Source organism: Arachnia sp. (assembly GCF_057238465.1).
Genome location: NZ_DBHHFZ010000013.1, coordinates 1 through 57671, shown reverse-complemented (window position 1 = coordinate 57671; position 57671 = coordinate 1). Strand labels below are relative to the sequence as shown.

46 protein-coding genes, 1 tRNA gene and 1 CRISPR repeat array (1 of these 48 running past the window's edge) are annotated in these 57671 nt (G+C 65.4%); of the genes, 23 read left to right on the top strand and 24 right to left on the bottom strand.

Annotated features, from left to right (window positions below):
* Positions 1-1022: the 3' portion of a lysine--tRNA ligase gene (lysS, locus tag ACO6D6_RS13020; RefSeq protein ID WP_484785699.1), read on the top strand. It extends 484 nt beyond the left edge of the window; 1022 of the gene's 1506 nt are visible here — the last part of the coding sequence; its start codon lies off the left edge, out of view; the stop codon is at positions 1020-1022.
* A gap of 13 nt (positions 1023-1035) precedes the next feature.
* On the opposite strand, the gene ACO6D6_RS13015 is transcribed toward lysS, so the two are convergent.
* The 4 genes from ACO6D6_RS13015 to ACO6D6_RS13000 form a co-directional block, all read right to left on the bottom strand.
* On the bottom strand, positions 1036-1500 hold the full coding sequence (locus ACO6D6_RS13015; RefSeq protein ID WP_484785672.1) for a hypothetical protein: 465 nt from the start codon (positions 1498-1500) through the stop codon (positions 1036-1038).
* 67 nt (positions 1501-1567) lie between these two features.
* Entirely contained in the window at positions 1568-2032 is a 465-nt protein-coding gene (locus tag ACO6D6_RS13010) for a hypothetical protein (protein ID WP_484785671.1), read from the bottom strand.
* A 68-nt stretch (positions 2033-2100) separates the two neighbouring features.
* On the bottom strand, positions 2101-2517 hold the full coding sequence (locus tag ACO6D6_RS13005; protein WP_484785670.1) for a cupin domain-containing protein: 417 nt from the start codon (positions 2515-2517) through the stop codon (positions 2101-2103).
* A 16-nt stretch (positions 2518-2533) separates the two neighbouring features.
* On the bottom strand, positions 2534-3298 hold the full coding sequence (locus ACO6D6_RS13000) for a Rossmann-like domain-containing protein (RefSeq protein ID WP_484785669.1): 765 nt from the start codon (positions 3296-3298) through the stop codon (positions 2534-2536).
* A 107-nt stretch (positions 3299-3405) separates the two neighbouring features.
* Here ACO6D6_RS13000 and ACO6D6_RS12995 point away from each other — a divergent pair, with 107 nt between their 5' ends.
* Together ACO6D6_RS12995 and ACO6D6_RS12990 are read left to right on the top strand one after the other, a co-directional pair.
* On the top strand, positions 3406-3750 hold the full coding sequence (locus ACO6D6_RS12995) for an ArsR/SmtB family transcription factor (protein WP_484785668.1): 345 nt from the start codon (positions 3406-3408) through the stop codon (positions 3748-3750).
* Entirely contained in the window at positions 3747-4739 is a 993-nt protein-coding gene (locus tag ACO6D6_RS12990) for a cation diffusion facilitator family transporter (protein ID WP_484785667.1), read from the top strand. The genes ACO6D6_RS12995 and ACO6D6_RS12990 overlap by 4 nt, the downstream gene beginning before the upstream one ends.
* Before the next feature lie 319 nt (positions 4740-5058).
* Positions 5059-11998: a CRISPR direct-repeat array (repeat unit 36 nt; unit sequence GTCTCAATGGAGTCCGGCCTAGAAGGCCGGAACAAT).
* 172 nt (positions 11999-12170) lie between these two features.
* On the opposite strand, the gene cas2 is transcribed toward ACO6D6_RS12990, so the two are convergent.
* Genes cas2 through cas3g form a run of 6 tightly spaced genes read right to left on the bottom strand, consistent with a single transcriptional unit; the run spans position 12171 to position 21235 of the window.
* Positions 12171-12455 carry a CRISPR-associated endonuclease Cas2 gene (cas2, locus tag ACO6D6_RS12985; protein WP_484785666.1) on the bottom strand — a complete coding sequence of 95 codons (285 nt, stop codon included), beginning with the start codon at positions 12453-12455 and terminating at the stop codon, positions 12171-12173.
* A 3-nt stretch (positions 12456-12458) separates the two neighbouring features.
* The gene (gene cas4g/cas1g, locus ACO6D6_RS12980) at positions 12459-14123 is read right to left on the bottom strand and encodes a CRISPR-associated endonuclease Cas4g/Cas1g (protein WP_484785665.1); all 1665 of its coding nucleotides are present in this window, start codon (positions 14121-14123) and stop codon (positions 12459-12461) included.
* A gap of 2 nt (positions 14124-14125) precedes the next feature.
* Positions 14126-15598: a type I-G CRISPR-associated protein Csb2 gene (gene csb2 / locus ACO6D6_RS12975; RefSeq protein WP_484785664.1), complete on the bottom strand. Its 1473-nt coding sequence runs from the start codon at positions 15596-15598 to the stop codon at positions 14126-14128.
* A 2-nt stretch (positions 15599-15600) separates the two neighbouring features.
* Complete coding sequence (cas7g, locus tag ACO6D6_RS12970; RefSeq protein WP_484785663.1) at positions 15601-16539, bottom strand: type I-G CRISPR-associated RAMP protein Csb1/Cas7g; 939 nt, start codon at positions 16537-16539, stop codon at positions 15601-15603.
* The gene (gene cas8g1 / locus ACO6D6_RS12965; RefSeq protein WP_484785662.1) at positions 16536-18731 is read right to left on the bottom strand and encodes a type I-G CRISPR-associated protein Cas8g1/Csx17; all 2196 of its coding nucleotides are present in this window, start codon (positions 18729-18731) and stop codon (positions 16536-16538) included. The genes cas7g and cas8g1 overlap by 4 nt, the downstream gene beginning before the upstream one ends.
* Positions 18728-21235, bottom strand: coding sequence for a type I-G CRISPR-associated helicase/endonuclease Cas3g (gene cas3g, locus ACO6D6_RS12960; RefSeq protein WP_484785661.1), 2508 nt, complete (start codon positions 21233-21235; stop codon positions 18728-18730). Before cas3g ends, cas8g1 begins: the two co-directional genes overlap by 4 nt.
* A gap of 465 nt (positions 21236-21700) precedes the next feature.
* Here cas3g and ACO6D6_RS12955 point away from each other — a divergent pair, with 465 nt between their 5' ends.
* The 5 genes from ACO6D6_RS12955 (at position 21701) to ACO6D6_RS12935 (ending at position 28857) form a co-directional block, all read left to right on the top strand.
* Positions 21701-22537 carry a DUF3800 domain-containing protein gene (locus ACO6D6_RS12955; RefSeq protein ID WP_484785660.1) on the top strand — a complete coding sequence of 279 codons (837 nt, stop codon included), beginning with the start codon at positions 21701-21703 and terminating at the stop codon, positions 22535-22537.
* Between the two features lie 227 nt (positions 22538-22764).
* Entirely contained in the window at positions 22765-23388 is a 624-nt protein-coding gene (locus ACO6D6_RS12950; protein WP_484785659.1) for a TetR/AcrR family transcriptional regulator, read from the top strand.
* On the top strand, positions 23385-25130 hold the full coding sequence (locus ACO6D6_RS12945) for an ABC transporter ATP-binding protein (protein ID WP_484785658.1): 1746 nt from the start codon (positions 23385-23387) through the stop codon (positions 25128-25130). Before ACO6D6_RS12950 ends, ACO6D6_RS12945 begins: the two co-directional genes overlap by 4 nt.
* Positions 25127-27121: an ABC transporter ATP-binding protein gene (locus ACO6D6_RS12940; protein WP_484785657.1), complete on the top strand. Its 1995-nt coding sequence runs from the start codon at positions 25127-25129 to the stop codon at positions 27119-27121. Before ACO6D6_RS12945 ends, ACO6D6_RS12940 begins: the two co-directional genes overlap by 4 nt.
* Positions 27122-27339: 218 nt before the next feature.
* On the top strand, positions 27340-28857 hold the full coding sequence (locus ACO6D6_RS12935) for a potassium/proton antiporter (RefSeq protein ID WP_484785656.1): 1518 nt from the start codon (positions 27340-27342) through the stop codon (positions 28855-28857).
* A gap of 423 nt (positions 28858-29280) precedes the next feature.
* Here the strand turns inward: ACO6D6_RS12935 and ACO6D6_RS12930 are convergent.
* Positions 29281-29363, bottom strand: a tRNA-Leu gene (locus tag ACO6D6_RS12930).
* A 271-nt stretch (positions 29364-29634) separates the two neighbouring features.
* Between ACO6D6_RS12930 and ACO6D6_RS12925 the strand changes: the two genes are divergently transcribed.
* The 4 genes from ACO6D6_RS12925 to ACO6D6_RS12910 all read left to right on the top strand — a co-directional run bounded on the left by ACO6D6_RS12925 (position 29635) and on the right by ACO6D6_RS12910 (position 32769).
* On the top strand, positions 29635-30465 hold the full coding sequence (locus ACO6D6_RS12925; RefSeq protein WP_484785655.1) for a flagellar basal body-associated protein FliL: 831 nt from the start codon (positions 29635-29637) through the stop codon (positions 30463-30465).
* A gap of 159 nt (positions 30466-30624) precedes the next feature.
* Positions 30625-30771 carry a hypothetical protein gene (locus tag ACO6D6_RS12920; RefSeq protein ID WP_484785654.1) on the top strand — a complete coding sequence of 49 codons (147 nt, stop codon included), beginning with the start codon at positions 30625-30627 and terminating at the stop codon, positions 30769-30771.
* 46 nt (positions 30772-30817) lie between these two features.
* On the top strand, positions 30818-32029 hold the full coding sequence (locus ACO6D6_RS12915) for a glycosyltransferase (protein WP_484785653.1): 1212 nt from the start codon (positions 30818-30820) through the stop codon (positions 32027-32029).
* Positions 32026-32769: a PIG-L family deacetylase gene (locus ACO6D6_RS12910; RefSeq protein ID WP_484785652.1), complete on the top strand. Its 744-nt coding sequence runs from the start codon at positions 32026-32028 to the stop codon at positions 32767-32769. The genes ACO6D6_RS12915 and ACO6D6_RS12910 overlap by 4 nt, the downstream gene beginning before the upstream one ends.
* Positions 32770-32911: 142 nt before the next feature.
* Here ACO6D6_RS12910 and ACO6D6_RS12905 read toward each other — a convergent pair whose 3' ends face one another.
* From ACO6D6_RS12905 to ACO6D6_RS12895, 3 genes are read right to left on the bottom strand one after another with little or no spacing between them, the layout of a single operon-like run.
* Positions 32912-34009, bottom strand: a complete 1098-nt coding sequence (locus ACO6D6_RS12905; RefSeq protein ID WP_484785651.1) for a hypothetical protein — start codon at positions 34007-34009, stop codon at positions 32912-32914.
* Complete coding sequence (locus tag ACO6D6_RS12900; RefSeq protein WP_484785650.1) at positions 34006-34731, bottom strand: ATP-binding cassette domain-containing protein; 726 nt, start codon at positions 34729-34731, stop codon at positions 34006-34008. The genes ACO6D6_RS12905 and ACO6D6_RS12900 overlap by 4 nt, the downstream gene beginning before the upstream one ends.
* The gene (locus tag ACO6D6_RS12895) at positions 34724-34900 is read right to left on the bottom strand and encodes a hypothetical protein (RefSeq protein ID WP_484785649.1); all 177 of its coding nucleotides are present in this window, start codon (positions 34898-34900) and stop codon (positions 34724-34726) included. The genes ACO6D6_RS12900 and ACO6D6_RS12895 overlap by 8 nt, the downstream gene beginning before the upstream one ends.
* Before the next feature lie 532 nt (positions 34901-35432).
* Here ACO6D6_RS12895 and ACO6D6_RS12890 point away from each other — a divergent pair.
* Positions 35433-36038 carry a hypothetical protein gene (locus ACO6D6_RS12890; protein WP_484785648.1) on the top strand — a complete coding sequence of 202 codons (606 nt, stop codon included), beginning with the start codon at positions 35433-35435 and terminating at the stop codon, positions 36036-36038.
* Positions 36035-36955: a hypothetical protein gene (locus ACO6D6_RS12885; RefSeq protein ID WP_484785647.1), complete on the top strand. Its 921-nt coding sequence runs from the start codon at positions 36035-36037 to the stop codon at positions 36953-36955. The genes ACO6D6_RS12890 and ACO6D6_RS12885 overlap by 4 nt, the downstream gene beginning before the upstream one ends.
* A 490-nt stretch (positions 36956-37445) precedes the next feature.
* On the opposite strand, the gene tilS is transcribed toward ACO6D6_RS12885, so the two are convergent.
* From tilS to dacB, 3 genes are read right to left on the bottom strand one after another with little or no spacing between them, the layout of a single operon-like run.
* Entirely contained in the window at positions 37446-38438 is a 993-nt protein-coding gene (gene tilS, locus ACO6D6_RS12880; RefSeq protein ID WP_484785646.1) for a tRNA lysidine(34) synthetase TilS, read from the bottom strand.
* 8 nt (positions 38439-38446) lie between these two features.
* Positions 38447-39412, bottom strand: coding sequence for a zinc-dependent metalloprotease (locus ACO6D6_RS12875; RefSeq protein ID WP_484785645.1), 966 nt, complete (start codon positions 39410-39412; stop codon positions 38447-38449).
* Positions 39412-40809, bottom strand: coding sequence for a D-alanyl-D-alanine carboxypeptidase/D-alanyl-D-alanine endopeptidase (gene dacB, locus ACO6D6_RS12870; protein WP_484785644.1), 1398 nt, complete (start codon positions 40807-40809; stop codon positions 39412-39414). Before dacB ends, ACO6D6_RS12875 begins: the two co-directional genes overlap by 1 nt.
* 77 nt (positions 40810-40886) lie before the next feature.
* On the opposite strand from dacB, the gene ACO6D6_RS12865 reads away from it, so the two are divergent.
* From ACO6D6_RS12865 to ACO6D6_RS12830, 8 genes are all read left to right on the top strand, one after another.
* Positions 40887-41450, top strand: coding sequence for an inorganic diphosphatase (locus ACO6D6_RS12865; RefSeq protein ID WP_484785643.1), 564 nt, complete (start codon positions 40887-40889; stop codon positions 41448-41450).
* Positions 41434-42402 (top strand): hypothetical protein, encoded by a 969-nt coding sequence (locus ACO6D6_RS12860; protein WP_484785642.1) that lies wholly within the window; start codon positions 41434-41436, stop codon positions 42400-42402. Before ACO6D6_RS12865 ends, ACO6D6_RS12860 begins: the two co-directional genes overlap by 17 nt.
* 267 nt (positions 42403-42669) lie before the next feature.
* The gene (locus ACO6D6_RS12855) at positions 42670-43380 is read left to right on the top strand and encodes a hypothetical protein (RefSeq protein ID WP_484785641.1); all 711 of its coding nucleotides are present in this window, start codon (positions 42670-42672) and stop codon (positions 43378-43380) included.
* Positions 43381-43429: 49 nt separating this feature from the next.
* The gene (locus ACO6D6_RS12850) at positions 43430-44356 is read left to right on the top strand and encodes an ABC transporter ATP-binding protein (RefSeq protein WP_484785640.1); all 927 of its coding nucleotides are present in this window, start codon (positions 43430-43432) and stop codon (positions 44354-44356) included.
* Entirely contained in the window at positions 44349-46052 is a 1704-nt protein-coding gene (locus ACO6D6_RS12845; RefSeq protein ID WP_484785639.1) for an ABC transporter permease, read from the top strand. The genes ACO6D6_RS12850 and ACO6D6_RS12845 overlap by 8 nt, the downstream gene beginning before the upstream one ends.
* 36 nt (positions 46053-46088) lie before the next feature.
* On the top strand, positions 46089-46727 hold the full coding sequence (locus tag ACO6D6_RS12840; RefSeq protein ID WP_484785638.1) for a hypothetical protein: 639 nt from the start codon (positions 46089-46091) through the stop codon (positions 46725-46727).
* A 36-nt stretch (positions 46728-46763) separates the two neighbouring features.
* The gene (locus ACO6D6_RS12835; RefSeq protein ID WP_484785637.1) at positions 46764-47759 is read left to right on the top strand and encodes a TRM11 family SAM-dependent methyltransferase; all 996 of its coding nucleotides are present in this window, start codon (positions 46764-46766) and stop codon (positions 47757-47759) included.
* A 241-nt stretch (positions 47760-48000) separates the two neighbouring features.
* Positions 48001-48489 carry a SixA phosphatase family protein gene (locus tag ACO6D6_RS12830; RefSeq protein ID WP_484785636.1) on the top strand — a complete coding sequence of 163 codons (489 nt, stop codon included), beginning with the start codon at positions 48001-48003 and terminating at the stop codon, positions 48487-48489.
* A gap of 385 nt (positions 48490-48874) precedes the next feature.
* Here the strand turns inward: ACO6D6_RS12830 and ACO6D6_RS12825 are convergent, their stop codons facing one another.
* The 7 genes from ACO6D6_RS12825 to ACO6D6_RS12795 form a co-directional block, all read right to left on the bottom strand.
* A complete protein-coding gene (locus tag ACO6D6_RS12825) occupies positions 48875-49954 on the bottom strand; it encodes a winged helix DNA-binding domain-containing protein (protein ID WP_484785635.1) in 1080 nt (359 codons plus the stop codon).
* Positions 49955-49957: 3 nt separating this feature from the next.
* On the bottom strand, positions 49958-50578 hold the full coding sequence (locus ACO6D6_RS12820) for an SIMPL domain-containing protein (protein WP_484785634.1): 621 nt from the start codon (positions 50576-50578) through the stop codon (positions 49958-49960).
* 78 nt (positions 50579-50656) lie between these two features.
* Positions 50657-51850, bottom strand: coding sequence for an ABC transporter permease (locus tag ACO6D6_RS12815; RefSeq protein WP_484785633.1), 1194 nt, complete (start codon positions 51848-51850; stop codon positions 50657-50659).
* Positions 51840-52514, bottom strand: coding sequence for an ABC transporter ATP-binding protein (locus ACO6D6_RS12810; RefSeq protein WP_484785632.1), 675 nt, complete (start codon positions 52512-52514; stop codon positions 51840-51842). Before ACO6D6_RS12810 ends, ACO6D6_RS12815 begins: the two co-directional genes overlap by 11 nt.
* Entirely contained in the window at positions 52511-53902 is a 1392-nt protein-coding gene (locus ACO6D6_RS12805; protein WP_484785631.1) for a peptidoglycan-binding protein, read from the bottom strand. The genes ACO6D6_RS12810 and ACO6D6_RS12805 overlap by 4 nt, the downstream gene beginning before the upstream one ends.
* Positions 53903-53942: 40 nt before the next feature.
* Positions 53943-54839: a hypothetical protein gene (locus ACO6D6_RS12800; protein ID WP_484785630.1), complete on the bottom strand. Its 897-nt coding sequence runs from the start codon at positions 54837-54839 to the stop codon at positions 53943-53945.
* Between the two features lie 311 nt (positions 54840-55150).
* Positions 55151-56179 (bottom strand): LacI family DNA-binding transcriptional regulator, encoded by a 1029-nt coding sequence (locus tag ACO6D6_RS12795; protein WP_484785629.1) that lies wholly within the window; start codon positions 56177-56179, stop codon positions 55151-55153.
* Positions 56180-56389: 210 nt separating this feature from the next.
* Here ACO6D6_RS12795 and ACO6D6_RS12790 point away from each other — a divergent pair.
* The coding region (locus ACO6D6_RS12790) for a sugar-binding domain-containing protein (RefSeq protein WP_484785628.1) at positions 56390-57671 on the top strand (1282 nt) is incomplete at its 3' end.

The following is a 57671-nucleotide window of genomic DNA, read 5'->3' as shown; positions in this document are numbered from 1 at the left end:
GCAGGGTGCGTCGCCGCTACGTCGACCTGATCGCCCGCGAGGATGCGCGCGCCATGGTGCGCAAGCGCGCAGCCATCACCCACGCCATTCGCGACACCCTGTATCGGCAGGGCTACATCGAGGTGGAGACCCCGCAGCTGCAGCTAGTCCACGGCGGCGCCGCGGCCCGGCCGTTCACCACGCACCTGAACGCCTTCGACATCGACATGAGCCTGCGCATCGCGCTGGAGCTGCACCTCAAACGCACCATGGTCGGTGGCGCGGATCGCGTCTACGAGATGGGACGGGTGTTCCGCAACGAGGGCATCGACTCGTCGCACTCCGCGGAGTTCACGATGCTGGAGGCCTACCAGTCGTGGGGTGACCAGCGGACCATTGCGCAGCTGATCCAGGAAATCATCGTCGCCGCCGCCGACGCCGTCGGTTCCCGGCAGATCGAAACCGACAAGGGAACCATCGACCTCGACGGTCAGTGGCGGTGGTTGCCGTTCTTCGACGGGTTGAGCGAGGCCGCGGGTCGCGAGATCACGGTCGAGACCTCCTTGGAGGAGTTGAGGGCCGTCGCCGACGAACGCGAGGTGGAGTACGACCCGAAGTGGAACGCGGGCAAGTTGTCGTTGGAGCTGTTCGGGGATCTCGTGGAGCCCGGGTTGATCCAGCCGACCTTCGTCCACGACTATCCGTCGCTGGCGCAGCCCCTCGCCCGTCCGCACCGCTCCGAGCCCGGGAAGATCGAGGCCTGGGACCTGATCATCGGCGGCATGGAACGCGGCACTGGTTTCACCGAACTCATCGACCCGGTGATCCAGCGTGAGGTGCTGGTGAGCCAGTCCCTCGCCGCGGCCGCCGGGGATCCGGAGGCGATGCAGTTCGACGAGGACTTCTTGGAGGCCCTCGAATACGGGGCCCCGCCGATGGGTGGAATGGGGCTCGGCATCGACCGCCTGGTGATGCTCCTCAACCCGGGAGCGGGCATCCGGGAGACGATTCTCTATCCCCTGCTGCGTCCCTCCGCGGGCTGAGGAACCATCGACCTCAGCGGAACACCATCGACAAGAACCCGCAGAACATCATCACTCCCGCACCGATCGCGAACCACTGCATTGGAATGTAGAAAAGGGTGTGGATGTTCTTGAGCTGACTGAGTATCTCGGGGCTCTCCGCAGCGATCAGCTGTTCGACCTGGGCGTAGCCCTCCTCCCTGGAGGAAGGCACCGGGAGGCCGGGAGTCATCTGAAACTGACCCGCATCAACGCGGGCGCGCAGCTCGGCGCGTCGCTGTCCCTGCCATTCGGCGAGCCTGGTTTGCGGGCGTATCACGTTGAACCACCGCCCACACAGGAACCCCAGGGCGCCACCGACGAGCGCGCCGAGAGCAATGACGATATTGGTAATAGCGCTCTTGCTTCCATACAGGCTCGCCGGTAAGGCACCGATGACGAACGCGGTCAATACAGGGATGCCAGCCCCCAGAAGCCCCCAGCCACGAAAAATGATCATGCCCGAATGTTAACGGGTTCCCGGCTCTGCGGTGAGGAGTTTTGATTATTTCAACAACACATCGAGGTCACGACACGAAGAAGGACGCGATGAAACCTCCCAGGGCCAGTACCCCGATCCCCAGACCCACCATGTGGAGCGACACTCCGTAGAGGGAGTGCTGATTGAGCATCCTCGGCAACAGGTCCCGGGCCTCGCGCTCCAGCAGCTCATTCGCCTGCGCGTACCCCTCCTCCTTGCTGGTGGGGACAGGAGCGCCGGGAGTGATCTGGAACTGACCCTGATCCACCAAGGAGCACAATTCCACGCGTCGCGCCGACTTCCACTCCTCCAGTTTGGTGAAGGGGCGTTTCTGGTTCAGCCACCGCCCCAGGAACCATGCCCCCACGGCACCCAGAAAGCCCCCGACGAGGGCCAACTTCAGAAACATTGCGTCGGACAGTTTGAGCGACGAAGCGATCGCCAGCATGATGCCGGCCCCTAGAACGGGCAGAACTATGCCCATTCCGCCCCAACCCCTGTAGATGATCATGCATGAACTTTAGCCAACGGGGGCGACGCTCACCTCTCCTTCGGAAAATCCGGGGCAGGCAGCCGTGGTCACTGGTGGCGCTCCCCCGTCAGCATGGTCAGGATCAGGACGTTTTTTTCGGGGGCGTCGGAGGGACAGTCGACGCGGTGCGTGAGGTGACTGGTCAGGTGCAGCACGACCCCCGGCCCCATCTCCACCACGTCGTCGCCGCAGGTGAACAGCAGCCTGCCCTGCGCGCACTGCACCAGGATGGGGTGCGCTGCCTTGTGGTCGTCGAGGCACTGGCCCGGCGCGAAGTTCATGAGGATGACGTTGGCTCCATCACCCTGGAGTTGCCTGCGCACGCCGGGGCGTGGGCGCGACGGATCGGTTTCCGGGGCGGATGCGACGGAGTCGATCACGGTCATCGTCCCACCGCTACCCGACACCTCCGGGGTGCCGAAGACGTCGGGGGTGTTAACGGGAACCTGGTTCTGTTCGGCCATGGGATCTCCTTGCTGATCAGGCGGGGCGGTGCTGGTGGACACGGTACCCGGCGGCGAACATGCCCTTCATGTTGACGCCTGCCAGGGCGCGGTCGAGCTGCTGCGGGTTCGGGGAGACGAACCCGGTGATGGTGTCGACGCCGTGGTCGAACAGCACCGGATTCAGCGGAACCGACGGGCCGACCAGCACGGTGTGGGCATTGCGCGACAGTTCGATCAGGCGCGGCGCGGTCTTGTTGACGAAGGCTGAACCGGAGATGAACACGTAGTCGCATTCGGGTAGGAGGTATTCGCAGGCGGAATCGGGGTAGTCGCCGGACTGCGGGTTGCGTTCCAAGCAGATGTATTCCCCCGCCGCCTCAAGGGCTTTCTGGGCGAAGGGGAAGTGCCCGACCACCGCTACTTTCTTGCCCGCGACGTCGGTTGCGTAGGGGTCGAAAACCATGCCCCAGTTGATGCCCTGCCCGGTGGGGACGAAACCGTTCGCCTCGGCGGTTTCCGGGCGGCTGTGCCAGGAGTTGATGGCCGCCTGCCCGATGGAGGACTCGGCCAGGTTCCAGCTGCGGATCAGGCCCGCGGCCTCGCGAAGCGCAATCCCGTCGAGGGTGACCCCGGGGAAGGTGTCGGGGCGGGTCTTGACGTTCATGGTCCACGCCATGCCGATGCCACCCGCCGAGTTGATCACCCGGGTCCACTGGGCACCGACGTTCACCGTGGTCAGGGTCACCTCCTCCGGAATCGCGTCGATCAGGGCGTCGTAGATTTCCCAAGGGTTTGGCATGTCGTTCTCCGTCTGGCCAAGGTGAGGCTTACCCGCTGGAGAGTACACCGCGGATTTCGTCGCCAAAAGCCCTTGGCATCATCGCCATAAAGCGCTATCATCGTCCCATGACGATGAAAGAGCCGGAAACTCCCGACACCGAGATGGCGGCAACGCTGTTCCGCTCCCTCGCCGATCCGAACAGGTTGGCCATCGTCAAACACCTGATGCTGTCGGAGCACCGGGTGGCCGACCTCGTCGGACACCTGGGGCTGGCGCAGTCCACGGTGTCGGCCCACGTCCGGGGATTGCGGGACAGCGGACTGCTGACCGCACGGGTGAGAGGCCGCGCCACTTTCTATTCCTTGGCCGAACCAGAACTGACGACGAATCTATTGGCCGCCGCCGACGACCTTCTGGTCGCAACCGGCGAGGTGCCAGTCATCTGCGAACCGGAAGTCGAAGCACCATGAGCGAACACCACGACCACGACACCCACGAAAACGAGCACCACAACCCCGGGCATCACGGACACGGCCACGGGCATGGGCACAGCCACAATCACGCGCACGGCTCGACGAACCGGAAACGCCTCGGAATCGCGCTGGGCATAACCGGTTTGATCTTCGCCGCCGAGGTGGTTGGCGCGATCGTGACGGACAGCCTGGCGCTGCTCGTCGATGCCGGACACATGCTGACCGATTCCCTCGGCCTGGTGGTGGCGCTCATCGCGGCGACGTTGATGAAACGTCCCCCCTCGGAGCGTCACACCTGGGGTTGGCAGCGCGCGGAGGTGTTGTCCGCAGGGGCGCAGTCCGCGATCCTGCTGTGTGTCGGAGGCTACGCCATCTACGAGGGCGTGCTTCGTCTGTTCGCTCCCCCGGAGGTGGAGGCGGGCGGCGTGGCCGTCATCGGTGTGGTCGGTCTGCTGGGCAATGTGGCATCGCTGCTGGTGCTGATGGGCGGCAAGGACAGCAACCTGAACATGCGGGCCGCTTTCCTGGAGGTGTTGAATGATGCTCTCGGGTCGGTGGCGGTGATCGTCTCCGCGGTGGTGATCGCCCTGACGGGGTGGACCCGTGCCGACACCATCGCCGGTCTTCTCGTGGCAGCGCTGATCGTTCCGCGGGCCCTGAAACTGCTGCGGGAGTCGGGTTCGATCCTGCTGGAGGCCACGCCAACCGAACTGGACCTGAACAAGGTGAGGCGGCACCTGCTGGAAAGGCCCCACGTGAAGGGGGTCCACGACCTCCACGCCTCCGTCGTCTCCACCGAGCTTCCGATTCTGACTGCCCATGTGGTCCTCGCCGACGAATGTTTCACCGATGGGCACTCGCAGGAGATTCTGGCCGATATCCAGGAGTGCCTGATCAAACATCACGAGATCCGCATCGAGCACTGCACTCTGCAACTGGAGTCGGAAGAAGTGGCGGAAAAGCACAAGGAATACCTGCACACGTAAGGCTCGCAGGACAAGCAGGTCGCGGTTCCATCCCGAAAGATTCCACGAAACTTGTTCGCGGCCATCCTCAAACCCGCCTTGACCAAGGGCGCCAACCATCGATGAGCGGCCTGCACAGAAACCTCACGGGATCACTTTCACCCACACCAACGACCTGCTCTTCATATTTCGCACAAAAATCGCCGGGGAAACCGCAGACGGGACAAAATCGCCCAATCCGGTTTCCCCGGCGATCTTCGATTCAGATCATCGACGAGATCCAGCCCGGAAAGCCAAAACAACCCACGACACAGAAACAAGCAGCCAGCGCGGCCGGTTAGTCTCGGTAGAGTCCAGCCTAGAAGGCCGGAACAATGCCTCGGCCATGACACCGATTCGGTGCAGGCCATCATGTCTCAATGGAGTCCGGCCTAGAAGGCCGGAACAATAGCGCCGCCGACTGGCGTGGCAAGTATCAGACCCTTGTCGCGTATCAATGGAGTCCGGCTTAGAAGGCCGGAACAATGCAAACTCTCCGGACTCCGCTCACGTGGGATCCGGACGTCTCAATGGAGTCCGGCCTAGAAGGCCGGAACAATGACGAGACCCGCACGCTCATCGTCGGGGCGAAGCAGTCTCAATGGAGTCCGGCCTAGAAGGCCGGAACAATGTGGGGCTACTGGAATGGGGCCTTGGTTCGAATCAAGTGGTATCAATGGAGTCCGGCCTAGAAGGCCAGAACAATGACGACGCGGACGAGGACACGGCCCGGGATGTGTGCCAGTCTCAATGGAGTCCGGCCTAGAAGGCCGGAACAATGCGAGTCCGGACTGGCCTATGACGAGTATCACCAGATGTCTCAATGGAGTCCGGCCTAGAAGGCCGGAACAATGAGGCTTTGTGTGCGTGAACCCCTTGATGGCCGCTAGCCGTCTCAATGGAGTCCGGCCTAGAAGGCCGGAACAATCCGGAAGTATGGCGGCGTACCAACCGGTGTGCTGCAGTCTCAATGGAGTCCGGCCTAGGAGGCCGGAACAATCGGAGCTGCGCATCGTGATATGTGGCTACGACACAGAGGTCTCAATGGAGTCCGGCCTAGAAGGCCGGAACAATGCCTCACGTCTCCCCGGCGGCGCGGGCGATTGACTGGACGTCTCAATGGAGTCCGGTCTAGAAGGCCGGAACAATGCGCAGTTTCTTGGCGAGCACCAAGGTGGAGCACGGCGTCTCAATGGAGTCCGGCCTAGAAGGCCGGAACAATGCCGCGCCACCACCAAGATCGAGGCCGTCGAATACGACTAGTCTCAATGGAGTCCGGCCTAGAAGGCCGGAACAATGAGCGGCGCTTCTCCGCGCGTGGCGGCCTGGACGAGTAGTCTCAATGAAGTCCGGCCTAGAAGGCCGGAACAATTTTTCGGCTACGAAGCCTGGTCCGCGCAAGACCAATACATCTCAATGGAGTCCGGCCTAGAAGGCCGGAACAATGAGCTACACGGACAACGAAGCCATCGCCTACCCGATGTCTCAATGGAGTCCGGCCTAGAAGGCCGGAACAATCGGCTCGAGGATGTCCCGCCAGGATGCGCGGTTGTTGTCTCAATGGAGTCCGGCCTAGAAGGCCGGAACAATGTGATGAACGTCTTCTCCACGTCCCGCGCGATCTGCTTGTCTCAATGGAGTCCGGCCTAGAAGGCCGGAACAATTCCGCGAAGCCGCCCTACAGGCGGGCGCGGACACGTCTCAATGGAGTCCGGCCTAGAAGGCCGGAACAATTCCGCGAAGCCGCCCTACAGGCGGGCGCGGACACGTCTCAATGGAGTCCGGCCTAGAAGGCCGGAACAATGGCGATGCTGCCCGCCCGCACCAGGGCCGCCATCAAGGTCTCAATGGAGTCCGGCCTAGAAGGCCGGAACAATCAGGCCGGTGACCTCTCCATAGCTCACGCTGGCGACGTCGTCTCAATGGAGTCCGGCCTAGAAGGCCGGAACAATACAGGTGCTGGCGATCGTACGGGAACGGGGCGTGACGGTCTCAATGGAGTCCGGCCTAGAAGGCCGGAACAATTAAAGTTGATCACCAAGGAAAACATCAGCAAGCAGGTCGTCTCAATGGAGTCCGGCCTAGAAGGCCGGAACAATAGCAAGTATCCGTGGCGCCGCACGTCGCCGCGGCATCGTCTCAATGGAGTCCGGCCTAGAAGGCCGGAACAATCTACGTCTACATCCGAGCTCACGGCCCCGGGCGACGCATGTCTCAATGGAGTCCGGCCTAGAAGGCCGGAACAATCGGCGTACTTGCTTGACAGTCCTTCGACTGCTGTGGTCTCAATGGAGTCCGGCCTAGAAGGCCGGAACAATCACATATCCATGGTCGCGGCCACCGCCGGACTCATCTGGTCTCAATGGAGTCCGGCCTAGAAGGCCGGAACAATGTTGACGCTGACGGCCGCAACGACGGCTGGGCGGTTTCGTCTCAATGGAGTCCGGCCTAGAAGGCCGGAACAATTTCGCCAAAGAACTCGGCGAGTTGGCGCGGGAAGCTGAGGTCTCAATGGAGTCCGGCCTAGAAGGCCGGAACAATCCCGTACCTGTGACGCCCGAGACCTCGAGGAGCTCACCGTCTCAATGGAGTCCGGCCTAGAAGGCCGGAACAATCTGCATCATGAGGGGCGCTCCCACACGACATAGGTGGCGTCTCAATGGAGTCCGGCCTAGAAGGCCGGAACAATGATGGAATTGGGGGCTGCCCCGACTCTCGAAAACGACGTCTCAATGGAGTCCGGCCTAGAAGGCCGGAACAATATTTCATGACTGAGATCAACCCGAACATCATGCCCAAGTCTCAATGGAGTCCGGCCTAGAAGGCCGGAACAATGCGATCGCCGAAGAAACGATCGTCCCGCATCCGTGCGGTGTCTCAATGGAGTCCGGCCTAGAAGGCCGGAACAATTCTCGCTGGGAACGTGAGGATGGGGTCTGGAAGGAATGGTCTCAATGGAGTCCGGCCTAGAAGGCCGGAACAATGTGGGTTGAAACACAGAACCTTACGAAGATGCCCAACATGTCTCAATGGAGTCCGGCCTAGAAGGCCGGAACAATTCATCGGCGGCATCAACGGCCTGGCCGAGAAGATCGGCCTGTCTCAATGGAGTCCGGCCTAGAAGGCCGGAACAATCGATTGACAACATCTTCAATGTGAAACATCCTAACAGTCTCAATGGAGTCCGGCCTAGAAGGCCGGAACAATCGCGTCCGCGCCCTGGAGCAGCACAAACACGAACACGGTCTCAATGGAGTCCGGCCTAGAAGGCCGGAACAATCTTCGCCAGCCGGTCACCGATGCCACGCACCATGTCACCGTCTCAATGGAGTCCGGCCTAGAAGGCCGGAACAATCGCACGTACGCGCCGAGATCCATCGCGCGGTGGGCCAGTCTCAATGGAGTCCGGCCTAGAAGGCCGGAACAATGGACGCAAAGGAGCCCAGAGGCGCTCAGCCGCAGTGTCTCAATGGAGTCCGGCCTAGAAGGCCGGAACAATGACTCGTATTGGCGTTTCTCTCGCGACTGGTGGAGGTGTCTCAATGGAGTCCGGCCTAGAAGGCCGGAACAATGACCGCTCCGGCATGGGCCCGTGCTGACCTCCTGCTGTCTCAATGGAGTCCGGCCTAGAAGGCCGGAACAATTCGCCTGGACCCACCCCGTCGACGACACCGCCCTGGGCGTCTCAATGGAGTCCGGCCTAGAAGGCCGGAACAATGTCGCATCAGCCATCATCGGAGCCTCCTGCCCAGGGTGTCTCAATGGAGTCCGGCCTAGAAGGCCGGAACAATGTGACCGTTGATCGGGTGGCGTGGCTTACTCATTCGGGTCTCAATGGAGTCCGGCCTAGAAGGCCGGAACAATCCGCTCGCCGGTGCCAGTTCTCCAGCAAGAAGTAGCTGGTCTCAATGGAGTCCGACCTAGAAGGCCGGAACAATTTGTTGCTGCCAGACACGAACCAGTTCAGTTCACGGCGTCTCAATGGAGTCCGGCCTAGAAGGCCGGAACAATCTCTCTCGTTGAGGTGAAAGCCGGGGGAACCTCTGGCCGGTCTCAATGGAGTCCGGCCTAGAAGGCCGGAACAATGAATCGGGATGATTTCCAGGTGCGTGTCGGTGTCAACGTCTCAATGGAGTCCGGCCTAGAAGGCCGGAACAATGGAGGAGCTCGGCCGCTGGCAGGGCCCGCGGGGTCTCGTGTCTCAATGGAGTCCGGCCTAGAAGGCCGGAACAATCTCCCGGGTGATGTATCGGCTACCCTCAGAGGTTGAGGTCTCAATGGAGTCCGGCCTAGAAGGCCGGAACAATGCGGCCTGTGCCGCTGTACTCGTCTGAGCCAGGGCCCTGTCTCAATGGAGTCCGGCCTAGAAGGCCGGAACAATAGCGCCGCTCTGCCGCTGTGATTAGCGGCTATGTCGGCCCGTCTCAATGGAGTCCGGCCTAGAAGGCCGGAACAATGTACCCGAGAATCATATCGTCATCGATTTCGATATCAAGTCTCAATGGAGTCCGGCCTAGAAGGCCGGAACAATACATCAGCAAGCTCTTCCCGGTACTTGGTAACATCCTTGTCTCAATGGAGTCCGGCCTAGAAGGCCGGAACAATCCCGGTGATCACTAGTATACACACCGGGTGGGGGGTGTGTCTCAATGGAGTCCGGCCTAGAAGGCCGGAACAATCGGTGGCGTCGCCGACTATGACATCGAAGCAATCGCCGTCTCAATGGAGTCCGGCCTAGAAGGCCGGAACAATTTCCGCTCATGGGGCAGCCGGGTATGGTCTCGGTGTTGTCTCAATGGAGTCCGGCCTAGAAGGCCGGAACAATGTTGTCCCGCAGAGAGGTCAAGAACGCGATGATGAGGTCTCAATGGAGTCCGGCCTAGAAGGCCGGAACAATCAACCGTCTATATCCGTGCCCACGGCCCGGGGAGGCGTCTCAATGGAGTCCGGCCTAGAAGGCCGGAACAATTTCCGCTCATGGGGCAGCCGGGTATGGTCTCGGTGTTGTCTCAATGGAGTCCGGCCTAGAAGGCCGGAACAATGTTGTCCCGCAGAGAGGTCAAGAACGCGATGATGAGGTCTCAATGGAGTCCGGCCTAGAAGGCCGGAACAATTGACCTTACGGAAGGGCACTCCGTAGATGCTATCAATGGTCTCAATGGAGTCCGGCCTAGAAGGCCGGAACAATGCGGAAGCTGCGCGACTGACGTCGCTGTCACGGCAGAGGGTGTCTCAATGGAGTCCGGCCTAGAAGGCCGGAACAATCGCGCGATCCGCGACAACCCGCGTGCCGTGACCTGGGTCTCAATGGAGTCCGGCCTAGAAGGCCGGAACAATGCGGCGTCGCAGACTATGACATCACCGCGATCGCCAAGGTCTCAATGGAGTCCGGCCTAGAAGGCCGGAACAATATGATGGTGTTTGCTCCTTCTGTGGTTCGGCTGCCGGGGTCTCAATGGAGTCCGGCCTAGAAGGCCGGAACAATGCGGCCGCCTCGTCGAGCTCCTCGGGGGTGACCCCGTCTCAATGGAGTCCGGCCTAGAAGGCCGGAACAATGCATGGTCGGGCATGCGGAGGCTCTTGAGAGAGCCATGGTCTCAATGGAGTCCGGCCTAGAAGGCCGGAACAATCTGCCGGTTGTACTACTCTGAGCGCGATTTCTGAGGTCTCAATGGAGTCCGGCCTAGAAGGCCGGAACAATCCGGGCAAACAAACGCGCTGAGGCAGGCCGTGGTGGTGCGTCTCAATGGAGTCCGGCCTAGAAGGCCGGAACAATTTACCCAATCCATGGTGACCACGTTCTCCCAGTGCCCGTCTCAATGGAGTCCGGCCTAGAAGGCCGGAACAATCCTTCGGCAGCCGAGGCACCGCGGGCACCCTGCTCAACGTCTCAATGGAGTCCGGCCTAGAAGGCCGGAACAATGCGCCTCTAAGGGGGATCTGTGTAGTTCGCCCTCAGATAGTCTCAATGGAGTCCGGCCTAGAAGGCCGGAACAATGCACGAGCTCCGGCACGTCCACCATCGCCCGGTCGTCTCAATGGAGTCCGGCCTAGAAGGCCGGAACAATGGGAGAGCATCGATACCGCACTCGCGCGGTATCTCGGGTCTCAATGGAGTCCGGCCTAGAAGGCCGGAACAATTCATACAGAGCATCTATCTGACCCTGCGTCAGTTTGGAGTCTCAATGGAGTCCGGCCTAGAAGGCCGGAACAATCGAATGTCCTCGGCGTCGGAAAGAGCGTTGAAGATTTGTCTCAATGGAGTCCGGCCTAGAAGGCCGGAACAATCTCGCTGAATGAGCTCCTGGCGTTTCGAGACTCCTCGGTCTCAATGGAGTCCGGCCTAGAAGGCCGGAACAATCGCAATTCGCAGGTTTGATGAATTTTGACGCTCACATCGTCTCAATGGAGTCCGGCCTAGAAGGCCGGAACAATTCGGAAAGAGTCTTCAAGGCCTTTGGGCGATAGTACTGTCTCAATGGAGTCCGGCCTAGAAGGCCGGAACAATTCAAGGATGGAGTGGACGCCGATGATGCTGGTTACAGGTCTCAATGGAGTCCGGCCTAGAAGGCCGGAACAATTGGAGCCAGCCACCTCGCTCTACCGGGACGCCGCGTCTCAATGGAGTCCGGCCTAGAAGGCCGGAACAATGCTGGACGCCATCTATCTCCAATGCCCGGCAGAGCGCGTCTCAATGGAGTCCGGCCTAGAAGGCCGGAACAATCTGCAATTCCTGAAGCCAGACGGAAAGCACCCTCTCCGCGTCTCAATGGAGTCCGGCCTAGAAGGCCGGAACAATCCGAGGAGGAGCGGCAGGGCGAGCTCCGCGCCCGCTGGGTCTCAATGGAGTCCGGCCTAGAAGGCCGGAACAATGCAATCAAGACACAGTCTTCTTTGCTCGTTTCCACAAGTCTCAATGGAGTCCGGCCTAGAAGGCCGGAACAATACGCGTCAGGACACGGTCTTCTTCGCCTTCCGCCAAAGGTCTCAATGGAGTCCGGCCTAGAAGGCCGGAACAATGCGGTGGCCAAGGAGTTCGGAGCTGAGTTGGAGGTCGTGGTCTCAATGGAGTCCGGCCTAGAAGGCCGGAACAATCAGGGCTGTGTCCAGCTCGTCAAGGGCTTCCTCCAGAGGTCTCAATGGAGTCCGGCCTAGAAGGCCGGAACAATTGCCCATGCCTCCTCCTGAGTACGGGGCCGGTCCTCGTCTCAATGGAGTCCGGCCTAGAAGGCCGGAACAATGGCTCGCCTAGGAAGGCTGCCTTGACTAGGGATTTTACCAGCTTCTGCGAGCGCTTCGCACCGCAGACCCCCATAACAACACTCTGTTGAGTTGTCATGGGGTAAAACACCTAGTCAAACCCCTTCGAGCGCTCCCCGGGGGAGACGACATGACTGGAGGTCTCGCAGCAGCTCACACCACCACGGGCCCCTCGTCGGGCAGCCTACGCGGTACCCCAAGCATACGGATGTTCGCGTCTTGCGGGGCACCGAGATCGATCACCACCACCGAATCGTAGGCGAGTGCTATCACATCACGGATGTCCCGTTCCCACATCGCGAGTTCCGCCTTGCTCAGATCACACACGAACACCGAGTACTGAAGCCACTTCCCGTAGCCCTTCATGACGTTGAAGGTGGCTCGCAGCCGTTTGGGATCCGATATGTCATAGGAGATGAGATATCTTCGTCGAGCCATGGATCACCTCGTCATCAATGGGGTGTAGGAATCCAGCTCTCCCGTGAAGGAAGCCGCCAGCACCCGCGCCTGAAGATCCAGCACCCTCCGGTACGACACCTGATAGCCGAACAGCGGGTGTTTCAGCTCGGACTCGAGACGGCGTTCATGGGCTTGGATGACGGAACGTCTCCCATCAGCGTTCAGGACCACCCCGAGATGTCCCCTCATGAAACTCTTCTCGTTGACTTCACCATTGTTGAAACACTGCAACGCCACAGACTCCGCCACGAGGGCGCGGAACTCCTCGGCCAGGTCGAGAGCAAGAGCGGGCCTGCCGTAGCGGGGCTGATGCAGCACCCCCAGGAAAGGATCCAGACCCACCCCGGTCAGCACCGCGACAAGGTCCTTCGTCAACAGGCTGTAGCAGAACCCGAGCACCGCATTGACGGGATCGGGTGGTGGACGTCGCGCCCTGCCGTGCGCCTGGAACTCGGCCACGACCTCAAGCCGGGGAGACAGCAGCTTGTGGAACTGCCCGAAATACAGTCGCGCTGCCGTGCCCTCGATCCCGAGCAGCGTCTCCAAGGACGCAGCGGATTCGGTTTTCGCTTCCAGTTCCTTGAGCTGATCCAAAACCGAATCATCCAACGACACCTTCGCGTTGCGGCGCAACAGCACCCGCTGGTTGTGGATCTTTCCCCGGATCATCTGCTGCGCGAACCGCAGGCCGTGGACGCTCGCCAGCACCTGCCGTCGCCTGAGCGTCACGTGACCGTTCAGCGGCCCCTGCGACCATCCGTCGAGCCAACCCCCGTAGCTGAGCCAGATCACCACCACACCCCTGCGCCACAACGCCTTGAGCGCCTGGGTGGTGATCTGCACGTTCCCCACCACACAAACCTGGGAGACATCGAGAAGGCGGCGCTCGGCCACCGTCTCGCCCTTGACCGCCACCAGCAGTCGACCACCGGAAACCTTCACCGACGCCCCCTGCGTGTTCACGTACACGGGTCTGGTGTCGGGATTCCTGACGATGATCCGACGCGGCTGCTCACTGGAACGTTCGAGCAGATAGTTCGTCTCATCGGGCATGCACAGCGGCGCCAGCGAGCAGCGAGGACAGCGCGGGTCGTTCAGCAACGGCGGGGGTGGAAGTTCCTGCGCGGCCACCTGCCGTGCCAACGCCACCAACTCCCGCACCTCTGTCTCCGCGTCCTGCCCCACCTCGATCGAGGCCCTGTGATGCGATCCCAGATAGGAAATCTCGGCGCGGTTCACCGAATACCCGGCACGTCGCAGCAGCACCGCCTGGGTCAGGACCTGCACCCGGTCGGCAGGCCACATTCCGCCGTCCCTGGGGCCGGATCCCTTCTTCATGTCCACGGGACTCGACGACCCGTCCTCGTGGTCCACCCGGTCGATGACGGCCGTCACCCCGAGGTCCGGATCCGACAACGCCACCTGGATAGAGGTGAACGGTTTCTCCTCCTCATCGGGGGCGGGCATCCGCCCGGAACGACGATCCGTCGCGTCGTGGGCCACTGAACCCTGGATCGTGTCGTCGTTGTGAGCCCAGCGGCCGTCCACCCATTCGAGGTGGAACAGCCGCTGGCAGTACACCAACTCATTCAGCATCCTCGCGGGAACCAGCTGCGGTTCCGCCGAGTACTCCCCCTGCGCCGGCATGGTTATCGCTCCACCGGCCGGAACAATCCGAAACCGAAATGCGAGAGGGACCCGAGCACCAAAGGCTCCGGGCGTTCCCCGAGGCCCTTCGGCAGGGGTTCGTCGAAGTCCAGCTGCAGCAGCATTCCGCGGCGACGTTGCGCCATCGATTCGTTCCAGCGGTATCGACGGAACCTCACCACGTCCCGGTCCTCCCAGTCGGCGAGCAGTTTCACCCTCACCGGCGGCGTGCCCTCGGGGTGACGGAAACCGAGTTCGCGTTCCACGAGTTTCTGCGCGAACTCCTCCCGCGGTTTGTTCTGCTTGGGGAAGCGGTCGGTCAGGAACGGGGTCACGGAAACCCACGTGGTGGCATCGGCACTGGTGTATTCGTGCATCACCGTATCGACGGGTCCCATCAGCTGCAGGTGCAGTTCAGCCCCGGAGCGATACCCCTTGGGTGCGTTGCTCCAGCGCGGCAGGTACCTCGCCCCAGCCAGCCGGGAAAGCGTATCGGCGGGTATCCCGTCGGGCACCCACAACACCAGGTCCTCCACCTGCCCCGTCGGCTCACCACCGGCACCCAGCGTCGGCAACCAGAGCCAATGGGGATGTCGATGCTGGGGGCCGTCACCAAGAGCGTCACGGTGTCCGGCCAGCACCTCGACCCCGCTGCCCTGCTCCCGCAGGTCCGTGTTCTCCTTCTTGGTACCGAGGATGCGTCCCCGGAGTCCATGGGCAGCGAGAATGCCGTCCTCAATGCGGAAGGGGGCGGCGGGTTCCAGCCGCCACCGAACGGTCGTGGGTCTGAGCAGATCATTCACCTCTCTGCGGATCGGGATGGCGGAGGTTTCCTCGGGCAGCTCGTACCGAACCCACCGGGAACCGCTGGGGTACCGGAGACGGGCCTTGCGCATCTCCAAGGAGGAGGTCTCAAGTTGCTTCCTGGTCACGTCGGGCTCGGGCACCAGCACCTGGGTGTTTCCCGTTTCAGAAGGACGAACCCACCTTTTCTCCTGCTGGGAATGCTCCTCGGACAACAGCCGCGCCTCGCATCGCGATTCCGCCCGCCCCAAATAGGGCAGTTTCCTCAACAGCCGGTCCAGGACGTCACGCTGTCCGGCGGGCAGGGTGAGATTCGGCCAGCGGATCAGCACCTCGGCCTCGTCATCCAGGTTCAGCCGAGGGTCGAGCTGGAGCGACGTGGAATGCTTGACTCCCTCAAGGAAATCCGGATTGGGCATGTAGTGCCGGGTCTGCGACGGCCTGGCATCCGGCAGCAGGTATTCCGGAGGTTCGGTGGCGAGCCCGGTCAGCAGGTCGTCGATCGTCTTCTCGGCTATGTCGTCGCAGCGGGTGTGCCAGACGCTGATCAGGGCACGGAGCAGCCGCCAGGGTGACGGCGGCCACTCGCTGATCCCCTCGTTGAGGGCATGATCCCACCCGTTCGCGTGGTATTTCCCTGTGACAAAACGCAGGGCCACCTGGGTAGGCATGGTCACTTCCCCCCGCCGGTCCATTTCAGTTCCGAGATCGACGCGAGATCACCGTGCTGTTCGATGGCCTGCCGCAGCTTCGCGGTGGCCTCGTCCAGAGTGGGAATCCTGGTGAGGTCCTCGCAGTCCTGGTCCACGACCAGATGACATGCGGTGCGCAGCCGCAACCCGTCCTGCCGGAACAGGCTGGCCAGTTCGAAATCAACCAGAGCGTTCAACACCGCCTCGGATTTCTCGCCGAGACCGTAGGACTGGATCTGCCCATGATCCACGACGACGGACGCCGTGATGTCACGGGCCGTGTACTCAACCCGCTGGTGCGGCACCATGCCGTAGCCCTCCTTGGCTCCCCGCCCCTCGTCGTTGCTGGGGTTCACCGAATCCGTCTTCACCCCGCCGGAGACCGCGGGACGCACGTCAAGGGCGTCGATGAAACAGGTGATGGCCCGGGCGATCTTCGGTTGAGATGGCCACTGTTTCTGGGCGAAGAACACGCCATGGATCAGGGAGACCGGGTCCAGATCGAAAATGGCCTTGGCGAGGGCGCGGTGTTCCACCAGCCTGCCCTTGACCAGCCCGAGTTTGTCCTCCAACCAGACCCGCCCGGTCTTGCCGTCGATCTTGGCGTCCATCAGGTAGGCGCTGGCCAGTCTGTGGGCCTCGAGACGGGAGCTGGTCAGGAACCCACCCTCAGCATCGACGACGCGCACATACGGCAGGCCACGCAGCGCCTCCGCCTGATCGCTGACCGCCGGATCCCAGGTGCACAGTTCCAGTCGGTTCGCCATCGACTGGGGCGATTCCAGGTGGAGGGCCTGCACCCATCCCTCGCCGGGTACATGGGCCTGGTAGGTGGCCGCCCCGAGATCGGGGAACCCGGTTGGCTGGAACCGGAATCCGACGGCGGGTCGGAGGGTCAGGTTGAGGACGGTGCTGGTCATTGCAGTGCTCCTTCGTAGAGGTCGGTGTTTTCGTAGGGGTCGGTGTTCTCGGCTTCTGGTGCGCTTCTCTTGAGCGCCCACGGGCCTGAGGGTGCGGCCAGGGCCGCGAGAATTCGTGGTCCCAGGCCGGGCTGGGAAATGCGTGCGGAATGGGTGTGGACCTGGATGTCGGTTTCCTCGGTCCAAGGAAGGCTGATCGTTCCTCGGCTGATCACACCGCTCGCGGCGCGGTGCACTTCGGCGACACGATCAGCGCGCAGCTGAAGAGGCCAGCCGGGTTCGAGCCCCACCGCTGCTCCCGTCGCATCCGACGCTGTTCCCCGCATGCGCACAAACCCGGATGCGAGGGCCTGAAGAATCGCCAGGGTCGGATCCAAGAACAAGCACTCACCATCCGATTTCACGATGTCCGCGTAATTCCTGCCGCTCCAGTCGACAGCCAGGAAGGCCAGCAGGTGATGGGTGACGAGGTCGTCGTCGAGAAGTCCCCCAACCCAGGCGTGGATGTCGGTCCAGGACCCCGGGTACCGGTGGCGTTTGAAGGGCAGCCATCCCCGGGCCAGGCGGGTGTCCTCCCCCGGATGCTGCGCCAGCCACACCACCAGGTCCGCCAACACGTCGACGGTGGGTCTGGCACCGAGCCCGGGCACCATCACCTCAGGGTCGATCGGATCTTTGGGGTTTCTGGGATCTGCGCCAACAAGCAGACGACGAATGGGCTGCCCACCGCTTCCCCCGCCCTGCTGAGAAGCGGTGGGCGGCAGGAAGGTTGCAGAGGCGATCCCGGCGGCGATCCGCGCCTCGGGGCTTTTGAGGAACAGCTCCCGACACACGGGAATGACGGCATTCGCCGGCACCAGCTTCGAGGGACGTCCCAGTTCCTCGCGATTCTTCCGGGAGCGCAGGGCCGTCAACTCCAGCTCGGTCTGAGCACGAAGCATGGCGATTCCATTCCGCCACTCGGGTTCCCGCACGAAAGCCGTCACGCTCGCATCGAACCGGCGTGCCGCGGTTTTGGACGCCACTCCACTGGCCTTGTGGAACGTCCGGACACGGCGCAGCGGTTCCCTGGCCAGGACCACCTCCGGGCGCGCCTCCACCTTGACGTGATCCAGCGGAACGGCGACAAAGGCCAAGCCGTTTCGTTTGAGGAAACCGAAACGCTGAAAAGCCGAAATTCCCCTGTTCACACCGAAGGAACGCACTGCCGCATACATGGCGACCGCGTTGTTGGCGGTTCCGCCGTCCCAGGAAACCCGCGCCTCCTCGAAGACCTGACGCAGCTCCACCAAGGTGACGCTCTCCAGCAAAGGCGCCCACAATTCGCCTCGGCCTTCCTCGTTCGCCGACCCCGGGATCGGTCCATCCGGACTGGAAGAGACGGTGAAGGGAATGGCCACCCTGGAGTTCTGTTCCCCCAGTCTTTTCGCGGCCGAGGCGGCGAACAGCATGGCCCCTTCCACCATGAGAATGAAAGCCCAGGGGTTGACCATGGCGTCGGCGCTGCCGAACGCGGAGGAACCGGGGGTCCCCGCCCCGACGGGATCGCCCTGACCCACGGAGGCCGCGAGCAGTTTCTCCGTCGCCCTCCCCCACAGCAGATCCCGCATCCACGCCCGGCTGCGTTCGGGTTTCGCCCCGAGTTCCGGCAGAACATCCTTCAGGCGTTGGTGAACATTCGTGCTGAAATCCAGCCGGCCGTCGTTTCCCCCGGTACCGAGAATGGGCGGGTACTCCGTCTTCTTCGCGGCGAGGACCACGCTGGCGTCCATCCACGGCAGGGCATCATCTGGAAGCCGGTTGCGAAGTTCCTGCACGAAGCGTTCCTTCGTCCATCCTTTCTCCGATTTCGCGATCAACACCGACCGGATCACCGCAAGAGCGTTTCGGTAGGGCGCGAGCCTGGTTGCGGTGGAGGATTCCAACATCCGGATGTACTCCAAGGGTGTCTTGTCCTTCTCACCGAACCCGCTGCCGGCATTCCACGGAGAGAAAACCGGGGTGGGAACGAAATCCTGAACGAGGAATTCGGCGATATCCTCCACCTCGGTGTCCATGTGGAACACGCCGTCACGCCAGCCGAACCGCGCGGCGGGATCGGCCTGTTCGGAGATTCCCTTGGCCACCCCGAGCGCCGCCAGGTAGTTGATCAGGGGAACACACCCCAGGCCGGGAAACACGTGCGTGGTCATTCTTCGGTTCCTTCCGCGACGGGGAGTTCGAGGTTGGCGCTGGCCCGCCAGTCAGCCATGCGCACCAAGGTTTCGAGATAGGCGAGACGGAACGGTCCGAGGCGCTCCAGAAGAGCCAGGGCGTTGGTGGTCCAGGAGTCGGGTCCGCTCCGGAAGATGCCGTGGTCGACCACCGATTCGGGCAGCTCGATCCCGGGCAGCGTCACGGCATTGATGGGTTCTTTATCGACGCTTCCGAGGAAACTCAGGCCGTCAACTCCGTCGTAGCGGGGATCGCGGGCGGTGATACGGATGTGTCCGTGATGCGCCGCGATCAGATACAACACGAGTGGATGCAGCTCGGGCTCCACTCCCAGGTCGATCAGCACCTGCCGTCCGGCGTCGGTACGCAACATGAACACCGAGATGAGTTCGTGCCGGAATCCCGAACGCGGCTCCGACTGAACGGTTTCCTGCCCACTCGCTTTGGGTTGACGCCGCACTCGGAGCGGGGCGATACCGGGAGATTTCGCATACAGCTGTTCCGGGTCATCGGGAGGTGTGTCCGCGTTCGCCTCCAGCAGCGCCCGCGCCCAGTCGCGGTGGGCCTTGCCGAGGTCGTGGAGCGCCCCGGCGACGGCGGCGGCGTGCAGGTGTGTTGCGTCGATCCCGGCCGGGCGGAGCACCTTGGCGAGGGCCTCGGCCTGTTCCCGGGTGTCCGCGAGGTGCTGGTGCAAAGTGACCCATCCGTTTCCTCGGGCTCCGGCGTCCTGGGAACCGGTAATGCTCTCGGGAGTGGTCGCATCCGAGAGGTTGTCCGCATCGACGTGGTCCTGGACCGTGTGCTTCTCTGCGGGATCGAAGCCGTGTTCGATGCTGTAGCCGCCGAGCCCGGCCTCCACCAAGATCAGCTGCTGGGGTCGCAGCTGATCCGCTCGCACGGGGATCCAGCGGTCATCCTGGATCGAGAAGGTCCAGGCCCGCTGATCCCTTCGGTCCCTGATGTCCTTCCGGTTCAGCAGTTTCTTCGCCCGGCTCATCGAAACGCCACAGCGAAGCGGCTGGCCGGGGATCTCGGTCGTCAGCTCTCCCCGGGGTGTGATGGAACCGTTCGGTATCCAGGCCAGCTGAACGTCGAGGTCCTTGTCAGGACGGATGTAGCAGCTGATGTCGATGTCGTTGCCCGTTAGGTCAGGGGTTGTATCGAACAGCTGACGGAAGTCGCAGCGACGCAGGATGCGCAGTTCCAGATCCTCCGGCGGTATGTCGTCGCCCAGCCGGTGGAGCTGGGCGCTGGTCAACGACATGCCTTCCGCGCGCCTCAAAGCCTCGACCGCGCACGCAACCTGTTGCGAGTCGTACGGATGCCCTTTGGCGGGTTCACGCCAGTGAACCACCGCTTCCCCCACCGGGTATCGGGCAGCCCTGTTGCAACGCCCGGCCCGTTGGACGACGGACGCCCACGGCGCGGCCTCGGTGATGAGGGTGCGGGCGTCGATGTCCACCCCGGCCTCGATTGCCTGGGTTGCGACGACGATTCCTCCATCACGCGCAATCCCCTGCAGCTTTTCGAGCTGGGTTTTGCGTTCCACCCCACGGAATTGGGAGTGGATCAGCAACCTGGGCTCCTCCGGGGCCAGTTTGCCGAGTTCCCGGTAGGCATCGACGGCGGCGTCAACCGTGTTCACCACCACCAGGGTGAGGGTCCCGGGTTGGTGGCGTTCGACGATCTGGGCGGCGAACTCCTTCGGTTTGTCGACCGGGGGAAATTCCCTGATTGTTCGTTCTGCCGACATGCGCCGGAGCAGCTCCGGGGACTCCGACGACTCGTCGATCCCCAGCACGTCGGCGCCTTCCCAAGGGTTGTCGACGGTGTCCAGGATGCGTTCGTCGATGGTGGCCGACATGATCATGAGCCGGCTCGGCTCCGCAGTGCCGAGTTCTCGTTGGAAGGCCGCGAATTGACGCAGGGTGGCGGTGGCCTGGGGCGCGAGCTGAACCTCGTCGACCACCATCAGGGTGCCGTTCCCGATGAGCGCGAAATCGATCGGGTAGGACGCTCGGAAGGTTCCGTATCCTCGTGCGAGTCCCCGCGACACCCCCATGTCGACGGTGCCGATGACGATGCTGGGGCGGTGCAGGTTCATGCGCCAGTCCTGCTGGGAGGACCGGATGTCGCGGCCACCCATGAACACGTGCACGCCGACCGCATCCAACAGCCCGAGCCGGTCGAGCCAGCCACGGACCGTTTCCTCGTACTGCTCCACCAGCGTGCGCGAGGGCAGGAGGACGACCAGTCGCCGCGGGGTCGCCGCCCGAACCGAGGCATCGGGATGGAAGAGCAGTCGCCACACATAGGCCAGGACCACGGCCGTCTTGCCCGATCCCGTCGGCGCCCGCAGCGCGTCGGGGAAACCCTCCTCGGCAAGGCGCACCTGGTACCGGTACGGGTCACACCCGTCCGGTGCGCCTTCCGTGCGGGTGGCCCGCCGGAAGCACTCAGTGAAGTTCGAGAACCGCATCATCGCATCCCTTCAATCTGTCTCCACCTACCTATGACGGCCAGACCGCGGTCAGTCCCCAAAAAATTTTCGGCAGGTCGTCCCCACGGGAACGATCGTAACAGAAGTTGCTTACCCGCTTCTTAAGTCGTACACTCGAAGAGTCCGGGGTGGCTGCATTGAAGGAGAAGCGGGTACCTGCGACCCAGATCTGGCAGAGCATCGTCCACCCCGGACCACGGAAAGGAGAGCCATGTCCCCCTCGGTGCCACCACCCACCCCGACTGCCGAACAGGGAAGACGTGTACCTACAGCACGTTCACTTGATTCTCAACACGCGCCGAGGCAAACTGGATGCTGCGCAGACGTGCGCAGGGGCGGGGTCGTTGGCCTCGCAAATCCTATGGTCCGTAACGGACGTAGTTGCCTTTACTCGTGGCCCACCTTCCAAGGAGGGTCACGAGTTTCGTCTGACAAGGAGCCACGGGGATGAGGTTCCTTTACATCGACGAGGCTGGTGATGACACCACCTACACCCCGTCCACGCCAGACCAGCCGCCAGTTTTCGCACTGGTCGGAATCTCGATCCCATCATCGCAACACACTCGGTTGATATGGAACTTCCTCAGAGCCAAGAAGAGGTATTTTCCTGAGTTGAAATCTCGACGATTGACCGACCTCATCCAGTACGAGCACAAGGGCGCAACCATCCGCAAACAATTGCGTTCCACATCTCGCAGGAAGAAGCGCAACGCCATCGGTTTCATAGACATGACGCTATCATTATTGGAGCGCACTCGTTCCAGAATATTCGGCGAGATCTGGATCAAAAAATCCGGCCACCCATTGATTCCAGAGCATCTGTATCAGCAAGGAGTCGCGCACCTGGCAAGAAGTTTTGAAAACCAGCTCGCAGCAAACTCTACCAGCGGCCTGATGATCCTCGACTCCAGAACCAAATCCAAGAACGCAGGGAACGTACACCAGATCACCACACGCCGATACCGCACCGGCGGAAGCCTGTTTCCCCACCTGATGGAGGCCCCGGTGTTCGGGCACAGCGACACTCACGTAGCACTGCAGCTCGCGGATGTGATCACATCCGCCCTAGTGTTCCCGCTTGCCTGCTGGACCTACTGCCAAGAATATACAGAGAATGTGAATGTTTCGCCGGAATATGCAGACCTGCAAATTCGATTCGGAGAACGCCTCAAAGCCCTCCAAATTTATCAGGCCAACAAAGAAAACGGCCACCAAAGCGGCTTGCACGTGAGTGATCGCATTCACCACCTACCGGCAGACCTGATTTTTACTGGCAAACAATAACGAACTCTATTCATTTGCCCCAGCCAAGGCTTTCGAAGATGGATGTGCGACCCGCAAATTAGTCTCAAAAACACGCCGCCCTCAGGCAGCAAACAAGAACCATCCCCGGGATGCTCTTCGCTGCGCTTTGATCACGGTTCTTGCCGAGCATGTGCTTCACCCAGCAACGCTCCTCGTGATTCGCGGACCAGCAAGACCGCCGCTTCATCGGCCCTACCCCACCTTGAATGAGTGAGTACTCACTCATACACTGGTGCGTCGTGATGACCCGTGCCCGACCTCTTCCGCCCGCTGAACGAAGGGCGTCGCTGATTGCCGCGACCCGCCAGCTGATCCTCGACCACGGCCCGGAGGTGACCACCCGGCAGGTGGCGGAGGCCGCCCAGGTGGCCGAGGGAACCCTGTTCAGGGTGTTCCCGACCCGCCGCGACCTGATCGCCGCCACCATCGCCGACCACCTCTCCCCCGAACGGCTCGCCGACATCTTCTCCGCGACCCCCGCCACCACGACCGTCGACGAGACCACCGAGGTGTGTCTGTCCACCGCCGCCGACTACGTCACCACCTTCGGGCGTTTCATCCCCCGACCGCACCGGGGCGGCGACCAGGACGAGATCCGGTTCCGGATCATGGAGCTGTGGGAGGCCCGGGTCCGTGACATCGCGGGCTGGATACGTGACCGCCTGGCCCCGCACGAGGCCGAGCTGACCATCCCGGTCAAGGACTTCGCCCATCTCGTCGTCACCCTGGCGATGGGGTACGCGCACGGCAGGTGTCCCGAAGCCAAGTTGTGCCCCGCTTCCCTGGCCCGCCTGGCCCTCGACGGGGCCCGCAGGAGGCAGTCCCTGTGATCGCACGACTCAACCGGCTGATATTCACGCATCTGAAGCCGTACTGGAGAGAACTGCTGGCCGTCCTGGTTCTCCAGGTGCTGGCGACCACCATGTCGCTGTACCTGCCGAACCTGAACGCGCAGATCATCGACGACGGCGTCGTCAAGGGCGACACCGGCCTGATCTGGCGCAGCGGCGCCCTGATGCTGCTGTTCTCCCTGGTGCAGGCGGCGGGGCAGATCGGCGCCACCTGGTTCGGCGCCCTCACCGCCATGTCGCTGGGCCGCGACCTCAGGGCCGCCATCTTCGACCGCGCCCTGTCGTTCTCCACCCGCGAGGTGCGCGACTTCGGGGCCTCGTCGCTGCTGACCCGCAACACCAACGACGTCCTGCAGGTGCAGACGATCGTCCAGACCACCCTGACCATCATCGTCGGCGCCCCCATCATGATGGTCGGCGGTTTCATCATGGCGGTGCGCGAGGACTTCGGGCTGTCGTGGATCATCGCGGTCAGCGTCGCCGTGCTGGGCGTGACGATCGCGCTGCTGGTGATCTTCGTCTCTCCCCTGTTCCAGCGGATGCAGACCAACCTCGACAACCTGAACCGGGTGCTGCGCGAACAGATCAGCGGTATCCGGGTGATCCGCGCCTTCATTCGCGAGGACCACGAGTCGAGGCGCTTCGAGGGTGCCAACGAGGATGTCTACTCCGTCACGCTGCGTGCCTCCCGCTGGATGGTGCTGCTGTTCCCGATCGCCATGTTCATGGTGAACATCTCATCGGTGGCGGTGATCTGGTTCGGCGCCTTCCGCATCGACTCCGGTGACATCCAGATCGGCCAGATGACCGCCTTCCTGAACTACCTGATCCAGATCCTCATCTCGGTGATGATGTCGACGATGCTGCTGTTCCTGGCGCCGCGTTCCGCGGTGTCCGCGGACCGCATCCTGGAGGTGCTGGACACCGAACCCACGGTGGCTCCCCCCACCGACCCGGTCTCCCCGCAGGAGCTGACGGGTGTCGTCGAATTCCGTGACGTCACCTTCACCTACCCGGGTGCGGAGGATCCGGTGCTGGCGAACGTGTCGTTCACCCTGGCCCCGGGCCGCACCACCGCGATCATCGGGTCGACGGGATCGGGCAAGTCCACCCTGGTGAACCTGATCCCCCGCCTGTACGACGTCAGCGGCGGCGAGGTGCTGGTGGACGGCGTCGACGTGCGCCACCTCGACCCCGACGCCCTGTGGTCGCGGATCGGGCTGGTGCCGCAGAAGCCCTATCTGTTCTCCGGGACGGTGGCCTCCAACCTGCTCTACGGGCGCCCCGACGCCACACCGGAACAGATGTGGGAGGCGTTGCGGATCGCCCAGGCCGCCGATTTCGTCGAGAAACTCGACGGCGGTCTCGCCGCCCACATCTCGCAGGGCGGCACGAACGTCTCGGGCGGGCAGCGACAGCGCCTGTCCATCGCGCGGGCGCTGGTGAAGGAACCCGCCGTCTACGTCTTCGACGATTCCTTCTCCGCCCTCGACGTCGCCACCGACGCCCGGCTGCGGGCCGCCCTGGCCCCGGCGACGGCGGACCGCGCCACTCTGATCGTCGCCCAGCGCGTCGCCACCATCCGGGGCGCCGACGAGATCCTCGTGCTGGAGCACGGCCGCATCGTGGGTCGCGGCACCCACGATGAACTGCTGGCGAGCAACGCCACCTATCAGGAGATCGTCGACAGCCAGCTGAGCGCCGAGGAGGCCCAGGCATGAGCACCACCACCGGAAACACCGGGGCCGCCACCAAACCCGCGGCCAACAAACGTCCCGCACACGGCCCGGGGAAGATCAGCTTCGGGCCCGGCGGACCCAGCGGCTCCGGGGAGACCGCGGTCGCCTTCCTGCCGTCGCTGAGACGCCTGCTCGGGATCATGAAACCGCATCGGATCGCGGTGGCGGTCGCGCTGGTGCTGTCCGTCAGCGCCGTCGTGATGTCCACCCTCGGCCCGAAAATCCTGGGGGCGGCCACCGACCTGCTGCTGGCCGGGATCGTCGGCAAGAACATGCCCGCGGGGGTCACGAAGGAACAGGCCATCGAAGCTGTCCGCGGCGGCGGGAACGACACCCTCGTCGAGATGCTGCAACGCGTCGACTTCACACCCGGCCAGGGCATCGACTTCGGCGCCATCGGGTCGGTGCTGGCTCTGGTGCTGCTGCTCTACGTCGTCTCCGCCGTCGCCACCTACGTCTCGAACTGGCTGCTGATCGGCGCGGCCCAGAAGTCGGTGCGGCGGATGCGCAGCGACGTGGAGGCCAAGCTGCAGCGCCTGCCCCTGTCGTACTTCGACGGGCAGCCGCGCGGCGAGCTGCTCTCCCGCGTCACCAACGACATCGACAACATCTCCCAGACCCTGATGCAGACCCTGCCGCAGCTCATCAACTCGCTGCTGACGGTGGTCGGGGTGGTGATCATCATGATGTGGATCTCGTGGCCGCTGGCGCTGGTCACGCTGGTCTCGATCCCGCTGTCGATGCTGATCGTGCCGTTGATCATGCGCCGCTCCCAGAAACGATTCGCCGACATGTGGAAGTCCACGGGCGAGCTGAACTCGGAGATCGAGGAGGCCTATACCGGCCATTCCCTGGTGAAGGTGTTCGGCCGCAAGTCGGAGGTGGAGGACACCTTCCACACCCGCAACGAGGAACTGTTCAGGTCGTCGTTCGGGGCGCAGTTCCTATCCGGGATCCTCATGCCCGTGATGTTCCTGGTCGGCAACCTCAACTACGTCATCGTCGCGGTCTTCGGTGGCCTCCAGGTGGCCACGGGGCAGATGAACATCGGCGACGTGCAGGCATTCATCCAGTACTCGCGCCAGTTCACGCAGCCACTGACGCAGCTCGCGTCCATGATGAACCTGCTGCAGTCGGGGGTGGCCTCCGCGGAACGGGTCTTCGAGCTGCTCGACGCCGATGAGATGTCGCCGGAGCCGGACCGCGACCTGACCGCCGAGGGCGGGCACGTCGTCTTCGAGGACGTCACCTTCTCCTACAACCCGGATCGTCCCCTCATCGAACACCTCAACCTGGAGGCGAAACCCGGCCAGACGGTCGCGATCGTCGGGCCCACCGGCGCGGGCAAGACCACGCTGGTGAACCTGCTGATGCGTTTCTACGACCTGAACTCCGGTCGCATCCTCCTAGACGGGACGGACATCGCGACGGTGGACCGTGGGGCGTTGCGCAACAACATGGGCATGGTGTTGCAGGACACGTGGCTGTTCGGCGGCACCATCCGCGACAACATCGCCTACGGCAAGGAGGGCGCCACGCAGGAGGAGATCCTGGCCGCGGCGAAGGCGGCGTTCGTGGATCGTTTCGTCCACTCCCTGCCCGACGGCTACGACACCGTCATCGACGAGGAGGGCAACAACGTCTCCGCGGGTGAGAAACAGCTCATCACCATCGCGCGGGCGTTCCTGTCGGAACCGGAACTGCTGATCCTCGACGAGGCCACCTCGTCGGTCGACACCCGCACCGAACTGCTGCTGCAAAAGGCGATGGCGGCGCTGCGCAGTGGTCGCACGTCTTTCGTGATCGCCCACCGCCTGTCCACCATCCGCGACGCCGACCTGATCCTCGTCATGGACGACGGCGCCATCGTCGAGCAGGGCACCCACCACGACCTGCTGGCGGCCAGGGGTCGCTACCACGACCTGTACCAGTCGCAGTTCAACGCACCCATCGAGGAGGTCGCCACCCCCTGAGAGGTCGCACCAACCCAAAGCCGATTGAGCCATCTCGTGGCGGAGGTTTTTCGAAGCCGGTTGAGCCGATCCGCGAGAACCAGCGAGCTGGCTCAACCAAGTTCAGGGTTGGAGACCCTCACCCTGCTCGGTCATCAGGTCGCGGGGAATCCGCATCTCCTCTGGCCTTGGCGAGGCGAAACCCGGGATAATGTCCGCAGGATGAGGAAGGATGCACCATGAGCCATCACGACATGGACATGGTGGTCCTGATCGTCTGTGGGGTGCTGCTGGCGGGTGTCGCGGCGGTGCGGATCTCGTCGCGCAGTTCCATGCCCGGTTTGCTGCTGTACCTCGGCATCGGTCTGGGGATCGGCGAGGCGGGCCTCGGGATCCGGTTCGACGACGCCCAGCTGGCCTACAACATCTCCGCGCTACTGGTGGGGCTGCTGCTGTTCGACGGCGGGTTCACCACCCGCTGGGCGGAGTTCAGACCGGTGGCCTCCCGGGCCGGGCTGCTCGGGACCGTCGGGGTGCTGGTCTCGGTGGCGGTGGCCTCGTCCATCGCGATGTTGGTGCTGGGCGTGGACCTGCGCACCGGGATCCTGATGGCGGCAATGGTTTCGTCGACGGATGCCGCCGCCGTGTTCGCGATCCTGCGCCGCCTGCCCCTGAAGTCGAAGGTGCGCACCACCCTGGAGGGCGAATCCGGTTTCAACGACCCGCCCGCGATCATCATCGTCACCGTCGTGGTCTCCGACGCCTGGAACCAGATGTCGGTGACGGGAATGATCGCGAACGGACTCTTCCAGTTGACCGCGGGTGCCCTCATCGGGGCGGCGGTGGCGATGGTGGGGCAGGCTTTCCTGCACCGCATCTCCCTGCCGAGCGCAGGCCTGTACCCCCTCGCAACCCTCGCGATCGCGCTGACCGCCTACTCCGTCGCCGGGGTCGCGGGCGGTTCGGAGCTGCTGGCCGCCTATATCGCAGGTCTGTGGCTCGGCAACCAGGCCCTCCCCCACCACTCGACGACGGAGGGTTTCACGGAGTCGGTGGGCTGGTTGGCGCAGATCGGTTTGTTCGTGATGCTGGGGCTGCTGGCCTCCCCCAGCCAGCTGCCGGAGGCGATCGTCCCGGCGCTGGTGATCGGGTCGGCGTTGACGTTCGTCGCCCGCCCGATCTCCGTATTCGCCTGCCTGACGCCGTTCCGGGAGAAGCTGAGGACCCAGCTGTTCATCTCCTGGGCGGGGATGCGTGGCGCGTTGCCCATCATGCTGGCGACAATCCCGCTGACGCACGACCTGCCGGGCGCCTCGCACATGTTCCACGTCATCTTCCTGCTGGTGGTGACGTTCACCCTCGTGCAGGGCCCGCTGCTGCCGAAACTGGCCCCGTGGGCCGGGGTGCTGGAACAGATCTCCCCCCGGGAATTGCAGTTCGATTCCTCCCCGCTCGAGGGCATCAACGCCTCGCTGGTGCAGTTCCAGGTCCCGGAAACGGGCCGTCTGGTGGGAATGTGGGTGAACGACCTGCGACTTCCCCGCGGAGCAGTGGTCTCCATGATCATCCGCGACAAGAAGATCCTCATCCCCGACAGAACAATGCGTCTTCAGGGTCGCGACGAGCTGCTGCTGGCCGTCGAATCCGGACTGGTCGAACGCGTCCAGGGTCGGTTGATGCTCATAAACGAACACGGCCCGCTGGCGCGCTGGGTGGCTTCGGGCCGGAATCGCCGTCGACTGCTCGACGGCGACTGAGGACCCCCGAAACTGGTTGAGTCGGGATCGCTCTTTGAACTGCTCCTTGGCGTTCTCATCGGCAACGGCGGAGCCCCCGAAACTGGTTGAGTCGAGATCACTCTTTGAACCCGGTTGCGCCAGCACATGAACGCCCTCCTCCTGGGCACGACTCGCGGAGGTTCGACGGTTCAACGTCGCCACCCGACGTTGAACCGTTTTTCTCCCGCGATTCGTGCCCAGGAGGAGGGGCGGTAGTTCCCCAACACGACACCCCCGCCCTGATACGCGATTCGTGCACGGGTGGGGTCACGGTTTCGACACGGTCAGGGCGACGGCATGCACGGTTTGCTGTCCTCGATGCTGGTCACGGTCCGCTCTTTCGTGCAGGTTTCTGCCCCGAAAGCAATCGTCCCCGCCTCTGATGAGACGGGGACCGATCCGTGCGCGAGAGAGGAGTTGAACCTCCACGCCCTTGCGGGCACTGGCACCTGAAGCCAGCGCGTCTACCATTCCGCCACTCGCGCGTCCGGGGACGAACTCTAGCACGACTGCACGCGGGGAGCGCAACTCGGGGCTCAGGCTCCGCTCGTCGCGTCCTCCCGGGTACGACTACCCTCCCGGGTCACCTTCGACAAGCGACCTCTCTTGCCGCGACGTCGAGCCCGCAGGCCGGTGTTCCCGCGCCCGGCGGACGCCTGTCCGACCCCGTGCGATTCTTGTGGTTCCCTGAGACGCCCTCCGTCGCCACGCGCCCTGTCAAAGAAACCTCTTACCATGTTGACCCAGGAGGTATGAATGAGTAACAACCAGTGGCCCGGCCCCAACAATCGTCCGCAGCAGGGATACCCCCAGCAGCCGGCCTTCGGCAGCCCTCAGCCACAACCCGGGCACCAGCAGCCCCAGCCCGGGTATCAGCAACCCCAACCGGGGTATCAGCAGCCCCAACCCGGGTACCAGCAGGAACAACCCAGCTACTCCCAACCCACGTACCAGCAGTCCGGATACGGCCAACAGGGCTATCAGCCCGTCTACGGTTCCGCCGGTCAGGGCATGCCCCCGCAGCCACCGAGGAAAAGCAACACGGTCCTGATCGTCGCGCTCGTTGCCGTCCTCGTGGCCATCACTGGGTTCGGGGCCTGGTGGCTCCTCGGCCGGGACAACCAACCGAACGCCACCCCCTCCACCAGCACACAGACCACCACACAAGCAACCCAGAACTCAGAGAAACCATCACCCGAACCCACGAAGAAGAGCACCGAGCCCACGAGGAAGACCACCGAACCCACCACCCGGGAACCATCCAAGTCTTCCGGCGCCGCACCCGAGATGCCCAAATCATTCGACGACTTCACCTTCGACAAGAAAAAAGACCTGGCGAGCACCTACACGAACTCGGACGGGGACTTTTTCGTGGCGGCCTACGGAGCGGGCGAGACCGTCGCGGAGAACTCCACCGATCTCCATGACATCGAGACCATCGGGAAATGGACCTGCGGCAAGAACGAAGACGACTCCTCCATGTGCTTGACCGAGGTCTATTCCGGCACCTTGGCGACGCTCATGATCGACGAGCCGACCTCCAAAGTGGCGGAAGTCTCTGATCGTTTCCTCGACGCCTGGAAGTAGTTGCACGCGGCCAGGGCTACGGGAAGACCCCGAACGAGTTGATCCCGGCAGCCCTCGCCGTGAGGCCAAGAGGCAAGAAATGACCAACGCCCCGGTCTTCGGGGATCTGAACTGCGGCAACCGCTGCCTAGACCCAGATGCGCCGGCTGCAAACCCGACATGACGGTGGTCATCACGATGATGACCACCCCACTGTCCGAAGTGGCCGAGAACCCCAAGGCCTTCCTGGAGGCCCGGAACCGCCTTTCCCGGCAACCACCCCGCGAGCACCGGTTTTCCGGCCGCGACCGGTGTCTCGCGCAGTAGCATCATCGTCGGGAAGTAATTTCCGGAGGAGATGGAGGAAAACACCGTGGACCATCAATCCACCCAGCCGGGGGCCGGACTTCGTGTCGCCTTCGTCACCATGCACACCTCCCCTCTGGAACGCGCCGGCACCGCGGACGCGGGTGGCATGAACGTGCTCATCGCCGCACTGGCCCGGGCGCTGGGAAGGCTCGGCGTGCGGGTGGACTTCCTGACCCGCCGCACCGACCCCGACCAGCCGGAACAGGAGGACGTGGCCCCGTCGGTGACGCTGCGGCGTCTCCCCGCGGGCCCGCCGACCCCACTGCCGAAAAGCGAGATCGACCAGCACATCGACGAGTTCCGGGAGGCCATGGAGGCCCTGGAACCCCACGACCTGATCCATTCCCACCACTGGATGTCGGGGGTGGCGGCGCTGCCCGTCGCCCGCTCCTGGGGGGTGCCCCACGTGATGACCTTCCACTCGGTGGCCGCCCACCCGAACTCGCCGCTGCGCGACGGGGAACCGCCCGAGTCGCCCGCCCGGGTCGACGGCGAGGTGATGTGTGCGGAGCAGTCCGATCTGGTGCTGTGCGTCTCCCGGCACGAGGCGGCCGTGGTCATCGGTCGCTGCGGGGCCGATCCGGAACGGGTGCGGATCGTGCGTCCCGGTGTCAACATCGACCTGTTCCATCCCGCCACCCACCCCTGGGCGCCGCCCGGTGTCCGGCCCGGCTATGTCGTGTTCGCCGCGCGGCTGCAACCCCTCAAGGCCCCCGACGTCGCCATCCGCACCATGGCCTGCCTGCCCGAGGCCATCCGCCCGGACCTGGCGGTGGTCGGTGAGACCTCGGCGGATTTCGCGGACTACGAGGCCGAGCTGCACACCCTCGTCGACGACCTCGGGTTGCGCGGGCAGGTGCACTTCCTGGCCGGCCAGGACCGCGAGTCGCTGGCCCGCATCGTGCGGCACGCCTCCGTGATGCTGGTGCCGTCGCACTCCGAGACCTTCGGGTTGATCGCCCTGGAGGCCTCGGCCTCGGGGGTGCCCGTCCTGGCCGCCGCGTCGGGAGGCCTGACCGAGGCCATCTGCAACACCCACACCGGCCTGCTGATTCCCACCCACGACCCCCGCATGTGGGCCGAGGCCCTCGGGGCACTGCTCACCGACAAACCACGTCGCGATCTGATGGGCACCACCGGGAGGCAGCGGGCGCTGGCGATGACCTGGGAGCGCGCTGCGGAGAACACCCTGCAGCAGTACCGGAGGATCCTGTGAGAATCACCTTCATCCACGCCCATCCCGACGACGAAACCCTCGCCACGGGCGCGCTGATCGCCTGGCTGGTGGCCTCGGGACATGAGGTGAGCCTGCTCACCGCGACCCGCGGGGAACGCGGCGAGGTGGTGCCGGGGCCGCTGTCGCACCTGGCCGGAACCCCAGCCCTGGAAACCCACCGGGAGGGTGAGTTGGCCGGGGCGCTGAGGGTGCTGGGGGTTTCCCGGCACGGTTTCCTGGGGGATCCGCCCGCCGGTTCGGGACGCCGCTACCGCGACTCGGGAATGCGCTGGATCCGTGAGGGCCTCGCGGGGCCCGCGGAGGACGCGGAACCGGATTCGCTGTGCGCGGCAGACCTCGACGACGTCGTGGCGGATGTCGCGTCCTGGATCCGGGCGGTGGACGCCGACCTGGTGGTCTCGTACCACACCGATGGCGGCTACGGGCATCCCGACCACGTCCGCATCCACCACGCTTCCCTGGCCGCCGCGCAGCGCACCGGGAAGGGTTTCGCGGCCGTCGTCCACGGCCCGGGCGACGAGGTCCGCTGGTTCGACCTGCGCGAACTGCAACCCACGGTGGAGGAGGCCCTGCGACACCACGCCTCCCAGCTCACCGCCCACGGCGACGGCACCCTCACCCACTCCGGTGGCCAGTCGGAGGCGGTGACGACCTCCGTCGGGCTGCTTCCCGCCCCCGAAACCCCACCAGCCGCTGGGCTGGTGGACTCGCTCGCCTGAACCGGTTGAGTGGTTCCGCCGGGGAATCGCGGTTGCGCAGCACTCAACCCGATTTTCACCCCTCCGGGAGCGATTTTCGCGGTTGAGTGCTGCACAACCGGGTTCTTCCTCCCGGTTGGCGAAAATCCGCCACCCGCCGTCCTCAGCCCAGTTGGACCCACGCGAAGGCCAGCAGCAGGGCGGCGGGCAGCAGGTATTTGCGGGGGTGCCGCCAGGCGTGGCGTCGGGTGCGGAGCCCCCGAAGCGGGGCGTGACGCTCCAACGCGGGGACGGCGAGGGCCTCCAGCGCCGTGACGACGACCACCAGCCCGGCGATCAGCGGCAGGTCGCGGGCACCCAGCAGCCAGTACACCACGCCGACCCCGGCGTTGAACGTTCCCAGGAAAACAGCGACGGCCGCCGCGTAATGGCGCCAGGCCAGCGCGGGCCACCCCAGCATTGTCAGCTGTCTCGCCAGATCGGGGTCGCCGGAGATCATGGTGGTCAGGGGGCTGTTGACGGCGATCAGCGCCAGCGCCAGCGGGAACCGGAGGCCCTGCTCCCAGACGGTCACGGTGAACACCGTCGCCAAGGCGAACAGCCCCACCGCGTTGATCCACACGACGCGATCCGCCAGCGAGGTGCGCAGGAAATAGTTGGTTCCCGCCCGTCCCCGCATCGCGGCGGAACCGCGGGTGGGCAGCAGGCCAGTGGCGGGGAGGACAACCAGCCCGGCCGCCAACGCGACCGACAGCACCGCGGCCACCAGCCACGGCGGAACCACCGTGCAGGCCCACACCGCCAACCCGTAGAGGGCCACCACCAGCAGCGGCCCGGCCCATCGCGGCCGGGTGCCGGCCGAGGCCAGCGCGGCCATCACCGACAGGGGACCGCAGGCCGCCACCACGAGCATCGCGCCGACGTCCGGCGCGGCGAGTTGCCCCAGTCGCAGACCGAACAGGGCGGCGGGCACCACGATCTCGGCTGTGAGAAGCATCCACGCGGCGGATGCGAACGCCAGGTTCACCCGGGCCGGGCGGGGCGGCAGCTGGGCGTAGTCCCGCATGGCATCCACCCGGAAGACCGCGTTCACCAGCAGACCCGACGACACCAGCGACGCGGCGGCCACACCCACGACGTACATCGTCGGCGGGATCCGGAGTTCCACCGTCGGGGCCAGCAACCAGGCCAGGCCCCAGATCAGCACATCCACAACGACGCGGCGATATGTGGTGAAGGCGCGAAGCAGGACCAGGGTCATCTGTGACGTTCCTTGAGCAGGGCGCGGATGTCGGTTGCGGGATCCAGCGGGTGGGGGCGGCTGAGGTCACCCCCGTCGAGCACGTACAGGTGGTCGCAGCACCGGGTGAAGCTCTCTGCGACGTGGGAGCTCATCAACACCGATCCGGTGTCGCGGTAGGCGTTGATGCGCTCGTAGAGAAACTCGGTGCCCTCGAAATCCAGCCCGTCCACGGGTTCGTCCAGGATGAGCAGGGGCAGCCCCAGGCTCAGCCCCGCGATGAGGAAGGCCTTCTTCCTGTTTCCCGTCGACAGACTTCCGATGGTCTTGCGACAAAACGGCTCGAACCCGAACCCCGCCACCAGGTCGTCCACGCGCGACGGGTCCGGCGAGCGGCCAAAGACGCGGGATGTGAAACGCAGGTAGGGATCCAGAGACCAGTACGCGAAACCGCTGCTCTCGGTGAACACGACGTAGCGTCCGAGCTGGAATGCCCTGTCGCGTGGCTGCGTGGCGCGGGAGCGCCAGGTCATGTGTTGGAGGCTGGCGTACTCGTGAACCCCCACGAGCGTGTTGATCAGGGTGGTCTTGCCGGCGCCGTTGGTTCCCAGCAACCCGACCACGGAGTGCTGGCCGACGTCGAGTTCCCCGATGTTCAGCACTGGGGAGTCCGCCTTGTACCACGCGGTCAGCCCCCGCACGGTGAGCAGGGATTCTGCTGCATGCCGTGGCCGATCAGTCATCTTTCTTCCGCGACGAACTTCGCACGGCGAGCACCGTGCGGACGATGAAGGCGAGAGCGCCCAGCCCGAGCACGGCGACCATCAGGGTTTCACCTCGAATGAGTGACAGAACGGCTCCGGTCACGAACAACAACGCCGCCAAGGCGCCAATCACGATGTGACGGTTCATGGCATCACTGCTCCCCATCCCCGGGATTCCGGGGGGAAATAGCAGATCCCGTCGCACACCACCCATCGCGGATGTGGCATGAGCACTGCCGAGACGAAGGGAGCGCGGACCGGCGGGACGGTGGCGATGGATAACACTGGTTCCCATCAGATTCCTCTCCTCGGTGAGTTCGGCTGCCGCTTCGTTGCTTTGTGGTCCCACTTTAATCGTCTCCTTGCAGGCAGGGTCTGTACCCGACTTCAGGGTCCCCTCAGCCGTGAGAATCCCTCCGGCCATGTCCTGCCCCCTGATCATCCCTGGGCCGGGCGCCAATCTGTTTGCCCGGTTTGATTCCAAGCCGATATGACGGTCCGAACGCAATCCAGACTTCCACGACGACCCACCCCCTAACTTTTGGCCAGACCTTCTTCAACCCCTGCGGGGTTTCTCGAACTCCCCGCAGGGACCCGGTGAGCGGTCCTAGGCTCGGAAAGGTCCCGAGAGCTGGAGAGACCAGCCCGGGTCGCTTTGACGCCACCGGAGGTGTTGAACAATGAAACAACGCAGTGGACGAATCGGCATGGTCGCCGCAACCGCAGTTGTGTTCCTGCTGTCATCGTGCGGCGGGGATTCGAGGCCGCTGAGCACGGATTCGTGGGGAGCATCGTATCCGGATTCCACCAAGAGCTGGCCGTCGTTCTCCGCATCCCCGAAGCCCCAACCGTCGGAGACCTTCAGCCCGGAGCAGCTGGAGGCGGCGAACACGCTGATCGAGTACTACCGCATCACGGATGAGATATTCACCAATCCCGATGCCGACACGCAGCCCCTGAAGGACATCGCCATTGGGGAGAGCCAGACCATAGAGATGGGCCATGTCAAAGAGTATCGCGAGAAGGGGCAGGTGCAGACCGGGACCACGGTCGTCCACATCACCGGCGCCTCGGAACCGGAGGAGACGGACGGCGTGCGGAGCATCGATGTCCAGATGTGCACCGACAGCGAAAAGGTGGACATGATCGATTCCGCGACCGGGAAGAGCGTAGTCCCACCGGGGCGGCCTTCGTACCTCCAGTGGAATGTCACCGTGGTAAAGACCAATGACGGCTGGAAATTCGGGGACACCACGAACGAGACGGTGCCCAGATGTCCAGCATGAAACGCCTCGCCGCCGCCACCGTGGCGCTCCTCCTGACGGTGGCCGGTCTGCCCGCGCAACCGGCCCGGGCCGATGCCGATGTCGGATGCGCAAAAAAAGAAAGCAGATTCGGCTCTTGTGACATCACGGTGCGGGTGCCGGGATCCGGCGGCCAACCCGGGAAATCCCCCGCCCAGCCCCGCGGAAACCCCGGTGGCGGGGGCGGAGGCGGCCAGGAAAGGCCGCACTGGCCCGCAGAAGGCTGCCTCCAGTACGACTCCCGCACGGGGGAATGCGTCCTTTTCGCCCCCTCCGGCCCATCACCCGAACCAGCCCCGCGGGAGGCGCCAGAACCCGAAGTCCTGGCCAAGATCGCGATCGGACGCATGGACCTGAAGGCACCCGAGATCGGAATGTGGCCCTCGCCCCTCGAACAGCTACCGGAGGGCCGCAACTACGTGGGCTGGCACAACTGGATGTGGGTCAACAATCCCGGCAGGGACACATGGGGGCCGATCACCAAAACCGTCACCGAATCCGGTTACAGCGTCACCGCAACCGCCATGGTCGCGGGGGTGACGTGGGAAATGGGCAACGGCGACACCAAGGAGTGTGGCAAGGGAACGGAACACCCTGAGCACAGAACCCACGACGAGAAATCACCGGACTGCGGATACGTCTACCACCAACGCGGCGACTTCACGGTAACCGCCACCGCCCACTGGGTCATCAACTGGCGCGGACTCGGCAAGAACGGCACCATCCAGATGGATCTCTCCTCGCAGGTCAACACGAGTGTGGTCGAAGTCGTCGCGGTCAATATCCCGAACGGAAAATACAACCAGTCGTACCCGGCCCCGACGCCATCGCCGAATCCAACCGGCACCCCCACCGCACTCGCCCCCTGCCCCACGAACAACAACAAACACGGCTGCTGAGGACCTTCTCACCTGCCGGTTTCGCCACGGCTCAACCAGCTTCGGCCCCCACTTATCCCCCGAATCCCCTCCCTTCCCCCTGTACACGAAACGCGGAAGAAAAACGTTTCAACGTCGCCACACGACGTTGAACCGTTTTTCTTCCGCGAGTCGTGTACGGGAAAAGCAGGGCGAGGCGCGGGGAGGGCGGTCGGGGACTTGTGGTCGGGTCCGCTGTTCGCCTGCCGGTGGTTTCGACATGGACTGCCCCTTCGTCGCAGCCCGGCTCAACCGGCTTTGTCTTGTCCTGAAGCTGGTTGAGCCGACCTGCGAGCGTCAGCGAGCCGGTCGTGTCGAAACCATCTCGCACATGTCCGGGGAGCCGTGGCCGAGCTCCGGCCACCAAGCGCCATGAATGGTTTCGACTCAGCCATCTACTTCGCTCACACGCTGGCTCAACCAGTTCGTGAAGACCGGTTTCGACACGACTCACGCATTCCTCACGACCCGTTCAGCCGGCCACCCACTCCAGTCGGCCCGCGACCCTTCGCACCGACCCTCCCGGCACTGCGACCGGCCCCTGGCCCCGCCAGGCCAGCACGAGGTCGTCGACGGCGGCGACGTGGACCCGGGTCGCCTCGCTGCCGTGGTTCCGCAGCCAGCCGAGCAGCACCCGGCCCCGGAGGGCGTCCGGCTGCCCGGCGAGGGTGGCGACATCGAGGGCGTCACCCGGACCGGACCTATCGGGCGGCTGTGGAGTGGATGCGGAACGAGGCGAATCGGCTTCACCCCGACGAGCCCGGACGAGGGCGAGTTCCGCCAGCTCGTCGAGGAAGTCGGCGTCGCCGCGGGCCAGGTCGGCGGTGCGGGCAAGGCCGACGGCAACGTCGCGGCCCAGTTCCGAGGCCAGCAGCGCCAGCGCCGACCGGGCGCGCACCCGCGCGAAACGCGGGTCGGTGTTCATCGGGTCGTCCCACCATTCGACCCCCCATTCGCGGCAGGCCGCCTCGGTCTCGGCGCGCCGGATCCCCAGCAGCGGCCGCAGGAAGGGGCCGCGCCGAACCGACATGCCGGCCAGCGACCGGATGCCGGAGCCGCGCAGCAGCCCCAGCAGCACCGTCTCGGCCTGGTCATCGAGGGTGTGGCCCAGCAGCACGGGATGACCATCGCGCGACAGGGCCTCCAGGCGGGCTTGGCGGGCCGCGGCCTCGATCCCGCCGGCGCCTCCCACCTCGACGCGCCGAACCTCGGCGTCGATGCCGCGTACCGCCAGCGCTCCGGCCGCCCGCTCCGCGACCTCGGCGGAACCCGCCTGCAGGCCGTGGTCGACGACGACGCACCCCACCTCGGATCGCGTGCGGGGTGCAGCCCACGTCGCCCCCAGCGCAAGCGCCATGGAGTCGGCGCCACCGGAGACCCCGACGATGACGGGACCGGCGGGCAGCAACTCCGCCACCGCCCTGCCGACCCTCAACGCGGCGGGTCCGAGTTCACGCCTGGCCACGGTGCCCCTCAGCCATGGATCCTCCGCAGCCAGGCGTCGGGGTCGGTGATCTCCGCCACGGTGGGAAGGTTCGCGGGCCCCGCGAAGGCGGCGGTCAACGCCCCCATCCCGGCCCTGAGATCCACGTGCCGGCAGAAGGCCAGGCCGTCGCGGTACTGGAGGCCCTTGTCGAGGCCGGGTATCAGGCGTCGCCAACCGGTGCCGGCGGCCGTCCGGGCAAAAGCCTCACGCAACTGCCGCACCGAGGGCACGTGCACCGCCCCGGCCGTGTCCGCGACCAGGTCGGCGTGGCCCTCCAGGAGGGTCATGGTGGCTGTGAGGGTGTCAAGGTGATGCTTCCCCTCGGCGGTGACCAGCAACGAGGCCACCCCCCGGCCCGCGCGGATCCCCTCCGCCATCTCCGTCGGAGAGGGGTCGTCGACGCTGAGCGCGGCGATCAGCTCCTCGACGTGACCGAGCAGCCAGGGCGCGGAGTTGAACTGCACCGCGTGGGTTTGTTCGTGGAGGCTCACCCACAGCCGCAGGTCGTCGGGGTCGAGGCCGCGTCCGCGCCGCACCTCGACGATGCTCGGAGCCACCAGCATCAGCCGTCCCGCCCAGGGGTCGTACTGGCCCAGCAGACCCCGCCCCATCACCGCGAAGGAGATCCCCGCGACCAGCCCGTAACCGATCCCGGCCAGGGTGCGTCGCGGACCGGCGGGCTGCTCCTTGAGCGGCAACCGGCCCAGCAGGTCGTCGGCCATCACCGCGGCCCGCCTGGACCATCCGGGACGATCAACGACGATGACCTCCGCGGCGGCCGGACCGTCCAGACCCGAGTGCTCGACGGCCAGGTCACCGGCCCTGCGGGCCGCGGCCCTGAGCGCGGCTACCTCACGCACCGCCTCCGGCCGAGAGACACCGGGCCCCGGGTCGGCGAGCAGCCGTTCGACGACCCGGGCCAGCGGCCAGGAGACGTGGGGTCGGCGCTGCATCAGCAACCGCACCCCGTGATCAGGGCCGACCCCCGGTCGCTCCACACCTGAGCGGCCCAGCCGTCGGTGGAGCCGTTGGTGATGAATGCAAAAGCCACCTCGCGACCATCGGCGGTGACGGTGGTCCCGGCGAGGGTGGAAACCAGCGACAGGGTGCCGGTCTTGGCCCGCACGATGCCGCGGCCAGCGGTGGAGATCTCGTCGTCGAAACGGTTGGCCAGCGACCCCGAAACCCCTGCGACGGGGAAACCCTCCTGCACGACGGAGGCCTGGGGGGTGATCATCACGTATCGGACCACCCCGGCCAGCATCGACGCGGTGACTTGGTTCTCGCGGGTCAGGCCGGAGCCGTCGTGCAGCACCGCCCCCTCGTGCCACAACCCCAGGCGGGTGAGTTCCTGCTGCACCGCGGCGGCCGTCCCGGCGAACGTGGTGGGCTGGCCCAGTTTGCGGGCCAGCTGCATGCCGAGCACCTCGGTGTAGGAGTTGTTGGAGTTTTCCATCGCGGCCGCGGCGAGGGCGTGAACCCCGGGCGAGCTGACCTTCGCGATCTCCTCCCCGGAGCCCTTGGTCTCCGCGGGACTGCCCTCCACGGTGATGCCCTGGGCGGCCAGCTGGGTGGCGAAGATGCGGGCGGCATCACCCGCGGGGTCGGTGGAACGCACCTGCTTGGCGTCGCGGCCCTCGTCGGCCCAGAGCGCGGAGATCTGGGTCACCTGGTCGCGGTAACTGGAGGGCCAGGTGGTGGCCCACGACTCCTGGAACAGGGAGGCGTCGTAACCGAGACTCACCTTGCTCAGGCCCTGCGATTTCAGCTTCTCCGCGGTCCTCGCCGCCAGTTCCTCCAGCGAGGCGCGTTTCGGGTTCCCGTCGGAGGCTGCGGAGGCGAGCAGCGGGTCACCACCTCCGACCAGCACCAGCTGCCCGGGGGACGGGGAGACGACGGTGGTGTCGAAGGTTTCGGTGCCGTTGAAAACCGACAGCAAAGCGGTGACGGTCAGCAGTTTCGTGTTCGACGCGGGCACGAGGAGCCGATCGGCGTTCGAGGCGGCGAGCACATCCCCGGTCTCGACGTCGAGGACCTGGTAGGCCAGGCTCAGCGACGACCCCTCCGGCACGCCCTTGGTCAGGGCCGCGACGTCCAGGGACTTGAGGCGCTGTTCCAGCGCGGCACGGTCCGGGAGTTTGCCGGGGGCGGCCTCCGGGGCCGCGGAGACAGGACCGGCCGGTTTCTGCTGCGGGGACGGCGCTGGCGAGGAAACGGCGACGGAGGCCGCGGTTCCGGCGGCGGATGACGCCGCTCCGTGGATGACCGCCATGGTGAAGGCGGCCACCAGCAGTGACCCGACCAACCCCCAGATGATCACGGGTCGCCACGGGATTCTCTGGGGGGACAAATCGACGCTCCTCGTCCGGTAGAGTGCTTGACCACTGGCCGTCAGCAGACGGCGGCGCATCAATCATAGGAGCGACAGTGAGCGACGACGTCATTGAGAGCATTGAGATCTTCAACCCTGAGAGCCGCGTGCTGTTCGATGTCACGGTCGAGATCCCGAAGGGCACCAAGAACAAGTACGAGATGGACCACCTGACGGGTCGCATCCGTTTGGACCGCACCTTGTTCACGTCCACCCAGTACCCCTACGACTACGGCTTCATCGAGGGCACTCTCGGGCTCGACGGCGACCCCCTCGACGCCATGGTGATCGGCGCCGAACCCACCTTCCCCGGCTGCCTGATCCAGTGTTATGCGGTGGCGATGTTCCGCATGACCGACGAAATGGGTGGCGACGACAAGGTGCTGTGCGTGCCGACCGCGGACACCCGCCGCAGGCACCTGAAGGACCTCGACTCGGTGGCCGAGCACATCCTCCTGGAGATCGAGCACTTCTTCAGCGTCTACAAGGACCTGGAGCCGGGCAAGTCCGTCGAGGGAGCCACGTGGACCGGCCGCACGGATGCGGAGGAGGAGATCATCGCCTCCATCGAACGCGCGAAGGGCACCCCCTTCGAGCACCACCATGTCAACCTCGCCTGAGGCCGACGAGACACCGGAACCACCCGGCCCGGAACCGGCACCGCCTGCGCCGGAGCGGCCGCTGCTGACTTTCAAGATCCGCTGCCGCGACGGAATGGGCTGCCAGAACCTGCTGTTCTCCCTGATCTACATCATCTCGGTGGCGTTCGTCTTCTTCGCCGCGTCCACCATTTTCTCCCCCAGCCCCTATGGGGCGGGGGTTCGGCCCTCCCCGACCGGGAAACACAGCACCTTCAGGTTGCCGTCCATACCCACGGACACTCGCATCACCTTTTCCCTTCCCAGCCTCCGGGTCCCCTCCCTCCCACCGCTGGTGACGGAAAGCGGCGAAATCCCGTCGCAGAAAACCAGCAGCAGCCCGCTGCCCTCCCCGACCCAAGAACCCAGCGAACCCCCGACCCAAGAACCCAGCGAACCCCCGACCCAAGAACCCAGCGAACCCCCGACCCAGGAGCCCAGCGAACCCCCGTCGCAGGAGGCCAGCACCTCGGGGGTGGCGACACCGACGGGCTCCCCCTCCGCCACACCACCGAACGTCACGGGTTCCTCGGGTGGGCGCGGCTGGCCCACATGGAGTTGGCTCGGTCCCATCCTCAACATGCTCGCCCTGATGGCGTTGCCCCTGCTGCTGGTTCTGCGCAAACCCGTTCGCTGGCTGGAAATCGACAGGGAGGAGATGATGCTCTCCTGGAAGGGCGAGGTGGAAGGACAGGTGGCGCTCCGGGACATCGCGCACATGAGGCTCTGGAAAAACAAGTACGACCTGGAGATCTACGACCGCACCGCCACCCTGCGCATCCGGATGAGACCGTGGCTGATGTCCAACCGGTTCATGAAGGCCAAGGTGGATCGCATGGCCGATCAGATCCGCGACCTCCTCCACGGCACCGAGGTCCGGCTCGACAAGCGAAGTCGGCACACCGAACGCTTCATCGACTTCCTACCGGAATGAGAGACCATCCGGTGGGCTCCGTGCACCGAGGGTTTCCCCGGTTGCGCAGCGCTCAACCGGAAAAATAGGCCATTTCGGCCCGGAATCCGGGTTGAGTGCTGCATGGCCGCGCAATCCCCGAATCACACGACCAGCACCCCGGCCGCGCCGAGGGAAACCACGCGTGCCGAACGCTTCCCCGACCCCCGCAGATGTGATCCCGCGGAGTTGGCGCTACGCTACGGCCGTCCCGGGACCCGTGCAGCGCCCGAGACGGAAGGAGCCCCGGTGAAAACCGTCAAGTTTCGCGTCCGCAACCCGATCAAATGGTTGTCTCCCCTGATCGCGACGGTTTATCTGATCGGTGTGGTCCTCCTCGTCATCCAGAACCACAACGACCTCTACTTCCTGACCAGCGGTTCCGGGGCCCTTCTCATACTGCTGCTGTCCCCCGTGCTCGCACCGTTGCTCCTGCTCCTGTGGCTGCTCGACCCGGCCCGCCAAGTCCACATGGGTGAGGGTCGGTTCGTCCTCGCCCAGGGCAACGACGTGCTGGGCCAGATCACCTACCCGGAGATCGCGCACATGCGGATCACCGGCCGGAATCGCTGCCTTGACGTGTTCGACCATGCAGGCGTCAACAGGATTCACATCGAACCCGCGGTGTTCTGGCGCGACGACAGGAACAAGACCATCGCGATCGCCATCGTCGATTTCATGCGGACCCAGCTTCCCCACGTGGAGAAGTACGTCGAACAGGGGAAGGGCCAGAAAGCCTACGTGGAGCGCTACATCGACTGCTTCCCGCCCATATCCCAAGGAGCGCAGCAGCCCACGGGGCAGCAGTCCCCAACCCAGCCCACCTACCAGCAGCCCACGGGGCAGCAGTCCCCAACCCAACCCACCTACCAGCAGCCCACGGGGCAGCAGTCCCCAACCCAACCCACCTACCAGCAACCCACTTACCAGCAACCCCAGGGGCAGTCCGGCTGGCGGTGATGCCAGCCGGGAATGGATTCATCGGGCCGTGGGCGTAGGGTTTTGCCCCGTGAGTGATCCGGTGATCCTGGCCCAGGAGCTACGCAAATCCTACGGCGCTTTCGAGGCGGTGCGCGGCATCGACTTCGAGGTCGAGCCCGGGACGTCCTTCGGGTTGCTCGGCCCCAACGGGGCGGGCAAATCCACCACCATGCGCATGATCGCCGGGGTCTCGCACCGCTCCGGCGGTCGGCTGCGCATCCTAGGAATGGATCCCGACGAGCAGGGGCCGCGGATCCGCGCCCACCTCGGGGTCGTGCCGCAGAACGACAACCTCGACGCCCAGCTCACGGTCCGCGAGAACCTCATCTTCTACGGCCGCTATTTCGGGTTGCCGAAGCGCTGGCTGGCCGCGAAGGCGGAGGAGCTGATCGAGTTCGCGCAGCTCACCGACAAACGCAACTCCCGGGTCGACGACCTCTCGGGCGGCATGAAACGCCGCCTCACGATCTCCCGGGCACTGGTCTCCGATCCGCGCATCATGCTGCTCGACGAACCCACCACGGGCCTGGACCCGCAGGCCCGCAACGTGCTGTGGGACCGGCTGTTCCAGCTGAAGGAGAAGGGCACCACGCTGGTGCTGACCACCCACCACATGGACGAGGCCGAGCAGCTCTGCGACCGGCTGATCGTCATCGACCACGGCGTGATCGTCGCCGAGGGCAGCCCACCGGAGCTGGTGCGGGAACACGCCGGCCGCGAGGTGGTGGAGCTGCGTTTCGGTTCCACCCGCAACGCCGGGGCCGCCGAGCGCATCGCAGGTATCGGGAATCGCATGGAAACCCTCCCCGACCGGATCCTGGTCTACTCCGACGACGGCGAGGCCGCGCTGCGCGCCATCATGGAACGCGGCCTGGAGCCGAACTCGTCGCTGGTGCGGCGATGTTCGCTGGAGGACGTGTTCTTGAGGTTGACGGGGAGGTCTTTGATTGACTGAGACCCTCACCCCCGTCGATCACGACGCCCGGGCCGCGCAGGTCGCGCGCTGGGGCGCCTTCCATCACGCCCGCAACGTCGTCATGCAGCTGCGTTCCTGGTGGGTGAGCCTGTTCGCCATCGGCGCCCTGGAACCGCTGCTGACGGTGCTGGCGCTGGGGGTGGGTCTGGGCGTGGTGGTGGATGCCGCCAGCCCGGGGGCGCTCGGGGTGCCTTTCCTGCAGTTCGTGGCGCCCGCGATGCTGCTCTCAACCGCCGTGCACGCCGCCCAGGCCGAGAACACCCTCGAGGTGTTCTCCAGTTTCAAATGGCACGAGCTGTACCAGGCTGCCGCCTCCACCCCCACCACCCCGTCGCAGCTGGCGGAGGGACACTGGCTGGGCTCGACGGTGCGCTACCTGATCAACTGCACCACCGTCATCGTGGTGCTGCTGGTCTTCGGGGCCATCACCCCCGTGAGTGTGCTGATCCTGTTCCCGGTGGCGGTGTTGACGGCGTGGGCGTTCGGCAACCCGGTGATGGCCTGGACGGCCCTCCAACACGACGAGAAGGGCCAGTTCTCCATCTTCTCGCGGCTGGTGGTGCTGCCGTTGACGCTGTTCTCCGGCACCTATTTTCCCCTCGACGTGCTGCCCGGCTGGCTGCACCCGATCGGCTGGGTCTCGCCGCTGTGGCACGGGGTGAATCTGGCCCGCATCCTGACCCTCGGGCAGGCCGCGCCGGCGTGGCTGCCGTTCGTGCACGTCGCCTACCTGACCGTGTTGAGCGTCGCCGGGCTGTTGCTCGCCCGGCGGATCTTCCACCTGCGACTGACCGGGGTCCTGCCCCGTCCCCGCCAGAAACAGGTCAGGCAACGGGTCGCCTCGGAACCGGTGGCTGCGGTGCCGGACGGGCTGCCGGACGGCCAGTCGCTGCTTCCCGGGACGAACCACTCGGCCTCGTTCAGCGGCAGATTCCCCATCGTCGCGGCCCGGGGTCTGAAGGCGAACTGGGGTGCCAGCGGCCTGCTCATGGCAACGGGGGCGGTCGAACCGGTGCTGTACCTGCTGGCGATGGGGATCGGCCTGGGCACCTTCATCGGTCAGGTACAGGCGGGGACCAGTTACTCCGCCTGGATCGCGCCCGCGCTGCTGGCCACCTCCGCATTGAACGGGGCGGTCATGGACGCCACCTGGAACGTGTTCATGAAACTGAAGTTCAACAAGCTCTACGAGACGATGCTCAGCACCTCGCTGGGGCCGCTGGACGTGGCGCTGGGCGAGATCGCCGTCGCCCTGGTGCGCGGCGGCATCTACGCCACCAGCTTCGTCGCGGTCATGGCGCTGCTGGGTCTCGTCGGGTCGTGGTGGGTGCTGCTGACCATCCCGACATGCCTGCTGATCGCCTTCGGGATCGCGGCCCTGGGGATGGCGGCCACGTCGTTCTGCCGCACCTTCCAGCAGATGGACTGGATCATGCTGGTGCTGATGCCGATGTTCATGTTCTCCGGCACCTTCTACCCCGTCGAGGTCTACCCGGCCCCGATCGCGGCGGCGGTGAAGTGCCTGCCGCTGTGGCACGGCATCGAGATGCTCCGCGACCTCAACGCCGGCGCGGTCAGCTGGCTGACCGCGGGGCATGCCCTCTACTTCGTCGTCCTGGCCATGCTCGGGGTGTGGGTGGCATCGCTGCGCCTCAAGGCCCTGTTCCTGCGGTGAACCCATCCCAGAATTTTCGTCATACAATATTTTATGGTGACCGAAGAACAGATCCAACGTTGGGCCGACGAAGCCGAGGCCGGATACGACGTCGAGGAACTCACACGACGCGGGCGCGGACGTCCCGGGCGCGGGGCCGAACCGATGCAGGTGGTCGCGGTCCGGCTGACAACCGACGAAATCAATGCGCTCGACGCAATCGCTTCCCGAGAAAACTCTCCAGGTCAGAGACTATCCGGCGTGCGCTGGCCCAGTTCGCCGCATGAGAGTTCATCCAACCGCATTGAAACACGGCGTCTCCGAAACGGACGCATCCCTTGTCGCAGCGTGGCCTCACTGGATCCCGGGTCCTGTTGCGGAAGTCATGCCCGGCTGCGGCGCACTGGATCGGGCGATCCGACGCCCCACCATCGTGACCGGTACGTCCAGTACAGGAACACGATGGTGCGTCACCGCCTCATCCCGCCCAGCACGTCCTCGCCCGGACAGCACTCCCACAACAGGACCTCACATCTTGAAGACGATGACTGGCCGCACCGGGAACTGCGCTTGGGGTTTGATTCCGCAGGTCGTCTTCTCGAAGTGGTTGTCCTGATTTTCAAGAACGATGACGAACTGGTCATCCATGCGATGCCCGCACGCAAACAGTACCGGCGCCTTCTTCCTTGGCAGTGAGCCCCTGCGGCGTCGCGACGTGAAAGACTTGCCCCCATGTCGTCGTACCTGTTGTTGCGCAACCCGTCCGCGAATCGCGTGTACGCGGGCGAGGCGGCCGCGCTGACCGCCGCCGAACTGGAGATCACCGCCCCCTTCGTCTCGGGAATCGCGCAGGCTGAAGTGGCGGGCGTCGACTACCTGGCCTTCGACGCCGAGCGCATGGGTCGCGACGAGCTGGCGGGCATCGCGCGGCAGTCGTCGGCGTTCGCGTTGTTCCAGCGCGACGGCGACCTGCTGCGGCCCGTCGCGCTGCCGCACACCGATGTCCTCGACGACGACCTCGTGACCATCCCCAAGTACCAGGGAAAGACCAACGAACAGTTCACCCGGCTGCTGCTGAACGTCACCATCGCGGCGGCCAGGCGCAACGCCCCCCACCGGGTGCTGGACCCGATGGCGGGGCGCGGCACCACCATCTCGACGGCGCTGATCGCGGGCTGCGACGCCTTCGGCGTGGAGGCCGACGACAAGGCCTTCGACGCGATGGCGGCGTTCTACAAGACCTGGCTGCGCCGCAAACGCATCAAACACACGGCCGCCGTCACCCCGGTGCGCCGCAACGGGGCGCGCATCGGTCGTCGCTTCGACGCACGCATCACCGTCGACAGGCGGGAACTGGTGGCGACGGTGTTCACCGGGGACGCCCGCTCGTCGGGGTCGCTGTACGGGAAGAAACGTTTCGACGCCATCGTCACCGACGCCCCCTACGGTGTGGTGCACGGATCAACGTCGGGCGGGCGCAGGTCGCGCACCCCGGCGCAGCTGCTGGCGGAGACGATCCCGGTGTGGGCGGGGCAGCTGCACCCGGGAGGGTCGCTGGGAATCAGCTGGAACACCCTCGGCATGCCCCGCGAGGACCTGGCGGCGCTGCTGGCCGACGCCGGCCTGGAGGTCCTCACCGGCGGGGCGTGGGACCGGTTCGCGCACCGCGTCGACTCCTCCATCCGCCGCGACCTCATGGTCGCCGTCAAACCGGTCGCCACCGACTGAGAGATCACATCGCCCGAGGAGCCCATCAGGGGCCCGCTCCCCCACCCCACCCCGCCCCGCCCGTCGGTTTGCTGGCCTTACCACCGATTTGCTGGCCTTACCCCCAGTTTGCTGGGCTTGTTCACGTTTGCCTGCGCTGTGAGGCCAGCAAACATCAACAAGCCCAGCAAACAGGGATTAGGGCCAGCAAAACGGATCAGGGACGACGGGCCGGCTCCGGCGGAGCTCGTAGACTCGCCCCATGCGACGACTCGTGCTGATGCGCCACGCGAAAACCCGGGCCAGCCATCCCCGCGGCGACCACTCGCGGGAGCTGCTGCCCGCCGGCATCCAGGACGCACAGGAGGCGGGCCTGCAGCTGCGTCCCCTCGGCCTGGAACACGCCCTGGTCTCCACCGCAACCCGCGCCCGGCAGACCTTCGCGGCACTCGGCCTCGACATCCCCGTCGAATACCTGGACGACCTCTACTACGAGGGCGCCGACGCCCTCCTTCGGCACATCGGCGAGACCGACCCCGCCGTGAACGGCCTGCTGGTGGTGGGGCACGCCCCCACCATTCCGGCGCTCGCCGCCCAACTCGGCAACGCCTCCGACAGCCGGGAGGCCGACCGTCTCCAGTGCTGGTACCCGACGTCCACCTTCACGGAGTTCACCTTCGACGACGACTGGTCCAGCCTGGCCCCCTTCGAGCTGGGTCACGTGAGGATGGAACGCACCATCCGCCGCTGAACCTCCGCGTCGGGATGGTTTCGACACGACCCACTCGATGACGCTCGTGAGGATCGGCTCAACCAACTTCCCTCTCTCCAATCCGGTTGAGCAGGACCGACGGGCAGCAGCATCGCGCCCCCTCCCGTTCACGAATCGCGGAGGCTCGACGGTTCAACGTCGTCATACGACGTTGAACCGTTCTTCTTCCGCGAGTCGTGCACGGGTCCCGGGGCGGCGAACCCCAGACCCCTCGACGGGCCCCGCTGAACCGTTCTTCTTCCGCGAGTCGTGCACGGGTCCCGGGGCGGCGAACCCCAGACCCCTCGACGGGCCCCGCTGAACCGTTCTTCTTCCGCGAGTCGTGCACGGGGAGAGGTTGTGACACAGGGGGCGGGCCCCGAGTTCACTCCGTGAGGAACGGCCAGGCCTGGAAGGCCTTCTCGAATCCCGACTCCGCCCGGGACGACAGGTCCTCGAAACGGGTCAGTTCCAAGCGACGTCTGCCGGGGGGTCCGGCCCGTTTCCACGACCCCACCACGCGACCTCCCAGCACGGCGCCGCGTTTGAACATCCCGTTGTTGCCGGGGACGAGTTTCGGGTGGTCGCGTTCGGTGAGGGCGAACAGGCGGTCCTGGTAGCCGAGGATGAACTCGTCGAAGCCCGGCAGCAGGAGTGGTCGCGACGCCGACCGCCCGGCCGCGGCGACCTCGTCGACCAGCCCGGCCCGCTGGTAGCGGGGTTCGTCGCCGGGCAGTTCCTCGAAGCGTTCCCGGATCAGCGCGAACGCCCGCCGGGCGGCACCAAGGGGCAGTTTGCTCCACCAGGAGAAGTCGCGCAGCGTCGCGGGGCCGCGGCTGGTCAGGTAGCGGTCGAGCAGTTCGGCGCAGGCGGCGTCGCGGTCGCCGTTGAAACGCTCCTCCAGCCCGGTTCCGGCGGGCAGCCACGTCCTCGTGAGGGCGACGTGCTGGTCGCCGTCGACGACCGGTCCGTAGCAAAGCATTCCGGTGGCGATGTGCTGGAAGGTCATGTGGTAGTTCGCGCCCTGCGCCTCCGACAGCCCGGCCTCGGTCCAGCGCGCGTGCAGCTCCGCGCGGGACCTCGGCCCGTCGACCAGCAGTTCGGCGGCGATCTCGGCGGCGCGTTCGAGATGCCCCTCCCCCATCCCGCGGCTCTTGAGGATGCGCTCCGACTCCCGCAGCGACTTGTCCACGCACAGCTGCGTGATCCACCGGGCATCGGTGGCGGCCATCAGGAAAACGGTGCCGCGCATCGGATAGCCGCGCACGATCTCACCCCGGGCGCAAGCCTCCACGACGGCCTCGATGCCGCCGTCGCTGCGCAACGCGATCGAGGCCAGCACCCCGGGCAGGTCCTGGCCCTGGTGCGCGCCGAACGCGGCCGCGACCTCGGCGGGACGCTCCCAGCGGCGGACAACGAGCCCCTGGGAGACGAGCCGGGCGCGTGCGAGTGCCGCGTCAACCATCGTTCACTCCGTCCGGAACCTGCCGTGGACGCTGACCGCACGGCAGATCTCGTCTGGTTCCACGACCCCTCCCCCGCCCTCGGGCGCCGCGGCGGCCACCGCCAACACCTCACCGTGGGCGAGCTGCGGCTCCGGCCGGTGGTCGGAGAGTTCGACGCAGACGCTCACCTCCGCGCCCGCGGCCCGGGCCATGATGTCGGCGCGGCGACGGGCCGCCTGCACGGCCTCGGTCAGCAGCTCGTCCTCCACCCTCTGCTCCGTCTCCGGGGTCAGTTTCCAGGACGTGTGACGCACCTCCACCCCGGGGGCCGCTCCCCACCCCACCGCGAAGTCCGCGAGCGCCTGGAAGTCTCGGAAGACCACCGTCGCCTCGGCAGAGGCCCGGTACCGCAGGGCACCCCTGCGCTGCGACCGCCACGTGCACACCCGCACCGGTTCCAACCCCCACGAGACGACGGCCTGCGGGTGCAGCGGCGCGACGGCCTCGGAGAAACGCCTTGCCAGGTCGGAGGTGAGGTCCACGACGAATTCCCGGTTGTCGCCTTCGTGTTCCAGCCCCAGCCGGAGCTCCCCCCGCTCAGGCCGCACCCGCCGTTCCGCACACCCCTCGACCAGAATCTCCATGCGCGAATCCTACGGGCTTGCACCGTCCCGGATATCCCGTGAAGGCGGGGCGCGGTGCGAGGCGGGTTTGTTCCCTGTTCAGTAGCGCAGCGCCTCGACGGGTTCGAGGCGGGAGGCCCGCAGGGAGGGGTAGATGCCCGCCAGCGTGCCCGCCACCAGACCGACGAGGGGCCCGGCCGCGACCAGCAGCGGCGGCACGACCGCCGTCCAGGTCAGGGCGGCGCAGATAGCGACCACCGCCACCACCCCGAGGCTGGTTCCGACGAGCCCGCCCAGCCCACCCAGGACGGCCGCCTCGAGGAGGAACTGGGCCGCGATGTGGCGTGGCTGCGCACCCATCGCCCGTCGCAGGCCGATCTCCCCGGTGCGTTCGATGACGGCGACGATGGTGGTATTGGCGATACCGATCATGCCGACGATCAGGCACACCACCCCGAGCCCCAGGAACAGGCCGCTCAGCTGGGAGTTGACGGCTGCGCGGAGCCCCTCCGGGCTCGGGGGCAGTGACACGGAGAACAGTTCCGGCTGGGTGGCCGACATGGCGGTGGGCAGCTGCGGACCGACCACCTGGGCCGCACCCGGGGCGACGTCGACGACGAGGTTCACCTTCGCCTCCGGCGGCGGGTCGTGCCACAGGGCCTGCGCGGTCCGGGTGGGGATGACGACGCCCGCCAGCAGTTCGGGCAGCCGTTTGGTGTCGTCGATGATGCCGATCACCGTGAACGGCACCCCGTCGATGGCAACGGCCGGGCCGCGCGACAGGTCGTCGATGCGCAGGTCTCGGGCGGCGCCACTGCCGATGACCGCGACACGCGCTCCCCGCTGCTCGTGCCCGGCGTCGAAGCCGCGCCCCTGTGAGAAGGTCGCCCCCGCGACCTCGAAGGTCCCCGCCGAGGCCGCGATCACGCGGGCATCGTGTGTCTCCGGGGGTTTGGTTGCGCGCTGTTTCAGCTCCCAGTGGAGCCCGGCGCTCCTGACACCGTTGATTTGCTCGGCCCGTTCCGCAGCATCGATCGGGAAGTCCAGCGACGCCACCCTGGGGCGTGGTCGTTCGGCGCGCGTCACCCGCACCTCCGTCGCCTCGACGAGACTGAACTGCGCGGTCACCTGCACCGAGACGGATGTGGTCAGCCCGAGCACCACCACCAGCACCGCCACCCCGATGACCGTGCCCAGGGCGGTCAGGACGGACCGGCCGGGACGCTGGACGAGACCTGCTATCGCTTCCTGGAACAACACCGCCAACCGGACCCGGTCACGTTCACGCGGCATCGCGGGTCACCACCCCGTCGTGCAGCCGCAGCCGCAGATTCCCGATGCCCGCGATCTCGGGGTTGTGGGTGATGATCACCACCGTGGTTCCGGCCCCGTTGAGGGTGGTCAGCAGGTCGATTATCGCCTCGGAATTGATGCTGTCGAGGTTTCCCGTGGGTTCGTCGCAGAGCAGGATGGCGGGGTTGACGGCCATCGCCCGGGCGATGGCGACGCGCTGTCTCTCGCCGCCGGAGAGCAACCCGGCGGGCGAGTCGCTGCGGTGGCCGAGACCCACCAGGTCGATGGCCCGGCGGGACGCCTCTTTTCGTTCCTCGGCCGGAACGCCCTGGTAGAGCCCGGCCAGCGCGACATTGTCGGTGACGCTGCGGTGGGGCATGAGGTGGAAGGCCTGGAACACGAAACCGATGCTGCTTCCCCGCAGGGCGGTGCGGTCGGATTCGCTCAGTTTCGTGGTGTCGAGGTCGTTGACCAGGACCGTTCCGCTGCTGGGGCGATCCAGCAGCCCGGCCAGGTTCAGCAGCGTCGACTTGCCGGAACCGGAATGACCGACGATGGTCACCATGTCCCCCTCGTTGACGGTGAAACTGCACGTCTTCAACGCCTCGACGGGAACCGGTCCGGGGAATGTCCGGGTCACGTCACGGAATTCGAGGACCTTCACCGGAGGATCCCCACCACGACCGATTCGCCCTCCGCGAGCTGCCCGTCCACGGCGGTCACCCCAACCATGCCGTCACCGGACTCACCGACGGTGACCTCGACATCGCGGTAGGAACCGGAGGTTTCCTTGACCCGCACCCGGCTCTTGGAGTCGGCGCCGGTGGTTACCGCCGCCTCCGGTACCTTCAGCGTCTCCTGTTCCGAGGTGGATGTGGCGATGTTGACCCTGATGGTCGTGCCGCGCAGGCCGGCGTCGAGAGGGGCTTCGGGTGTGACGGTCACCTGCACCGCTCCCTCGACCTGGCCCTCCTCGGGTCTGAGCGCCGTCACGTCGGTGACGCTTCCCTGGATGCGGGTGCCGTCGGGGGTGATGAGGGTGGCGGCGTCGCCGACCTCCAGTTGCGTGGTCTGCGCCTTGGCCAGCTTGGCGACGGCGGCGACATCACCGGAGGCGAGCGTGATGGTGCCGGTTCCGACCTCGGTTCCGACGCTGACTCCGATGGTGTCCACCACCGCCGGCAGATGGCGCAGGAAGGCGACCTCGCCCAGGGGGACCTGCGGTCCTGCGGCGTCACGGGCCTTGACCAGCGCCTCCTGCGCCGCCTTGAGGTCCTCCTGTGCCTGGGCCAGGGAGGTTTTGGCATCCTCGATGGTGTCCTTGGATGGCGACTCCCCCGATCCTCCTTTGGATTTTCCATCCCCGGTACCGGTTTCCCCCTGGTCGTCGCCGGAACCCTTCTTGGCCGCCGCGTAGTCGCGTTCGGCGCGGCTCAGCACCACCTTTGCCTGCTGGACCGCGCGGCTGGCGGCCGTCTCGGCCTTGGCCGCGGCGTCGGCCTCCTCGTCACCGACCCGCGTCGCCTTGTAGCCGCGGTCGGCGTAGAGGGCGTTCACGGCCTCCTTGGTGGCGGCGCCGAAGGTTTTCTCGTCTTCGGGGATCTTGTATCCGAGGGTGCGCAGCGCCGCCTGGAGCTGGGTGACGTCGGGGCCGGTCATCGCGGGCCCCAGCGTGCGGTAGGCGGCCAGGTTGCCGGGCAGCACGAAGGTGGGGCGTCCCGCCACGTCAACGAGGGAGGTGCCCGCCTCGGCCTTCCCACCGACGCTGACGTGAACGGCCGACACCACCGCCTTTTCGGCTCCCCCTCCCGGGGGTGCGGGGGTGACCACCTCGGGCGCCGTGGGTTTGACCTGCGCGTCGGCGGATTCGGTTCGCTGCACTCTGCCCTTCTCCACGGGAGCGGTGAGGGTGGTCTGCTCAGGTGGCGCGGCGTCGGCCGCCACCTGGGCGGGGGATTTCACGAATTGGCCGGCCACCAACCCGACGAGCAGCATCACCAGCGCCGGAATGATCAGCGCAGCGAGCGGATGACGGCGTACCCAGGCTTTCATGGTCGCAGTCAGACGGCGGGGATCGCGGATCGGGAAAACGTCACCTCAAAGCCTCCTTTGCCCGTTCGAGGACCTTTTTCTGAACGTCGAGCTCGGCACGCAGACTGGCCTCGTTCTCGCTGATGAGTTTCTTCTGGATCGCCACGTCCACGGCCATCGCCCGGCCGACGTAATTGGTCTCCTCCGCGCATCCCAAATCCTTCAGGGCCATCTCACGCTGCCTACCGGCATCAGCCTCCCCAACGGAATTACCGGCCTCCCAGCGATGCTGGAAGTCGTAGCCGGCCTTCTTCATGCAGGCCGCCCAGTCCTTCTCCACGCCCTTGAAGGTCTCGTTCTCAAGCAGAGCACTCCAAGCATCCCCGAGCAGCTTCTGCGCCAGTTCCGTTCCGTCCCCGCTCGGTTCGCGCATCTCATTCCAGGCGAGCTGGGCGCACCCTCCCTCGGGCAGCGGATTGCCCTCGGAATCCTTCAGCGAACTGGGGCCTCCCCCCTCGGCCTGCCCCGTCAGCACCTCGTCCCGTTTCGTGTGACCGGCGGAGGGGTCACGTTCAAGCTCCTTCTCCCCCGAGGGAGGAATCCTATAACCGTACTGCTCAACCTCCGAACGATTGACCAACCCATAACGCCGCGACACGTCGAGCTCGGATTTCAGGGCTGCACGATCCACCTCCTCCGGGGTGATCGTCACCCCGTAGCGCGCGGCGCACGCCACCTGCTGCTGGTACACCCCGCGCTGGATCACCTCCAGGTTGTCGATGGTGAGCCGGTAGGCCATGAGCGGCAGATCGATTTCCGACGAGCTGCGAATGGTGGGGGCCGGGCCAGGCGTCACGGCGACGGGGGCAGGGGCTCCGCATCCCGCCAGCAGCGCGACGAGGCCGCAGCGCGCCAGAATCACACGAAACCGATGAGCTGGGGAAAAGATTGCGGTCATCAGATCTTTTCCGGTGAACCGACGCGAGATCATCTTGGTTTTCTTTCTACTGTGCGCCACACCATTGCGGCAGGAAAACTGTAAGTGGCACCGTCGCGGGAGGTCAAGCAGAAAATTCAGGGCCACCCAGCAGATTCCGCGGAAAAAGAAAGCGGCCGTCTCCGGGCTTGTCAACAATCCTGTGCGCACGCCCTTCCCTCCTCTGCCCTTCCCGTGCACGACTCGCGGGTGAAGAACGGTTCAACGTCGTGTGGCGACGTTGAAACGTCGAACCTCCGCGATTCATGCACGAAAATAGAAGCGGGTGTTCTTCACGTCGTGGGTGGTGGGGCGGTGCTGTCCCGCAGGATGAGTTCGGTGGGGATGATGATGCTCCGGCTGCCGTCGCGCACCCCGGAGGCCACCTGCTCCAGCACGAGACCCACCATTTCGCGACCGTGGCGTCTGAAATCCTGGCGCACGGTGGTCAGCGGCGGGAAGCTGTACTCACCGACGTCGAAGCCGTCGAAACCGACGACGGAGACGTCGCCGGGCACCCGCCTGCCATGTTCGTGCATGGCCCGGATCAGGCCGAGGGCCAGTTCGTCGTTGGCGCAGAACACGGCAGTCACCTCCGGGTCGGCGGCCAGCAGCCGGCCTGCCGCGTAGCCCGCCGCGGCGCTCCAGTCGCCGGGAATCGGTTCGGGAACCGGCAGCCCCGCCTCCCGCAGACACCTGGCCCAGGTGGCCCTGCGGATCAGGCTCGACTGGGAATCCCCCGGCCCGCACACGTGCTGGATGTTGCGGTGCCCGAGCCCCAGGAGATGTTCGACGGCCTCACGCACCCCGCCGACCTGGTCGGCGCTGGCGGAGGGGTAGTGGTCCACGAGCGTGGAATCCGAGACCGCCACCGGCATCGACGGCGGCAGGACGAGGTGTTCGCGACCCGCCCGTCCGGCCTGCACCACGACGAGACCGTCGATGGCCTGGTGGGAGAGCCGGTAGACGGCCTGGCGCAGGTCGTCGGAGACGGGACGTTCCACCTGGATGAGATTGACGGCGTAGTCGGCGGCGGTGGCGGCCTCCAGCACACCCGCGGTGGTGAGGGCCTCGCCGGTGCGCTGGATCTGCTGGGTCAGCACGCCGATCGTCTTGAAGGAGCCGCGGCGCAGGGCCTGGGCAGCGCGATTGGGGGAATAACCCAGCTTGTTCATGGCCCGCAGCACCTTCTCGCGGGTTTCCGGGCGCACCTGTTCGGAACCCGTCGCCACGCGCGAGACCGTCTGCACGGACACCCCGGCCAGACGAGCCACGTCACCCATCGATGGCGCTTCCTCCGCGCTCCGGCGCTGCCTCGGCATGACGGGAGGCTATCAGGAGTGCTGCAGAGACCCCAGCCCTGGTTTTTGGTGACGTTACCATTACAAACCACCTCACGGCGCCAATTTCTTGAGATTTTCCCTGCAAAACAGTGCTATAACGAGGATCTACAAGTAGCATGAGAACGTCACCATGAGGACGTGCACGGCTGTGCGTCCCCTGTGCCCGTCGACCTTCAGGGAGCCTGAACGATGATCGTTCCCGGATACTTCGAGGACCTCGGTGTCCTCCACGAACACACCCTGCCGCCCCGCGCCTATTACGTGCCGGCATCCGCCCCCGCCGCCTCGAGTCCTTGGGAACGGGAGAAATCCGACCGTTTCCACCTGCTCAGCGGTCGGTGGGCCTTCCGGTACCTGCCCAGCATCCACGACCTCACCGAAGCTTTCTGGGAGATCCCGGCAGCCGCAACGGCAGATGAAACAAATGCCGACGCGCCGGTCCCGGCCGGGAAGAACGCGGGCGGGACACCTCCGGGTCCGGAACCGGTCCCGGAGGGATTCACCATGATCCAGGTGCCCAGCACCTGGCAGCACCTCGGATACGACCACCACCAGTACACCAACATTCGCTACCCCATTGCCTTCGATCCGCCCCACGTGCCCCAGGACAACCCCTGTGGCGCCTACATCCGCGATTTCGACCACACCCCGGATCCCGCCGCACCCACCACCCAGCTGGTCTTCGAGGGCGTCGACTCCTGCTTCTACGTGTGGCTGAACGGCGCCTACGTCGGCTACAGCCAGGTCTCCCACGCCACTGCGGAGTTCGACGTCACCGAACACATCCGTCCCGGCGCCAACCGCCTGGCCGTGCTGGTGCTCAAGTGGTGCGACGGCACCTACCTGGAGGACCAGGACAAGTTCCGCACCTCCGGCATCTTCCGCGACGTCTACCTCCTGAACCGCCCGGAGGCGGTGCTGTTCGACTACACCGTCACGACCTCGCTGGGTCCGGTGATCGGCGCGGCCCCGGAAACCGCCGTCGTCGAGATCCGCGGCTCCTACCGCGGCGGGGCCGTCCCCACCACCGCCGAGCTGACCGACCACGAAGGACGGGTGCTGGCCGCCGGTGTCCTGGAACCCTTCTCCGGCTACCCCGACCACACCCACCGCGCCCAGCTCGCCGTCGCGGCACCCCACCTGTGGAGCGCGGAGGACCCCTACCTCCACACCCTGGTCCTCACCACCCCCGGCGAGGTCATCACCGACCGGGTCGGGGTGCGGGAGATCGAGGCCAGGGACGCGGTCGTGCGTCTCAACGGCAGCCCCATCACCCTGCGGGGCGTCAACCGGCACGACTCCGACCCGGTCACCGGCCCCGTCGTCGACCTCGACCACATGAAACGGGACCTGCAGCTGATGAAGGAACACAACATCAACGCGGTGCGCAGCTCCCACTACCCCAACGATCCGCGTTTCTACCAGCTGTGCGACGAGTACGGCTTCTACGTCATGTCCGAGGCCGACAACG

Bases quoted from the DNA above. Each gene is read 5' to 3' on its own strand.
- ACO6D6_RS13015 (WP_484785672.1), bottom strand. From the start codon at position 1,500: ATGATCATTTTTCGTGGCTGGGGGCTTCTGGGGGCTGGCATCCCTGTA.
- ACO6D6_RS13010 (WP_484785671.1), bottom strand. From the start codon at position 2,032: ATGATCATCTACAGGGGTTGGGGCGGAATGGGCATAGTTCTGCCCGTT.
- ACO6D6_RS13005 (WP_484785670.1), bottom strand. From the start codon at position 2,517: ATGGCCGAACAGAACCAGGTTCCCGTTAACACCCCCGACGTCTTCGGC.
- ACO6D6_RS13000 (WP_484785669.1), bottom strand. From the start codon at position 3,298: ATGCCAAACCCTTGGGAAATCTACGACGCCCTGATCGACGCGATTCCG.
- ACO6D6_RS12995 (WP_484785668.1), top strand. From the start codon at position 3,406: ATGACGATGAAAGAGCCGGAAACTCCCGACACCGAGATGGCGGCAACG.
- ACO6D6_RS12990 (WP_484785667.1), top strand. From the start codon at position 3,747: ATGAGCGAACACCACGACCACGACACCCACGAAAACGAGCACCACAAC.
- cas2 (WP_484785666.1), bottom strand. From the start codon at position 12,455: ATGGCTCGACGAAGATATCTCATCTCCTATGACATATCGGATCCCAAA.
- cas4g/cas1g (WP_484785665.1), bottom strand. From the start codon at position 14,123: ATGCCGGCGCAGGGGGAGTACTCGGCGGAACCGCAGCTGGTTCCCGCG.
- csb2 (WP_484785664.1), bottom strand. From the start codon at position 15,598: ATGCCTACCCAGGTGGCCCTGCGTTTTGTCACAGGGAAATACCACGCG.
- cas7g (WP_484785663.1), bottom strand. From the start codon at position 16,539: ATGACCAGCACCGTCCTCAACCTGACCCTCCGACCCGCCGTCGGATTC.
- cas8g1 (WP_484785662.1), bottom strand. From the start codon at position 18,731: ATGACCACGCACGTGTTTCCCGGCCTGGGGTGTGTTCCCCTGATCAAC.
- cas3g (WP_484785661.1), bottom strand. From the start codon at position 21,235: ATGATGCGGTTCTCGAACTTCACTGAGTGCTTCCGGCGGGCCACCCGC.
- ACO6D6_RS12955 (WP_484785660.1), top strand. From the start codon at position 21,701: ATGAGGTTCCTTTACATCGACGAGGCTGGTGATGACACCACCTACACC.
- ACO6D6_RS12950 (WP_484785659.1), top strand. From the start codon at position 22,765: ATGAGTGAGTACTCACTCATACACTGGTGCGTCGTGATGACCCGTGCC.
- ACO6D6_RS12940 (WP_484785657.1), top strand. From the start codon at position 25,127: ATGAGCACCACCACCGGAAACACCGGGGCCGCCACCAAACCCGCGGCC.
- ACO6D6_RS12935 (WP_484785656.1), top strand. From the start codon at position 27,340: ATGAGCCATCACGACATGGACATGGTGGTCCTGATCGTCTGTGGGGTG.
- ACO6D6_RS12925 (WP_484785655.1), top strand. From the start codon at position 29,635: ATGAGTAACAACCAGTGGCCCGGCCCCAACAATCGTCCGCAGCAGGGA.
- ACO6D6_RS12920 (WP_484785654.1), top strand. From the start codon at position 30,625: ATGACGGTGGTCATCACGATGATGACCACCCCACTGTCCGAAGTGGCC.
- ACO6D6_RS12905 (WP_484785651.1), bottom strand. From the start codon at position 34,009: ATGACCCTGGTCCTGCTTCGCGCCTTCACCACATATCGCCGCGTCGTT.
- ACO6D6_RS12900 (WP_484785650.1), bottom strand. From the start codon at position 34,731: ATGACTGATCGGCCACGGCATGCAGCAGAATCCCTGCTCACCGTGCGG.
- ACO6D6_RS12895 (WP_484785649.1), bottom strand. From the start codon at position 34,900: ATGAACCGTCACATCGTGATTGGCGCCTTGGCGGCGTTGTTGTTCGTG.
- ACO6D6_RS12890 (WP_484785648.1), top strand. From the start codon at position 35,433: ATGAAACAACGCAGTGGACGAATCGGCATGGTCGCCGCAACCGCAGTT.
- ACO6D6_RS12885 (WP_484785647.1), top strand. From the start codon at position 36,035: ATGAAACGCCTCGCCGCCGCCACCGTGGCGCTCCTCCTGACGGTGGCC.
- ACO6D6_RS12875 (WP_484785645.1), bottom strand. From the start codon at position 39,412: ATGCAGCGCCGACCCCACGTCTCCTGGCCGCTGGCCCGGGTCGTCGAA.
- ACO6D6_RS12860 (WP_484785642.1), top strand. From the start codon at position 41,434: ATGTCAACCTCGCCTGAGGCCGACGAGACACCGGAACCACCCGGCCCG.
- ACO6D6_RS12835 (WP_484785637.1), top strand. From the start codon at position 46,764: ATGTCGTCGTACCTGTTGTTGCGCAACCCGTCCGCGAATCGCGTGTAC.
- ACO6D6_RS12830 (WP_484785636.1), top strand. From the start codon at position 48,001: ATGCGACGACTCGTGCTGATGCGCCACGCGAAAACCCGGGCCAGCCAT.
- ACO6D6_RS12825 (WP_484785635.1), bottom strand. From the start codon at position 49,954: ATGGTTGACGCGGCACTCGCACGCGCCCGGCTCGTCTCCCAGGGGCTC.
- ACO6D6_RS12820 (WP_484785634.1), bottom strand. From the start codon at position 50,578: ATGGAGATTCTGGTCGAGGGGTGTGCGGAACGGCGGGTGCGGCCTGAG.
- ACO6D6_RS12815 (WP_484785633.1), bottom strand. From the start codon at position 51,850: ATGCCGCGTGAACGTGACCGGGTCCGGTTGGCGGTGTTGTTCCAGGAA.
- ACO6D6_RS12805 (WP_484785631.1), bottom strand. From the start codon at position 53,902: ATGAAAGCCTGGGTACGCCGTCATCCGCTCGCTGCGCTGATCATTCCG.
- ACO6D6_RS12800 (WP_484785630.1), bottom strand. From the start codon at position 54,839: ATGACCGCAATCTTTTCCCCAGCTCATCGGTTTCGTGTGATTCTGGCG.
- ACO6D6_RS12795 (WP_484785629.1), bottom strand. From the start codon at position 56,179: ATGCCGAGGCAGCGCCGGAGCGCGGAGGAAGCGCCATCGATGGGTGAC.